At 71.3% G+C, this 55802-nt stretch carries 53 protein-coding genes and 2 pseudogenes (1 of these 55 cut by a window edge); 27 read left to right on the forward strand and 28 right to left on the reverse strand.

The genetic code is table 11. The features are described from left to right. Positions 1-287: 287 nt before the first annotated feature. Positions 288-1940 carry a glucose-6-phosphate isomerase gene (gene pgi, locus ACZ45Z_RS21340; RefSeq protein WP_468364829.1) on the forward strand — a complete coding sequence of 551 codons (1653 nt, stop codon included), beginning with the start codon at positions 288-290 and terminating at the stop codon, positions 1938-1940. Between the two features lie 86 nt (positions 1941-2026). On the opposite strand, the gene pgl is transcribed toward pgi, so the two are convergent. The 5 genes from pgl to tkt are packed head-to-tail and all read right to left on the reverse strand — an operon-like array spanning position 2027 to position 8650. After that, positions 2027-2809, reverse strand: coding sequence for a 6-phosphogluconolactonase (gene pgl / locus ACZ45Z_RS21345; RefSeq protein WP_468364549.1), 783 nt, complete (start codon positions 2807-2809; stop codon positions 2027-2029). Then, on the reverse strand, positions 2806-3840 hold the full coding sequence (gene opcA, locus ACZ45Z_RS21350; protein ID WP_468364552.1) for a glucose-6-phosphate dehydrogenase assembly protein OpcA: 1035 nt from the start codon (positions 3838-3840) through the stop codon (positions 2806-2808). The genes pgl and opcA overlap by 4 nt, the downstream gene beginning before the upstream one ends. Beyond that, positions 3837-5360, reverse strand: coding sequence for a glucose-6-phosphate dehydrogenase (gene zwf, locus ACZ45Z_RS21355; protein WP_468364554.1), 1524 nt, complete (start codon positions 5358-5360; stop codon positions 3837-3839). The genes opcA and zwf overlap by 4 nt, the downstream gene beginning before the upstream one ends. 4 nt (positions 5361-5364) lie before the next feature. Next, positions 5365-6507 carry a transaldolase gene (gene tal, locus ACZ45Z_RS21360; protein WP_468364556.1) on the reverse strand — a complete coding sequence of 381 codons (1143 nt, stop codon included), beginning with the start codon at positions 6505-6507 and terminating at the stop codon, positions 5365-5367. A gap of 34 nt (positions 6508-6541) precedes the next feature. Further along, on the reverse strand, positions 6542-8650 hold the full coding sequence (gene tkt, locus ACZ45Z_RS21365; protein WP_468364559.1) for a transketolase: 2109 nt from the start codon (positions 8648-8650) through the stop codon (positions 6542-6544). 454 nt (positions 8651-9104) lie between these two features. On the opposite strand from tkt, the gene ACZ45Z_RS21370 reads away from it, so the two are divergent. The 3 genes from ACZ45Z_RS21370 to ACZ45Z_RS21380 all read left to right on the forward strand — a co-directional run bounded on the left by ACZ45Z_RS21370 (position 9105) and on the right by ACZ45Z_RS21380 (position 11649). Next, on the forward strand, positions 9105-10085 hold the full coding sequence (locus ACZ45Z_RS21370) for a heme o synthase (RefSeq protein WP_468364561.1): 981 nt from the start codon (positions 9105-9107) through the stop codon (positions 10083-10085). A gap of 24 nt (positions 10086-10109) precedes the next feature. Then, positions 10110-10478 carry a hypothetical protein gene (locus ACZ45Z_RS21375; RefSeq protein WP_468364563.1) on the forward strand — a complete coding sequence of 123 codons (369 nt, stop codon included), beginning with the start codon at positions 10110-10112 and terminating at the stop codon, positions 10476-10478. A gap of 133 nt (positions 10479-10611) precedes the next feature. Beyond that, positions 10612-11649 (forward strand): amidohydrolase, encoded by a 1038-nt coding sequence (locus ACZ45Z_RS21380; protein ID WP_468364565.1) that lies wholly within the window; start codon positions 10612-10614, stop codon positions 11647-11649. Positions 11650-11672: 23 nt separating this feature from the next. Here the strand turns inward: ACZ45Z_RS21380 and ACZ45Z_RS21385 are convergent, their stop codons facing one another. From ACZ45Z_RS21385 to ACZ45Z_RS21395, 3 genes are all read right to left on the reverse strand, one after another. Next, positions 11673-12659 carry a COX15/CtaA family protein gene (locus tag ACZ45Z_RS21385; protein WP_468364567.1) on the reverse strand — a complete coding sequence of 329 codons (987 nt, stop codon included), beginning with the start codon at positions 12657-12659 and terminating at the stop codon, positions 11673-11675. 96 nt (positions 12660-12755) lie between these two features. Next, positions 12756-13544 (reverse strand): ABC transporter permease, encoded by a 789-nt coding sequence (locus tag ACZ45Z_RS21390; protein WP_468364570.1) that lies wholly within the window; start codon positions 13542-13544, stop codon positions 12756-12758. After that, positions 13541-14467 carry an ABC transporter ATP-binding protein gene (locus ACZ45Z_RS21395; protein WP_468364573.1) on the reverse strand — a complete coding sequence of 309 codons (927 nt, stop codon included), beginning with the start codon at positions 14465-14467 and terminating at the stop codon, positions 13541-13543. The genes ACZ45Z_RS21390 and ACZ45Z_RS21395 overlap by 4 nt, the downstream gene beginning before the upstream one ends. Before the next feature lie 362 nt (positions 14468-14829). On the opposite strand from ACZ45Z_RS21395, the gene ACZ45Z_RS21400 reads away from it, so the two are divergent. From ACZ45Z_RS21400 to ACZ45Z_RS21460, 13 genes are all read left to right on the forward strand, one after another. Next, complete coding sequence (locus ACZ45Z_RS21400; RefSeq protein WP_468364832.1) at positions 14830-15627, forward strand: helix-turn-helix transcriptional regulator; 798 nt, start codon at positions 14830-14832, stop codon at positions 15625-15627. Further along, positions 15624-17045: a Fe-S cluster assembly protein SufB gene (gene sufB / locus ACZ45Z_RS21405; RefSeq protein ID WP_468364576.1), complete on the forward strand. Its 1422-nt coding sequence runs from the start codon at positions 15624-15626 to the stop codon at positions 17043-17045. The genes ACZ45Z_RS21400 and sufB overlap by 4 nt, the downstream gene beginning before the upstream one ends. Before the next feature lie 61 nt (positions 17046-17106). Further along, positions 17107-18327, forward strand: a complete 1221-nt coding sequence (gene sufD, locus ACZ45Z_RS21410) for a Fe-S cluster assembly protein SufD (protein WP_468364578.1) — start codon at positions 17107-17109, stop codon at positions 18325-18327. Beyond that, positions 18324-18653, forward strand: a complete 330-nt coding sequence (locus ACZ45Z_RS21415; protein WP_468364581.1) for a non-heme iron oxygenase ferredoxin subunit — start codon at positions 18324-18326, stop codon at positions 18651-18653. Before sufD ends, ACZ45Z_RS21415 begins: the two co-directional genes overlap by 4 nt. Positions 18654-18660: 7 nt before the next feature. Beyond that, positions 18661-19425 carry a Fe-S cluster assembly ATPase SufC gene (sufC, locus tag ACZ45Z_RS21420; protein WP_468364583.1) on the forward strand — a complete coding sequence of 255 codons (765 nt, stop codon included), beginning with the start codon at positions 18661-18663 and terminating at the stop codon, positions 19423-19425. Then, positions 19422-20678, forward strand: a complete 1257-nt coding sequence (locus ACZ45Z_RS21425; RefSeq protein WP_468364586.1) for a cysteine desulfurase — start codon at positions 19422-19424, stop codon at positions 20676-20678. The genes sufC and ACZ45Z_RS21425 overlap by 4 nt, the downstream gene beginning before the upstream one ends. Before the next feature lie 15 nt (positions 20679-20693). Continuing rightward, entirely contained in the window at positions 20694-21152 is a 459-nt protein-coding gene (gene sufU, locus ACZ45Z_RS21430; protein ID WP_468364589.1) for a Fe-S cluster assembly sulfur transfer protein SufU, read from the forward strand. Beyond that, the gene (locus ACZ45Z_RS21435) at positions 21149-21496 is read left to right on the forward strand and encodes a metal-sulfur cluster assembly factor (RefSeq protein WP_468364592.1); all 348 of its coding nucleotides are present in this window, start codon (positions 21149-21151) and stop codon (positions 21494-21496) included. The genes sufU and ACZ45Z_RS21435 overlap by 4 nt, the downstream gene beginning before the upstream one ends. A 95-nt stretch (positions 21497-21591) precedes the next feature. Continuing rightward, entirely contained in the window at positions 21592-21957 is a 366-nt protein-coding gene (locus ACZ45Z_RS21440) for a VOC family protein (RefSeq protein ID WP_468364594.1), read from the forward strand. Positions 21958-22058: 101 nt separating this feature from the next. Continuing rightward, entirely contained in the window at positions 22059-23048 is a 990-nt protein-coding gene (gene dapD / locus ACZ45Z_RS21445; RefSeq protein ID WP_468364596.1) for a 2,3,4,5-tetrahydropyridine-2,6-dicarboxylate N-succinyltransferase, read from the forward strand. Positions 23049-23790: 742 nt separating this feature from the next. Continuing rightward, on the forward strand, positions 23791-24222 hold the full coding sequence (locus tag ACZ45Z_RS21450; protein ID WP_468364599.1) for a hypothetical protein: 432 nt from the start codon (positions 23791-23793) through the stop codon (positions 24220-24222). Positions 24223-24795: 573 nt separating this feature from the next. Then, the gene (locus tag ACZ45Z_RS21455; protein ID WP_468364602.1) at positions 24796-25041 is read left to right on the forward strand and encodes a hypothetical protein; all 246 of its coding nucleotides are present in this window, start codon (positions 24796-24798) and stop codon (positions 25039-25041) included. Further along, positions 24930-25226, forward strand: a complete 297-nt coding sequence (locus ACZ45Z_RS21460; protein WP_468364605.1) for a phosphohydrolase — start codon at positions 24930-24932, stop codon at positions 25224-25226. The genes ACZ45Z_RS21455 and ACZ45Z_RS21460 overlap by 112 nt, the downstream gene beginning before the upstream one ends. Here the strand turns inward: ACZ45Z_RS21460 and ACZ45Z_RS21465 are convergent. Then, positions 25214-25405 (reverse strand): annotated as a pseudogene (locus ACZ45Z_RS21465) (NUDIX hydrolase); the annotation flags it as partial. The gene ACZ45Z_RS21460 and the pseudogene ACZ45Z_RS21465 overlap by 13 nt on opposite strands. Positions 25406-25547: 142 nt before the next feature. On the opposite strand from ACZ45Z_RS21465, the gene ACZ45Z_RS21470 reads away from it, so the two are divergent. Then, positions 25548-26393, forward strand: a complete 846-nt coding sequence (locus ACZ45Z_RS21470; protein WP_468364608.1) for an EI24 domain-containing protein — start codon at positions 25548-25550, stop codon at positions 26391-26393. A 93-nt stretch (positions 26394-26486) separates the two neighbouring features. Here ACZ45Z_RS21470 and ACZ45Z_RS21475 read toward each other — a convergent pair whose 3' ends face one another. Both ACZ45Z_RS21475 and ACZ45Z_RS21480 read right to left on the reverse strand, forming a co-directional pair. Continuing rightward, entirely contained in the window at positions 26487-26639 is a 153-nt protein-coding gene (locus tag ACZ45Z_RS21475; protein WP_468364611.1) for a hypothetical protein, read from the reverse strand. Positions 26640-26755: 116 nt separating this feature from the next. Beyond that, entirely contained in the window at positions 26756-28594 is a 1839-nt protein-coding gene (locus tag ACZ45Z_RS21480; protein ID WP_468364614.1) for an endonuclease/exonuclease/phosphatase family protein, read from the reverse strand. Between the two features lie 223 nt (positions 28595-28817). On the opposite strand from ACZ45Z_RS21480, the gene ACZ45Z_RS21485 reads away from it, so the two are divergent. Further along, positions 28818-30320, forward strand: coding sequence for a hypothetical protein (locus ACZ45Z_RS21485; protein WP_468364618.1), 1503 nt, complete (start codon positions 28818-28820; stop codon positions 30318-30320). 171 nt (positions 30321-30491) lie between these two features. Next, positions 30492-31958: an alkaline phosphatase PhoX gene (locus ACZ45Z_RS21490; RefSeq protein ID WP_468364622.1), complete on the forward strand. Its 1467-nt coding sequence runs from the start codon at positions 30492-30494 to the stop codon at positions 31956-31958. 96 nt (positions 31959-32054) lie between these two features. On the opposite strand, the gene ACZ45Z_RS21495 is transcribed toward ACZ45Z_RS21490, so the two are convergent. The 7 genes from ACZ45Z_RS21495 to ACZ45Z_RS21525 all read right to left on the reverse strand — a co-directional run bounded on the left by ACZ45Z_RS21495 (position 32055) and on the right by ACZ45Z_RS21525 (position 39046). After that, on the reverse strand, positions 32055-33002 hold the full coding sequence (locus ACZ45Z_RS21495) for a class I SAM-dependent methyltransferase (RefSeq protein ID WP_468364625.1): 948 nt from the start codon (positions 33000-33002) through the stop codon (positions 32055-32057). Between the two features lie 265 nt (positions 33003-33267). Continuing rightward, entirely contained in the window at positions 33268-34485 is a 1218-nt protein-coding gene (locus ACZ45Z_RS21500) for a TerD family protein (RefSeq protein WP_468364834.1), read from the reverse strand. Positions 34486-34652: 167 nt separating this feature from the next. Next, positions 34653-34925, reverse strand: coding sequence for a GlsB/YeaQ/YmgE family stress response membrane protein (locus ACZ45Z_RS21505; protein ID WP_468364628.1), 273 nt, complete (start codon positions 34923-34925; stop codon positions 34653-34655). 124 nt (positions 34926-35049) lie between these two features. Beyond that, positions 35050-35757 (reverse strand): response regulator transcription factor, encoded by a 708-nt coding sequence (locus ACZ45Z_RS21510; RefSeq protein WP_468364630.1) that lies wholly within the window; start codon positions 35755-35757, stop codon positions 35050-35052. 40 nt (positions 35758-35797) lie between these two features. After that, positions 35798-37069 carry a sensor histidine kinase gene (locus tag ACZ45Z_RS21515; protein WP_468364837.1) on the reverse strand — a complete coding sequence of 424 codons (1272 nt, stop codon included), beginning with the start codon at positions 37067-37069 and terminating at the stop codon, positions 35798-35800. Positions 37070-37113: 44 nt separating this feature from the next. Further along, complete coding sequence (locus ACZ45Z_RS21520; RefSeq protein ID WP_468364633.1) at positions 37114-38178, reverse strand: hypothetical protein; 1065 nt, start codon at positions 38176-38178, stop codon at positions 37114-37116. Between the two features lie 97 nt (positions 38179-38275). Then, positions 38276-39046: an IclR family transcriptional regulator gene (locus tag ACZ45Z_RS21525; protein ID WP_468364636.1), complete on the reverse strand. Its 771-nt coding sequence runs from the start codon at positions 39044-39046 to the stop codon at positions 38276-38278. Between the two features lie 133 nt (positions 39047-39179). Here ACZ45Z_RS21525 and ACZ45Z_RS21530 point away from each other — a divergent pair, with 133 nt between their 5' ends. Together ACZ45Z_RS21530 and ACZ45Z_RS21535 are read left to right on the forward strand one after the other, a co-directional pair. After that, positions 39180-40718: an aldehyde dehydrogenase (NADP(+)) gene (locus ACZ45Z_RS21530; RefSeq protein WP_468364639.1), complete on the forward strand. Its 1539-nt coding sequence runs from the start codon at positions 39180-39182 to the stop codon at positions 40716-40718. An 8-nt stretch (positions 40719-40726) separates the two neighbouring features. Next, on the forward strand, positions 40727-41332 hold the full coding sequence (locus ACZ45Z_RS21535; RefSeq protein WP_468364641.1) for a GNAT family N-acetyltransferase: 606 nt from the start codon (positions 40727-40729) through the stop codon (positions 41330-41332). Here ACZ45Z_RS21535 and ACZ45Z_RS21540 read toward each other — a convergent pair. The 4 genes from ACZ45Z_RS21540 to ACZ45Z_RS21555 all read right to left on the reverse strand — a co-directional run bounded on the left by ACZ45Z_RS21540 (position 41256) and on the right by ACZ45Z_RS21555 (position 43982). Further along, on the reverse strand, positions 41256-41963 hold the full coding sequence (locus tag ACZ45Z_RS21540) for a class I SAM-dependent methyltransferase (protein ID WP_468364644.1): 708 nt from the start codon (positions 41961-41963) through the stop codon (positions 41256-41258). The genes ACZ45Z_RS21535 and ACZ45Z_RS21540 overlap by 77 nt on opposite strands. A 251-nt stretch (positions 41964-42214) precedes the next feature. After that, a complete protein-coding gene (locus ACZ45Z_RS21545) occupies positions 42215-43042 on the reverse strand; it encodes a protein kinase family protein (protein WP_468364646.1) in 828 nt (275 codons plus the stop codon). Between the two features lie 75 nt (positions 43043-43117). Further along, the gene (locus tag ACZ45Z_RS21550) at positions 43118-43561 is read right to left on the reverse strand and encodes a glycine-rich domain-containing protein (protein WP_468364649.1); all 444 of its coding nucleotides are present in this window, start codon (positions 43559-43561) and stop codon (positions 43118-43120) included. A gap of 169 nt (positions 43562-43730) precedes the next feature. After that, entirely contained in the window at positions 43731-43982 is a 252-nt protein-coding gene (locus tag ACZ45Z_RS21555) for a hypothetical protein (protein WP_468364652.1), read from the reverse strand. 131 nt (positions 43983-44113) lie between these two features. Between ACZ45Z_RS21555 and ACZ45Z_RS21560 the strand changes: the two genes are divergently transcribed. The 4 genes and pseudogenes from ACZ45Z_RS21560 (at position 44114) to ACZ45Z_RS21575 (ending at position 48214) form a co-directional block, all read left to right on the forward strand. Further along, the gene (locus tag ACZ45Z_RS21560; protein WP_468364655.1) at positions 44114-45454 is read left to right on the forward strand and encodes a tetratricopeptide repeat protein; all 1341 of its coding nucleotides are present in this window, start codon (positions 44114-44116) and stop codon (positions 45452-45454) included. Between the two features lie 324 nt (positions 45455-45778). Next, positions 45779-46090: pseudogene (locus ACZ45Z_RS21565) on the forward strand (DsbA family oxidoreductase); the annotation flags it as partial. 53 nt (positions 46091-46143) lie between these two features. Next, complete coding sequence (locus ACZ45Z_RS21570; protein WP_468364658.1) at positions 46144-47223, forward strand: aminotransferase class V-fold PLP-dependent enzyme; 1080 nt, start codon at positions 46144-46146, stop codon at positions 47221-47223. Positions 47224-47560: 337 nt separating this feature from the next. Continuing rightward, positions 47561-48214, forward strand: a complete 654-nt coding sequence (locus tag ACZ45Z_RS21575) for a DUF1326 domain-containing protein (protein ID WP_468364660.1) — start codon at positions 47561-47563, stop codon at positions 48212-48214. 137 nt (positions 48215-48351) lie between these two features. Here ACZ45Z_RS21575 and ACZ45Z_RS21580 read toward each other — a convergent pair whose 3' ends face one another. From ACZ45Z_RS21580 to ectA, 5 genes are all read right to left on the reverse strand, one after another. Then, positions 48352-49662 (reverse strand): alpha/beta fold hydrolase, encoded by a 1311-nt coding sequence (locus ACZ45Z_RS21580; protein ID WP_468364664.1) that lies wholly within the window; start codon positions 49660-49662, stop codon positions 48352-48354. Between the two features lie 216 nt (positions 49663-49878). Continuing rightward, on the reverse strand, positions 49879-50778 hold the full coding sequence (gene thpD / locus ACZ45Z_RS21585) for an ectoine hydroxylase (RefSeq protein WP_468364666.1): 900 nt from the start codon (positions 50776-50778) through the stop codon (positions 49879-49881). Positions 50779-50869: 91 nt separating this feature from the next. Then, positions 50870-51274 (reverse strand): ectoine synthase, encoded by a 405-nt coding sequence (locus ACZ45Z_RS21590; RefSeq protein ID WP_468364669.1) that lies wholly within the window; start codon positions 51272-51274, stop codon positions 50870-50872. A 55-nt stretch (positions 51275-51329) separates the two neighbouring features. Further along, positions 51330-52598: a diaminobutyrate--2-oxoglutarate transaminase gene (gene ectB / locus ACZ45Z_RS21595; RefSeq protein WP_468364672.1), complete on the reverse strand. Its 1269-nt coding sequence runs from the start codon at positions 52596-52598 to the stop codon at positions 51330-51332. A gap of 128 nt (positions 52599-52726) precedes the next feature. Beyond that, positions 52727-53293, reverse strand: a complete 567-nt coding sequence (gene ectA, locus ACZ45Z_RS21600; RefSeq protein ID WP_468364675.1) for a diaminobutyrate acetyltransferase — start codon at positions 53291-53293, stop codon at positions 52727-52729. A gap of 454 nt (positions 53294-53747) precedes the next feature. Here ectA and ACZ45Z_RS21605 point away from each other — a divergent pair, with 454 nt between their 5' ends. Continuing rightward, entirely contained in the window at positions 53748-54848 is a 1101-nt protein-coding gene (locus tag ACZ45Z_RS21605) for an amidohydrolase family protein (RefSeq protein ID WP_468364678.1), read from the forward strand. A 52-nt stretch (positions 54849-54900) separates the two neighbouring features. Here the strand turns inward: ACZ45Z_RS21605 and ACZ45Z_RS21610 are convergent, their stop codons facing one another. Next, positions 54901-55802, reverse strand: partial view of a bile acid:sodium symporter family protein gene (locus tag ACZ45Z_RS21610; protein WP_468364680.1) — the 3' portion only. Its footprint extends 115 nt past the window's final position; the window shows 902 of its 1017 coding nt (coding positions 116-1017); its start codon lies off the right edge, out of view; it ends in the stop codon at positions 54901-54903.

Here is a 55802-nt window from a genome sequence, read left to right on the forward strand (position 1 = left end):
TGGTGGGGAGGGGCTCGGGGGGGGACACTTAAAAGAGCGGTGGGGGAGAGGGAGAGAAAACAAAACCACAAAACCCCACCCGAAGGCAGGAACCACCCCCCCCCCCCCCCCGGGCCGGTCGCGTGCGGTGCGGCCGCCACCGCGCGGGCCGCGGTGGCTCCGCCACCCGTCCGCCACCTGTCCGACAGCTCGTCTTCCGAGAGCGGACAGGCACCTCATACCGCGCTCTGATCAATTAGGTTGGAGCATGGCGGGGCCGGTACGAGATGAGAAGGCTGATGTCCGAGATGAACGCAGAAGGCCGCAGCAGGCTCGACCAGATGCCTGAGTGGACCGCGCTGAGCAAGCACCGTGAGCAACTGGGGGAGGTGCATCTGCGGGAGCTGTTCGAGCAGGACCCGGGCCGCGCCGAGCGCTACACCCTCCGGGTCGGCGATCTGCACCTGGACTACTCCAAGCACCTGATCACCGACGACACGCTGCGGCTGCTGCGCGAGTTGGCCACGGCCCGCGGGGTGACCGCGCTGCGCGACGCGATGTTCCGCGGCGAGAAGATCAACATCACCGAGGACCGCGCCGTCCTCCACACCGCGCTGCGCGCCCCCGGCTCCACGGTCATCAAGAGCGACGGCGTCAACGTCGTCCCCGCGGTGCAACACGTCCTGACGAAGATGGGCACCTTCTCCGACCGGGTGCGTTCCGGTGACTGGAAGGGGCACACCGGCAAGCCCATCACCACGGTCGTCAACATCGGTATCGGCGGCTCGGACCTGGGCCCGGCCATGGCCTACGAGGCGCTGCGCGCCTACACCCACCGGGACATGCGCTTCCGCTTCGTCTCCAACGTCGACGGCGCCGATCTGCACGAGGCCCTGCGCGACCTGGACCCGGCCGAGACGCTGTTCATCATCGCGTCCAAGACCTTCACCACGATCGAGACGATCACCAACGCCGTCTCCGCCCGGAACTGGCTGCTGACCGGGCTGCGGGCCGGGGAAGACGCCGTGGCCAAGCACTTCGTGGCGCTGTCGACCAACACCGAGAAGGTGACGGAGTTCGGCATCAACCCGGACAACATGTTCGAGTTCTGGGACTGGGTCGGCGGCCGCTACTCCTACGACTCCGCGATCGGCCTGTCGCTGATGATCGCGATCGGCCACGACCGGTTCCGCGAGATGCTGGCCGGCTTCCACCTCGTCGACGACCACTTCCGCTGCGCGCCGCCGGAGGAGAACGTCCCGCTGCTGCTGGGCCTGCTCGGCGTCTGGTACGGCAACTTCTTCGACGCCCAGTCGCACGCGGTGCTGCCCTACAGCCACTACCTCTCGAAGTTCACCGCCTATCTCCAGCAGTTGGACATGGAGTCCAACGGCAAGTCCGTGGACCGCGAGGGCAACCCCGTCTCCTGGCAGACCGGCCCCGTCGTGTGGGGCACGCCCGGCACGAACGGCCAGCACGCCTACTACCAACTCCTGCACCAGGGCACGAAGATGATCCCGGCCGACTTCATCGGCTTCGCCGAGCCGGTCGCCGACCTCCAGCCCGGCCTGGTCGCCCAGCACGACCTGCTGATGGCCAACCTCTTCGCGCAGGGCCAGGCGCTCGCCTTCGGCAAGACGCCCGAGGAGGTGCGCGCCGAGGGCGTGGCCGAGGAACTGGTGCCGCACAAGACCTTCCAGGGCAACCGCCCCTCGACCACCATCCTCGCCAGGGAGCTCAGCCCGTCCGTGCTGGGCCAGTTGATCGCGCTGTACGAGCACAAGGTGTTCGTCCAGGGCGCGGTGTGGAACATCGACTCCTTCGACCAGTGGGGCGTCGAGCTCGGCAAGGTCCTCGCCAAGCGGGTCGAGCCGGCGCTGACGGACGGCGCGCCGGTGCCGGGCCTGGACGCCTCCACGGCCGGACTGGTCGCCAAGTACCGCGAGCTGCGCGGCCGTTGACCGAAAGGCGCGCCCCGGGCGCGCACGGCCGAACGGCAGCGGCCCCGCCCTCCTGAAGGAGAGCGGGGCCGCTGCCGTTCGCGGTTCTACGCCGACGCCGGCGGGTACAGGTCGCGCGGCAGCCGGGACGCCGCCGCCCCGTCCAGCAGCCACAGCGTCCGGCTGCGGCCGCGCGCGCCGGCGGCCGGGGCCTGGACCTCGCCCGCCCCCGACAGCGCGATGGCCGCGGCCCCCGCCTTGTCCTCACCGGCCGCCAGCAGCCAGACCTCCCGGGCCGCGCGGATCGCGGGCAGGGTCAGCGAGACGCGGGTGGGCGGCGGCTTGGGCGCGCCGTGCACCGCGACCACCGTCCGCTCGGTCTCGCGTACGCCGGGCAGTTCGGGGAAGAGGGAGGCGACATGGGTGTCCGGGCCGACCCCCAGCAGCAGGACGTCGAAGGACGGCACCGGGCCGTGGTCCTCGGGCCCCGCGGCGGCGGCGAGTTCGGCCGCGTACGCCGCCGCGGCAGCTTCCGGGTCATTGCCGAACGGGCCCCCCGAGGGAGCCATCGGATGCACGCGGGCCGGATCCAGCGGCACGCTGTCCAGCAGCACCTCGCGGGCCTGGGTGTGGTTGCGCTCCGGGTCGCCCTCCGGCAGGAACCGCTCATCGCCCCACCACAGGTCCAGGCGCGACCAGTCCACCGCGTCCCGGGCGGGCGCCTCGGCGAGCGCCGCGAGCAGCCCGTTGCCGTTGCGCCCGCCGGTCAGGACCACCGAGGCGGAACCGCGCGCGGACTGGGCGTCGACGATCTTCGTGATCAGCCGGGCCGCCGCGGCCTTCGCCATCAGCTCCTTGTCGCGGTGGACGACGACCTGCGGAGCGCTCACTTGGCCGCCGCCTTCTTGGCGGGCGCCTTCTTCGCCGTGGGCTCGGCCGGGCCGCTCTTCTCGCCGGCCGGCGCCTCGGCGGCGGGCGCGGCCACCGGCTCGCCCGGCCCGGTGAGCCGGTCCACGCCGTACCTCAGCGAGGTGGCGTAGGTGTCGTCCGGGTCCAGCCGCCGCAGCTCCTCCGCGAGCAGCTCGGCCGTCTCGCGCCGCTTGAGCGCCACCGCGCGGTCGGGCTGGCCGCGCATGGAGAGCGTGGCGAGCGAGCCGTCGGGCCGGTGCAGCACGATGGGCCCGCAGCTCGTCTCCATCCGTACGGCCGTGAGGCCGGGGCCGGCCGACAGGCTGCGCTTGACGGGCACGCCCAGCCGGCTGGCGAGCCACATGGCCAGCAGCTCGCAACTGGGGTTGAACTCCTCGCCCTCGACCTCGGCCGAGGTGACCGTGCACGGGGCCTGGTCCAGCGCCGCCGCCAGCATCGAACGCCAGGGGGTGATGCGGGTCCACGACAGGTCGGTGTCGCCGGGGGTGTACGTCTCGGCGCGGCCGGACAGTTCCTGGGCGGGCTGCTCGGCGGAGTAGGCGTCGGTGACCCGCCGCTGGGCCAGCGCGCCGAGCGGGTCCTTCGCGGGATCCATCGGGGAGTTGACCGGCCACCAGACCACGACCGGGGCGTCCGGCAGCAGCAGCGGCAGCACGACGGACTGGGCGTGGTCGATCGCCTCGCCGTACAGCCGCAGGACGACCGTCTCGCCGGTGCCGGCGTCCGTGCCGACCCGTACCTCGGCGTCCAGGCGCGCCTTGGCGCGATCGCGCGGCGACCGGCTGACCCGCTTGATGACGACGAGGGTGCGCGAGGGGTGCTCGCGGGAGGCGTCGTTGGCCGCCTTCAGGGCGTCGTAGGCGTTCTCCTCGTCGGTGACGATGACGAGGGTCAGCACCATGCCGATGGCGGGGGTGCCGACGGCCCGACGGCCCTGGACCAGCGCCTTGTTGATCTTGCTGGCCGTGGTTTCCGTCAGATCGATCTTCATGGGCGACGCCAGCTCCGTCCGTCTCGTGCGAGCATTTCGTCCGCCTCGACGGGGCCCCAGGTCCCCGCCGGATACTGCGCGGGCTTGCCGTTCTTGTCCCAGAACTCCTCGATCGGGTCGAGGATCCGCCAGGACTGCTCGACCTCTTCCAGCCGCGGGAAGAGGTTGGCGTCGCCCAGCAGCACGTCGAGGATCAGCCGCTCGTACGCCTCGGGGCTGGACTCCGTGAAGGACTCGCCGTACGCGAAGTCCATCGAGACGTCCCGCACCTCCATGGAGGTGCCGGGCACCTTGGAGCCGAACCTGACGGTCACGCCCTCGTCCGGCTGCACGCGGATGACCAGGGCGTTCTGCCCCAGCTCCTCGGTGGCGGTGTGGTCGAAGGGGGAGTGCGGGGCCCTTTGGAAGACCACCGCGATCTCGGTGACGCGGCGGCCCAGGCGCTTGCCGGTACGCAGGTAGAAGGGGACGCCCGCCCAGCGGCGGTTGTCGATCTCCAGCTTGATCGCGGCGTAGGTGTCGGTCTTCGACTTGGGGTCGATGCCGTCTTCCTGGAGATAGCCGACGGCCTTCTCGCCGCCCTGCCAGCCCGCGGCGTACTGCGCGCGGACCGTCTCCTTGCCGAGGTCCTTGGGGAGCCGGACGGCGCCCAGCACCTTGGTCTTCTCCGCCACCAGCGCGTCCGCGTCGAAGGAGGCGGGCTCCTCCATCGCGGTCAGCGCGAGCAGTTGGAGGAGGTGGTTCTGGATGACGTCCCGGGCGGCGCCGATGCCGTCGTAGTAGCCGGCCCGGCCGCCGATGCCGATGTCCTCGGCCATCGTGATCTGGACGTGGTCGACGTAACCGCGGTTCCACAGCGGCTCGAACATCGTGTTGGCGAACCGCAGCGCCATGATGTTCTGGACCGTCTCCTTGCCCAGGTAGTGGTCGATCCGGAAGACCTCGTTGGCCGGGAAGACCTCGTGGACGATCCGGTTGAGCTCCTGGGCGCTCTCCAGGTTGTGCCCGAAGGGCTTCTCGATGACCGCGCGGCGCCAGGAGTCCTCCTTCTGGTCGGCCAGCCCGTGCTTCTTGAGCTGCTGGACGACCTTGGGGAAGAACTTCGGCGGCACGGAGAGGTAGAAGGCGAAGTTGCCGCCGGTGCCCTGGGCCTTGTCGAGCTCGTCGATCGTCGCCTTGAGCGTCTCGAAAGCCTCGTCGTCGTCGAAGTTGCCCTGCACGAAGCGGCATCCCTGGACGAGCTGCTGCCAGACCTCCTCGCGGAAGGGGGTCCGCGCGTGCTGCTTGACGGCTTCGTAGACCTCCTGGGCGAAGTCCTCGTTCTCCCACTCGCGGCGGGCGAAGCCGATGAGCGAGAAGCCCGGCGGGAGCAGGCCGCGGTTGGCCAGGTCGTAGACCGCCGGCATCAGCTTTTTACGTGACAAATCGCCCGTGACGCCAAAGATGACCAGGCCGGACGGCCCCGCGATACGCGGGAGCCGCCGGTCCTGTGCGTCACGCAGCGGATTGCTGCTGGTCAATTCCTCAGGCCTCCGAAGGAGAAAGGCGCTTGAGCTCCGCCTCGGTGGACTTGAGCAGGTCGTTCCAGGCCGCCTCGAACTTGTCGACGCCCTCGTCCTCCAGGAGCTGCACGACGTCGTCGTACGAGATCCCGAGCTTCGCCAGCGCCTCGAGGTCGGCCTTGGCCTGCGCGTACCCGCCGCGCACGGTGTCACCCGTGATGCGGCCGTGGTCGGCGCTGGCCTCCAAGGTGGCCTCCGGCATGGTGTTGACCGTGCCCGGGGCGACCAGCTCGTCGACGTACAGCGTGTCCTTGTAGGCCGGGTCCTTGACGCCGGTCGAGGCCCACAGCGGACGCTGCCTGTTGGCGTGCGCCTTGTCGAGCGCGGCCCAGCGCTCGGACGCCTCGGTGGAGCCGTCGGCGGAGCCGAAGACCTCCTCGTACGCCTGGTAGGCGAGACGGGCGTTGGCCAGGGCGGCCTTGCCCTTGAGGGCCTTGGCCTCGTCCGTGCCGAGCTTCTCCAGGCGCTTGTCGATCTCGCTGTCCACCCGCGAGACGAAGAACGAGGCCACGGAGTGGATCTTGGAGAGGTCCAGGCCGGCGGCCTTGGCCTTCTCCAGGCCCGCGAGGTAGGCGTTCATGACCTCGCGGTAGCGCTCCAGCGAGAAGATCAGCGTGACGTTGACGCTGATGCCCCGGCCGATGACCTCGGTGATCGCCGGCAGGCCGGCCTTGGTCGCCGGGATCTTGATAAGGGTGTTGGGGCGGTCCACCAGCCACGCGAGCTGCTTGGCCTCGGCGACCGTCGGCTCGGTGTGGTGCGCCAGGCGCGGGTCGACCTCGATGGAGACCCGGCCGTCCTGGCCGCCGGTGGCGTCGTAGACCGGCCGCAGGATGTCGGCGGCGTCCCGCACGTCCGCGGTCGTGATCATGCGGAGGGCTTCCTCGACGGTCACCTTGCGGGCCGCGAGGTCGGCGAGCTGCTGGTCGTAACCGTGCCCGTCCGAGATCGCCTTCTGGAAGATCGACGGGTTGGTGGTGACGCCGACGACGTGCTGCTGGTCGATCAGCTCGGCGAGGTTGCCGGACGTGATGCGCTGGCGCGACAGGTCGTCCAGCCAGATCGCGACGCCTTCGTCGGAGAGGCGCTTGAGTGCGTCTGTCATGGGTTCTGCATCTCCTACTTGTCGTGGACGGGCGTCAGCGCGCGGCGGCTTCGAGCGAGTCGCGCGCGGCGGCGGCCACCGCGTCGGCGGTGAAGCCGAACTCGCGGAAGAGGACCTTGGCGTCGGCCGACGCGCCGAAGTGCTCCAGCGACACGATGCGGCCGGCGTCACCGACGAAGCGGTGCCAGGTCAGACCGATGCCGGCTTCGACGGCGACACGGGCCTTGACGGACGGGGGAAGGACGCTCTCGCGGTAGCTCTGGTCCTGCTCGTCGAACCACTCGACCGACGGCATCGACACCACGCGGGTGGGCACACCCTCGGCCTGGAGCTGCTCGCGCGCCGCGACGGCGAGCTGTACCTCGGAGCCGGTACCGATCAGGACCACCTGCGGCTCGGCCTGCTGCCCGTCGGAGGTCTCGGCCTCGAAGAGCACGTAACCGCCCTTGGCGGCGTCGACGGTGGCCTCGGGGCTGTAGGTGGGAACGCCCTGGCGGGTCAGCGCGAGACCGTGCGGGGCCCCGACGCCGAACTCCTTGGTGTACCGCTTGAGGATCTCGCGCCACGCGACGGCGGTCTCGTTGGCGTCGGCCGGGCGCACGATGTTCAGACCCGGGATGGCGCGCAGCGAGGCCAGGTGCTCGACCGGCTGGTGGGTCGGACCGTCCTCGCCCAGGCCGATGGAGTCGTGCGTCCACACGTACGTCACCGGCAGGTGCATCAGGGCCGACAGCCGGACGGCGTTGCGCATGTAGTCGGAGAACACCAGGAAGGTGCCGCCGTAGACGCGGGTGTTGCCGTGCAGCGCGATGCCGTTCATCTCCGCGGCCATGGAGTGCTCGCGGATGCCGAAGTGGATCGTGCGGCCGTACGGGTCGGCCTCCGGCAGCGGGTTGCCCGCCGGGAGGAACGACGAGGTCTTGTCGATGGTGGTGTTGTTCGAGCCCGCGAGGTCGGCGGAGCCGCCCCACAGCTCGGGGATGACGGCGCCGAGCGCCTGGAGCACCTTGCCGGACGCGGCGCGGGTGGCCACGGCCTTGCCGGTCTCGAACACCGGGAGGTGGTCCTGCCAGCCCTCGGGCAGCTCGCCCGCGGCGATGCGGTCGAACTCGGCGGCGCGCTCGGGGTTGGCGGTGCGCCAGGCGGCGAACGCCTTCTCCCACTCGGCCTTGGCGTCGCGGCCGCGGTCGAGGGCGGCGCGGGTGTGCGCCAGGACCTCGTCGGAGACCTCGAAGGACTTCTCCGGGTCGAAGCCCATCACGCGCTTGGTGGCGGCGACCTCGTCGTCACCCAGCGCCGAGCCGTGCGCGGCCTCGGTGTTCTGGGCGTTGGGAGCCGGCCAGGCGATGATCGAGCGGGCCGCGATGAACGACGGGCGCTCGGTCTCGGCCTTGGCGGCCAGCAGCGCCTCGGCCAGGCCGGCCGGGTCCAGGTCGCCGTTGGGGAGCTGGTCGACGCGCTGGACGTGCCAGCCGTACGCCTCGTAGCGCTTGAGGGTGTCCTCGGAGACCGCGGTCTCGGTGTCGCCCTCGATGGAGATGTGGTTGTCGTCCCACAGGAGCACGAGGTTGCCGAGCTTCTGGTGGCCCGCGAGGGAGGACGCCTCGGCGGAGATGCCCTCCTGGAGGCAGCCGTCACCGGCGATGACCCAGATGGTGTGGTCGAAGGGCGAGGTGCCCGGCGCCGCCTCGGGGTCGAACAGGCCGCGCTCGTAGCGGGCCGCCATCGCCATGCCCACGGCGTTCGCGACACCCTGGCCCAGCGGGCCGGTCGTGGTCTCCACGCCGGTGGTGTGGCCGTACTCGGGGTGGCCGGGGGTCTTCGAACCCCAGGTGCGGAAGGCCTTGAGGTCGTCCAGCTCCAGGCCGTAGCCGGCGAGGTAGAGCTGGATGTAGAGGGTCAGGCTGGAGTGTCCGGCGGAGAGCACGAACCGGTCGCGGCCGGTCCAGTCCGCGTCCGCGGGGTCGTGCCGCATGAGCTTCTGGAAGAGAAGGTAGGCGGCCGGAGCCAGGCTCATGGCCGTACCCGGATGGCCGTTACCGACCTTCTGCACGGAATCCATGGCCAGGACACGGACGGTATCTACGGCCCGCTGGTCCAGCTCGGTCCACTCGAGATCTGTGGTGGTCGGCTTGGTGCTCACCCTGAGTCAGGGCTCCTCTCCACATGTCGAATGCCACGGACGGTATGTCCGCCAGGCGGTGTCGAGCCTACCCCTGCGAGTGCGTGCGTCTTTTCGACGCTCAGTCGGTGTTTTCGGCGCTCAGTCGGTGGGACGGCGCCACGGCGGCCCGTGGCTTTGGGCAACTAAATCCGGACTTCACGTATTCCCGGCCGGGGGGTGAGGATGCCCCGCGGACGGCCGGGCCGCGCAGGGGTCCGCCTTGCGCACGTGGGCACCGACGCGGACGAAGGAGCGGCCCCCGCGCCGGTGGACCGGCGCCCAACACGACCGCACCCCCGCGAAGATCGCCGTATGGCCAGCGTCTAAAGTGGCGTGGTACGCGCAAGCATCAACCGGTTTCTTCATGGCCGGCAGGGCTTGCTGGCCTTATCTCCGCGGCGCCGAGCCGCTGATGTTACTTCCAGGGGTGTGCGTGACGGCCGTCGAATCCCGTCCTGCGGGGGGTGCCTCCCGTGCCGTTCAGGCCAAGGGGGAGCTTTCCTCGGTCCCCGGGAGTCCCGGCGACCGGCCGTTCCCGGCCCGCGTCAAGGCGTTCGTGGCGCTGACCAAGCCACGCGTCATCGAATTGCTGCTGATGACGACGGTGCCGGTGATGTTCCTGGCGGCCGGTGGCGTTCCCGACCTGTGGCTGGTGCTCGCCACCTGCGTCGGCGGCTATCTCTCCGCCGGCGGCGCGGGCGCCTTCAACATGTACATCGACCGCGACATCGACGCCCTGATGGACCGCACCTCCCAGCGACCGCTGGTGACGGGCATGGTCTCGCCCCGCGAATGCCTGGTGTTCGCCACCACCCTCGCGGTGGTCTCCACCGCCTGGTTCTGGTTCCTCGTCAACCCGCTGTCGGCGATGCTGTCGCTCGGGGCGCTGCTTTTCTACGTCGTCGTTTACACGATGATCCTCAAGCGGCGCACCGCGCAGAACATCGTCTGGGGCGGAATCGCGGGCTGCATGCCGGTCTTCATCGGCTGGTCGGCCGTGACGAATTCGGTCTCCTGGGCCGCGCTGATCCTCTTCCTCGTCATCTTCTTCTGGACGCCGCCGCATTACTGGCCGCTGTCGATGAAGGTCAAGGACGACTACGAGCGGGTCGGCGTGCCGATGCTGCCGGTCATCGCGGGAAACAAGGCCGTGGCCCGCCAGATCGTCGCCTATAGCTGGGTGATGGTCGCCGTCTCCCTGCTCCTGCAGCCGCTGGGCTACACCGGTTGGTTCTACACCGCGGTCGCCCTGGCCTGCGGTGCGTTCTGGCTCAAGGAGGCGCACGGACTCCAGTCCCGCGCCAAGGCCGGGATCACGGGCGCGGCGCTCAAGGAGATGCGGCTCTTCCACTGGTCCATCACCTATGTCTCGCTGCTCTTCGTGGCCGTCGCCGTGGACCCCTTCCTTCGTTGATTACCGATGGGTAGCATTCTGTCCATGGCAGACACCCAGCAGGCGGACGAGCAGGTGGCGGCGGACGGCGCGAAGGCCGTGAAGCGGGCCGGCAGGCGCACGGCCAAGCTCGCCAAGGAGATCCGCGCCTTCGCCGGCGCGCACGGCGGCAGCGCCGAGGGTCAGCTCGCGCACATCGGCCGCGGTCGCGTCCGTATCGCCCTCGTCGGCGCCGACGGCCAGTGGGGCAATCTCGTCGCGGACACCCTCACCGACGCCCAGAAGGCCGCGGAGCAGGCCGGCCTCGCACTCCAGGACGAATTCGACGGCGAGCTCGCCGCGAAGGTCCGCACCGGCCCCTACGAGTGGTCCCGGATGGCAGGCATCCAGGTGGGCGGCCCCGCCAACCCCTGAGGCCCCGCCAGGCGCGCGCTCCGGCCTCCCGCGCCGGGCCCGGAGCCCGCTACCTGACCACCTCCTCCTCCGTTAAGCCCACCAGGCGCGGCGCTTCGGCCGCGGCGGGTGGGCTTGGGGTGAGGAGGAGCGGATGGACGGGTTTCCGCCGCTCATCGATCAGTACAGCCACGGCGCGGCGCACGGCGAGCTCGGCCTGGGATCGTTCGAGACGCATCTGGCCGCCGCGGCCGGCGCCCACGGCCCCGCGCCCGCCGGCACCACCTACTTCGACAGTTGGACCGGCATCGCGGTCCGCCGCTGGTGCCCGCCGCTGCTCGGCCTGGAACCGCACTGCCCGCCCGCCCGCTATCTGGCCCGGCGGCGCGAGATCGGCGCCTACCTCGCCGGCCGCCTCCTGCTGCGCGGCGCCGGCATCGGCACGTTCCTGCTGGAGGCCGGCGCCCCCAGCGATCTGACCTCGGCCGCCGAACTCGCCACCGCCGCCGAGGCCCGCGCCCACGAGGTCGTACGCCTCGAACCGCTCGCCGAGCAGGTCGCCGACACCTCCGGCAGCGTCGACTCCTTCATCGGCTACACCGCCGAGGCCGTGTACGCGGCGGCCCAGCACGCCACCGCCTTCGCCTCCGGGGCCACGCACTGCGACGGGCACCCCCCGGCGGCCGGCGAGGTGCGGCGCGCCGCGGAGCGCTGGCTGCGCGACCGCCGGCCGGGGCAGCGGCTCGACGAGCCGGCCCTGGTGCGGCATCTGCTGTGGAGCGCGGTGGCGACGGGCCTTCCGGTGCAGTTGCACTGCCCCGACCCGCGGCCGCTGGCGGGCTTCTTGCGGGCCACGACCGGCCTCGGGGCGGATCTCGTGCTGCTGCCGGGGGCGCCGCACCACCGGCGGGCGGCGCAGTTCGCCGCCGCGCACGCCCATGTCTACGCCGACGCCGGACCGGACCCGCGCGAGACCCTCGGCCAGGCCCCGTTCGGCAAGCTGCTGTTCTCCTCGGGCGCGCGCGGTCTGGCCGAGCTCTACGTGACCGGCGCGCGGTTCTTCGCCCGCAACATGGAACGCGTGGTCCGCGAGTGGACCGACGAGGGGCTGTGCGCCGCGGCGGACGGACGGCGGATCACCGAGATGATCGGCTCGGGGACGGCCCGGCGGGTCTACCGCCTGGAGACGTAGCGGACGCGACGGGCCCGGATCGGTTAGGCGCCGGCCGCCGGCTGGGGCTCCAGCGCCTCGGGCGCGGCGGCGGGCGCCGGCACGACCGGCACCGGGCCGCGCTCGCGCAGGCTCAGGACGACCCGCAGGACGGCGATCCACAACAGGGCCGAGCCGAACATGTGCAGCCCGACGACGATCTCGGGAAGCCCCAGGAAGTACTGGGTGTAGCCGATGACGCCCTGGAAGAGGAGGCAGCCGAACAGCTCCAGTACCGCGCGGCGGGGCGCGGCGGGCGCCTTGACGGCCCGCAGGGTGAACCACAGGGCCACGGTCAGGCCGACGACGATGTAGACGAAGTCGACGTGGAGCTGGGTGATCTCCTGCCAGTCCAGCGGAATCCGGTGGACCTTCTTCGCGTCGCCCGCGTGCGGCCCGGTGCCGGTGACGACCGTCCCGACGAGCGTCAGGACGCCGGTCGCCACCACCAGCACCCAGGAGAGCTGGCGCACCGGGCGGGCGACCAGGTCCCGCGGCTCCTCGTCGCCCTCGGCCGCCCGCCGCCAGGCCACCACCGAGACGGTGAGCAGGGCGGTGGTGAGCAGGAAGTGGGAGCTGACGATGTAGGGGTTCAGGCCGGTCAGGACGGTGATGCCGCCGACGACGGCGTTGCCCATCACGATCCAGAACTGCGCCCAGCCCAGCCTGGTCAGCGAACGGCGCCGCGGCTCGCGCGCCCGGGCGGCGATGATGAACAGGCCGACGAACGCGCACAGCACGTACGTCAGCATGCGGTTGCCGAACTCGATCAGGCCGTTGATGCCCATCGCGGCGGTCGGCGTCAGGCTGTCCGGCGTGCACCGCGGCCAGGTGGAGCAGCCCAGACCGGACTGCGACAGCCGCACCGCGCCGCCGGTGATGACGATGACCACGGCCATGACGACGGTGGCGAGCGCGGCGCGCCGGACGAAGCGCGCGGACGGCTGCCAGTGGCGGGCGATCAGCTCAAGGGGATTCAGCGTGTTCGGCACCCGGCCATCGTAGGCGGCCTCTTGTGCAAACTTTCACGAGGGGTGCGTATCGCTACGGAACCACCCGAGCCGCCCGCCGCACGCCCGCCCGGGCGGCTACTCCCAGCGGAAGAAGCGGGCCGCCGCGCCGAGACCCAGCGCCGCCCAGACCGCCAGGATGCCCAGGTCCGGCCAGGGGATGCCAGCGCCGTGCTGGAGGACGTCGCGCAGCCCGTCGGACAGTGCCGTGATCGGCAGCAGCCCCAGCACGGTCTGCGCGGCCTCCGGGAACTTCTCCAGCGGGACGATGACGCCCCCGCCCACCAGCAGCAGCAGGAAGACCAGGTTGGCGGCGGCCAGCGTCGCCTCGGCCTTGAGCGTGCCGGCCATCAGCAGACCGAGGCCGGAGAACGCGGCGGTGCCCAGCAGGAGCAGCAGGACGACGGAGAGGGGGTTGCCGTGCGGGGACCAGCCCAGGGCGAAGGCCACGGCCGTCAGCAGCGCGATCTGGAGGATTTCGGTGACCACCACCGCGCAAGTCTTGGCGGCCATCAGGCCCCAGCGGGGCAGCGGCGAGGCTCCCAGCCGCTTGAGCACGCCGTAGCGCCGCTCGAAGCCGGTGGCGATGGCCTGGCCGGTGAAGGCGGTGGACAGCACGGCGAGGGCCAGAATGCCGGGCGCCAGGAAGTCGACGGACCGGCCGCCGCCACCGGCCGTGTCGGTGGGCACGGCGATGATGTCGACGGCGGAGAACAGCACCAGCAGCAGGGTGGGGATCACGACGGTCAGCAGGAGCTGCTCGCCGTTGCGCAGCAGCATCCTGGTCTCCAGGGCCGCCTGGGCGCGGATCATCCGGGGCAGCGGGGCCGCTCCCGGCCGCGGGGCGAACGTACCGGTGGCGGTCATGCGCGCAGCTCCTTGCCGGTCAGCTCCAGGAAGACGTCCTCCAGAGTGTGCCGTTCGACGGCTATCGCGTCGGGCATCACGCCGTTCTGCGCGCACCAGGAGGCGACGGTGGCCAGCAGTTGCGGGTCGACCTTGCCCTGGACGCGGTAGACGCCGGGGGTGAGTTCGGCGGCCACGCTGTCGGTGGGCAGGGCCGTGAGGAGCGAGGCGACGTCCAGGCCCGGCCGGCCGGTGAAGCGCAGGGTGTTCTCCGCGCCGCCCCGGCACAGGTCCTCCGGGCTGCCCTGGGCGATGACCCGGCCGCCGTCGATGATCGCGACGTCGTCGGCGAGCTGCTCGGCCTCGTCCATGAAGTGGGTGGTCAGTACGACACCGACGCCGTCCTGGCGCAGTTCGCGGACGAGGTCCCAGGTGGCGCGCCGGGCCTGCGGGTCGAGGCCGGCGGTCGGCTCGTCGAGGAAGACCAGTTCGGGGCGGCCGACGACGGCCATGGCCAGCGCCAGGCGCTGCTGCTGTCCGCCGGACAGCCGCCGGTAGGCCGTGCGGCCGCAGCCGCCCAGGCCCAGGCGGTCGATGAGGACGTCCACGTCGAGGGGGTGGGCGTGCAGGGTGGCGGTGTGCCGCAGCATCTCCTCGGCCCGGGCGCCCGGGTAGACGCCGCCGGACTGGAGCATCACGCCGATCCGCGGCCGCAGCGCCGCGGCGTCCGCGAGCGGGTCCAGGCCCAGGACGCGGACGGTGCCGGCGTCGGGGCGGCGGTAGCCCTCGCAGGTCTCGACGGTGGTGGTCTTGCCGGCGCCGTTGGGGCCCAGGACGGCGGTCACGGTGCCCCGCGCGACGGTCAGGTCGAGCCCGTCGACGGCGGTTTCCGCCCCGTATCGCTTGACCAGGCCGACGACCTCGACGGCAGGCTCGGTTCGCATGCCGGGCAGTCTACGGAGAGTGGCGTGCCGGACGTGAACGGGGGTTTGGCCGCCGTCCGCCCGCCCAGGGCCCCGGCCGGGGCTTCTTCGTCTTTCCGTAGGCTTCGAAGCGCCGGGTCGTCAGGGTGGCGGTGCCCGCAGCCGCGAATTTCGGGCGGTGACGAGCGGGGCGCGGCCGGTCGGCGAGTGCGTCGTCGTGCCTGGTGGGGGCCGGGACGGCCGCCAGAATTAGGTAACCCTAAGTGATCGAGGCCACCCGTCCGTGATCTGGACGAGGGTTGTATCGCTCCGACGAATTACGCAACAATGGCGTTGTGAAATACGCGAGCGAGGATCAAGGAGGGCCCGTGGTCGAGACCGCCATGGCGCCGGCCACCTCCGCGCCCGAGATCACCGCACGGGCCGGGCGGGCCGCGCACTCCGCCGCTCCCTCACCCCACGACGAACAGCAGGGCACCCGCAACAAGGTCGCCCGCTCCATTCTCGACCACGGTCCGTCCACCGCGGCCGAACTCGCCCTGCGCCTGGAGCTGACCCAGGCCGCGGTCCGCCGTCATCTCGACGCGCTGGCCGCCGAGGGCGTCGTAGAGCCCCGCGAGAAGCGGGTCTACGGAGCCCGTGGCCGGGGCCGCCCGGCCAAGGCCTTCGCCCTCACCGACTGCGGGCGGGACGCCTTCGACCAGGCTTACGACGAGCTGGCCGTCGACGCGCTGCGCTGGATCGCGCAGAGCGCGGGCGGCGGCGAGAAGGGCGAGGCGGCGGTCGCCGCGTTCGCCCGCGCCCGGCTCGCCACCCAGGCCGAGGGCTACCGCCGGGCGGTCGAGGCGGCCGAGCCCGAGGCCCGCACCCAGGCCCTTGCCGAGGCGTTGACCGCGGACGGGTACGCTGCTACGGCGCGCAGCGCGCCCAATTCCCAGCTCGGTGAACAGCTCTGCCAGCACCACTGCCCGGTCGCCCATGTCGCCGAGCGGTACCCCCAGCTATGCGAGGCGGAGACCGAGGTCTTCTCCCGTCTGCTGGGGACGCACGTACAGCGTCTCGCCACCATCGCCCACGGCGACGGGGTGTGCACGACCTTCATCCCGAAGGCCGGCAGGGCCGGACGCGCCACCAAGACCACCACAGCATCTGCAAGCACGGCCGGGAGGAACCCCGCATGACGCTCCCCACGGAGACTGCTCACCCCGAGCTCGAGGGCCTGGGCAAGTACGAATACGGCTGGGCCGACTCCGACGTGGCCGGCGCCGCTGCCAAGCGCGGTCTTTCCGAGGCCGTCGTCCGCGACATCTCGGGCAAGAAGAACGAGCCGGAGTGGATGCTCAAGCTCCGCCTTAAGGGCCTGCGGCTGTTCGACAAGAAGCCCATGCCCAACTGGGGCTCGGACCTGTCGGGCATCGACTTCGACAACATCAAGTACTTCGTCCGCTCCACGGAGCAGCAGGCCGCCTCCTGGGAGGACCTGCCCGAGGACATCAAGAACACCTACGACAAGCTCGGCATCCCCGAGGCGGAGAAGCAGCGCCTGGTCGCCGGTGTCGCCGCGCAGTACGAGTCCGAGGTCGTCTACCACCAGATCCGCGAGGACCTGGAGGAGCAGGGCGTCATCTTCCTGGACACCGACACCGCGCTCAAGGAGCACCCGGAGCTCTTCCAGGAGTACTTCGGCACGGTCATCCCGGTCGGCGACAACAAGTTCGCGTCGCTGAACACCGCGGTGTGGTCCGGCGGCTCGTTCATCTACGTCCCCAAGGGTGTCCACGTCGACATCCCGCTCCAGGCCTACTTCCGGATCAACACCGAGAACATGGGCCAGTTCGAGCGGACGCTGATCATCGTCGACGAGGACGCCTACGTCCACTACGTCGAGGGCTGCACGGCGCCGATCTACAAGTCGGACTCGCTGCACTCCGCGGTCGTCGAGATCATCGTGAAGAAGGGCGGCCGCTGCCGCTACACGACGATCCAGAACTGGTCGAACAACGTCTACAACCTGGTGACCAAGCGCGCCGTCGCCTACGAGGGCGCGACCATGGAGTGGGTCGACGGCAACCTCGGCTCCAAGGTGACCATGAAGTACCCGGCGGTCTACCTCATGGGCGAGCACGCCAAGGGCGAGACCCTGTCCATCGCCTTCGCGGGCGAGGGCCAGCACCAGGACGCCGGCTCCAAGATGGTCCACATGGCGCCGAACACCTCCTCCAACATCGTCTCCAAGTCGGTGGCGCGAGGCGGCGGCCGCACCTCCTACCGCGGCCTGGTCGAGATCGGCGAGGGCGCCGCGGGCTCCAAGTCCAACGTGCTGTGCGACGCGCTGCTGGTGGACACCATCTCCCGCTCGGACACCTACCCCTACGTCGATGTCCGCGAGGACGACGTGTCCATGGGCCACGAGGCGACCGTCTCCAAGGTCAGCGAGGACCAGCTCTTCTACCTGATGGCGCGCGGCCTGACGGAGTTCGAGGCCATGGCGATGATCGTGCGCGGCTTCGTCGAGCCGATCGCCCGTGAGCTGCCGATGGAGTACGCGCTGGAGCTCAACCGGCTGATCGAGCTGCAGATGGAAGGCTCGGTCGGCTGACGCCCGCCTCCCCACGCAGCGACTGACTCCCTGATTGCAGAAAGAGAGCACGACGACAGCCATGGCTGAGGCTCAGAACTCCCCCACTCTCGGCTCCGCGCGAGCGGGGGGACCCCCACCGGCCGGTTCCACGACCACCGGCTCCATCGCGGTGGCCGCGGAGTCCACCGTCGCCACGAGGATGAGCGCCCCGCCGTCCTTCGACGTGGCGGACTTCCCGGTGCCGCACGGCCGCGAGGAGGAGTGGCGCTTCACGCCCCTCGCGCGCCTGCGGGGCCTCCACGACGGCACCGCCGTCGCGGGCGGCGCCGATCTGAAGATCGACATCAGCGCTCCCGAGGGCGTCACCCACGAGCTGGTCGACCGCGCCGACCCCCGGGTCGGCAAGGCCGGCAAGCCCGTGGACCGCGTCGCCGCGCAGGCGTACAGCTCCTTCGAGAAGGCCTCGGTCGTCACGGTCCCCAAGGAGACCGTGCTCCCCGAGCCCATCCGGATCACCGTGCACGGCGAGGGCGGCACCGCCTTCGGCCACCAGGTGATCGAGCTGGGCGCGTTCGCCGAGGCGGTCGTCGTGATCGACCACACCGGTGACGCCGTCCTCGCCGCCAACGTCGACTTCCTCCTCGGTGACGGCGCCAAGCTGACCGTCGTCTCCGTCCAGGACTGGGACGACGACGCGGTCCACGTCGGGCAGCACAACGCCCTGGTCGGCCGGGACGCCACCTTCAAGTCCGTGGTCGTCACCTTCGGCGGGGACGTCGTCCGCCTCCACCCGCGCGTCACCTACGCGGCGCCCGGCGGCGAGGCCGAGCTCTACGGCCTGTACTTCACCGAGCGGGGCCAGCACCAGGAGCACCGCCTCTTCGTCGACCACGAAGCGGCCAACTGCCGCTCCAACGTCGTCTACAAGGGCGCGCTCCAGGGCCAGGACGCGCACGCGGTCTGGATCGGCGACGTCCTCATCCGGGCGTCCGCCACCGGAACCGACACCTATGAGCTCAACCGCAACCTCGTCCTCACCGACGGCGCGCGGGTCGACTCGGTCCCCAACCTGGAGATCGAGACCGGCGAGATCGTCGGCGCCGGCCACGCCTCGGCGACCGGCCGGTTCGACGACGAGCAGCTCTTCTACCTCATGGCCCGCGGCATCCCGGCCGACGAGGCCCGCCGGCTGGTCGTTCGCGGCTTCTTCGCCGAGCTGGTCCAGCAGATCGGGCTCCCGGACGTCGAAGAGCGTCTGATGAGCAAGATCGAGGCCGAGCTGGAAGCGTCCGCGGTATGACGTACGTACGCGTAGCGGCGCTCGGCGAGCTGGCGGAGGACACCCCCAAGCGGGTGGAGATCGACGGCACGCCGGTCTCCCTCGTCCGCACCGAGGGCGAGGTGTTCGCGATCAACGACATCTGCTCGCACGCGAACGTCTCCCTCTCCGAGGGCGAGGTCGACGACTGTTCGATCGAGTGCTGGCTGCACGGCTCCAGCTTCGACCTGCGTACCGGCAAGCCGTCCGGCCTTCCCGCGACGCGCCCCGTCCCCGTATACCCCGTCAAGATCGAAGGAGAGGGCCCGGACGCATCCGTGCTCGTCTCCGTCACCCAGGAGTCCTGAGTTCCCCATGGCAACGCTTGAGATCCACGACCTGCACGTCTCCGTCGAAGCCGAGAACGGCCCGCGCGAGATCCTGAAGGGCGTCGACCTGACCGTGAAGCAGGGCGAGACGCACGCCATCATGGGCCCCAACGGCTCCGGCAAGTCCACCCTCGCCTACTCCCTCGCGGGTCACCCCAAGTACACGATCACCGGCGGCACCGTCACCCTCGACGGCGAGGACGTCCTGGAGATGTCCGTCGACGAGCGCGCCCGGGCCGGCGTCTTCCTCGCCATGCAGTACCCGGTCGAGGTGCCCGGCGTCTCCGTCTCCAACTTCCTGCGGACCTCGGCGACGGCCATCCGCGGCGAGGCCCCCAAGCTGCGGCTGTGGGTGAAGGAGGTCAAGGAGGCCATGGAGCGTCTCCAGATGGACCCCGCCTTCGCCGAGCGCAACGTCAACGAGGGCTTCTCCGGCGGCGAGAAGAAGCGCCACGAGATCCTCCAGTTGGAGCTGCTCCGCCCGAAGATCGCGATCCTCGACGAGACCGACTCCGGCCTCGACGTCGACGCGCTGCGCACCGTCTCCGAGGGCGTCAACCGCGTCCACGAGACCGGCGAGGTCGGCACCCTGCTGATCACCCACTACACGCGCATCCTGCGCTACATCAAGCCCGACCACGTCCACGTGTTCGCGAACGGCCGCATCGCCGAGTCCGGCGGCGCCGAGCTCGCCGACAAGCTGGAGGCCGAGGGCTACGAGGCCTACACGAAGGGTGGGGCGACCGCGTGACACAGATGCCGGGCCTCCTCGACACAGAGGCGATCCGTAAGGACTTCCCCCTCCTGGACCGCCTGGTCCACGACGGGAAGAAGGTCGTGTACCTGGACAACGCGGCGACCTCCCAGAAGCCGCGCCAGGTCCTCGACGCGCTGAACGAGTACTACGAGCGGCACAACGCCAACGTCCACCGCGGCGTGCACGTGCTCGCGGAGGAGGCCACGGCGCTGTACGAAGGCGCCCGTGACAAGGTCGCCGCCTTCATCAACGCGCCGAGCCGCAACGAGGTGATCTTCACCAAGAACGCCTCCGAGTCGCTCAACCTCGTGGCCAACATGCTCGGCTGGGCCGATGAGCCCTACCGCGTCGACCACGAGACCGAGATCGTCATCTCGGAGATGGAGCACCACTCCAACATCGTTCCCTGGCAGTTGCTCTCGCAGCGCACCGGCGCGAAGCTGAAGTGGTTCGGCATCACCGACGACGGCCGTCTGGACCTGTCCAACATCGACGAGATCATCACCGAGAAGACGAAGATCGTCTCCTTCACGCTGGTCTCCAACATCATGGGCACGATCAACCCGGTCGAGACGCTCATCCGGCGGGCCCAGGAAGTCGGCGCGCTGGTCTGCATCGACGCCTCGCAGGCCGCCCCGCACATGGTGCTCGACGTACAGGCGCTCCAGGCCGACTTCGTGGCCTTCACCGGCCACAAGATGTGCGGCCCGACGGGCATCGGCGTGCTGTGGGGCCGCCAGGAACTGCTGGAGGACCTCCCGCCGTTCCTCGGTGGCGGCGAGATGATCGAAACCGTCTCGATGCACTCCTCGACGTACGCGCCCGCGCCGCACAAGTTCGAGGCCGGTACGCCCCCGATCGCCCAGGCCGTCGGCCTCGGCGCGGCCGTGGACTACCTCTCCTCGATCGGCATGGACAACATCGCCGCGCACGAGCACGTGATCACCGAGTACGCCGTCAAGCGGCTGCTGGAGGTCCCCGACCTGCGCATCATCGGCCCCAACTCGGCCGAGGACCGCGGCGCGGCGATCTCCTTCACGCTGGGCGACATCCACCCGCACGACGTCGGCCAGGTGCTGGACGAGCAGGGCATAGCGGTGCGGGTCGGCCATCACTGCGCGCGGCCGGTCTGCCTGCGGTACGGAATTCCCGCGACCACGCGAGCGTCGTTCTATCTGTACTCCACGCCCGCCGAGGTCGACGCTCTGGTCGAGGGGCTGGAGCACGTCCGTAATTTCTTCGGATGAGGGACTGACTGAGCCGTGAAGCTGGATTCCATGTACCAGGACGTCATCCTGGACCACTACAAGCACCCCCACGGGCGCGGTCTTCGGGACGGCGACGCCGAGGTGCACCACGTCAATCCCACCTGCGGTGACGAGATCACGCTGCGGGTGCGGCTCGACGGCGCGACCATCGCGGATGTGTCCTACGAGGGCCAGGGCTGCTCCATCAGCCAGGCCAGTGCGTCGGTGCTCAACGACCTCCTGGTCGGCAAGCAGCTCGGGGACGCGCAGAAGATCCAGGAGACGTTCCTGGAGCTGATGCAGTCCAAGGGCCAGGTCGTCCCGGACGACGCGATGGAGGAGGTGCTGGAGGACGCGGTCGCGTTCGCCGGTGTCTCGAAGTACCCGGCGCGTGTCAAATGCGCCCTGCTCAGTTGGATGGCCTGGAAGGACGCCACGGCCAAGGCCCTCTCCGAGGAGGCGAAGACCGCATGACGGACACCCCCGAGAACACGATCGCGACCACCAAGCCGGCCACCGAGGAGGAGGTCCGCGAGGCCCTCTACGACGTGGTCGACCCCGAGCTGGGCATCGACGTCGTCAACCTGGGGCTGATCTACGGCATCCACATCGACGACGCCAACATCGCCACCATCGACATGACGCTGACCTCCGCGGCCTGCCCGCTGACCGACGTGATCGAGGACCAGGCGAAGTCCGCCACGGACGGCATCGTCAACGAGCTGAAGATCAACTGGGTCTGGATGCCCCCGTGGGGCCCGGACAAGATCACCGACGACGGCCGCGAGCAGTTGCGCGCGCTGGGCTTCAACGTCTGATCACCCGCACCGCGTGAGCGCGGCCCGGGGCGTGTCCGTGACACGCCCCGGCCCCGCACGGAAAACGGCCATGCCCGCCAGGCACACTGGCGGACATGGCCGTTTCGCTGTACCAGATCGCCGTCGACGCCCATGACATCAAGGCCCTCGCCACGTTCTGGGCGCGGGTCCTGGACTGGCGGGTGCTCTTCGAGGCGGACGACGAAGTCATCATCGGCTCCGCCGAGCACGCCCTGCCCGGCATCGTCTTCCTGCCCGTCCCCGAGGAGAAGGCCGGCAAGAACCGCCTGCACCTGGACCTGGCGCCGGACGACCAGGCGGCGGAGGTCGAGCGGATCACCGGCCTCGGCGCCCGGCGGGTGGACGTCGGGCAGGGCGACGACGTCTCCTGGGTGGTGCTGGCCGACCCCGAGGGCAACGAGTTCTGCGTACTGACGCCGAAGCGGACGCTGGTGGACTGAGGGCGGCCGTGCCGCGAGGCGTACCGCCACTCGTCCCAGCGGCCGTTTTGATCGCTGAGACCGGTTCGCCTCGGCGGGCGCCCTCCGGTTAGGTTTCGGATATGACCGATGCTGCTACTTCCCGTACCACCGGCGCCGTCGCCGCCGGGCTCGCCACCGTCACCTCCGACGGCACTGTTCTCGACACCTGGTTCCCGGCGCCCGCGCTGGCCGCCGCGCCCGGTCCGGCCGGCACCGAGCGGCTGACCGACGAGCGCGCCACCGAACTGCTGGGCGCCGCCGCGCTGAAGGCGATCGGTCCCGACCCGGTCCGTGACGTGGAGGTCGTGGCCGTCCGCACGGTCATCGCCTCCCTGGACGACAAGCCGCTGGACGCCCACGACGCGTACCTGCGCCTGCACCTGCTCAGCCACCGGCTGGTCAAGCCGCACGGCCAGAGCCTCGAAGGCATCTTCGGCCTGCTGGCGAACGTCGCCTGGACCTCGCTCGGCCCCGTGGCCGTCGACCAGGTGGAGACCGTCCGCCTCAACGCCCGCGCCGACGGGCAGCACCTCCAGGTCACCAGCATCGACAAGTTCCCGCGGATGACCGACTACGTCGCGCCCACCGGCGTGCGGATCGCGGACGCCGACCGGGTGCGGCTGGGCGCCCACCTCGCCGCCGGCACCACCGTCATGCACGAGGGCTTCGTCAACTTCAACGCCGGCACGCTGGGCACCTCCATGGTCGAGGGCCGGATCAGTGCGGGCGTCGTGATCGGCGACGGCACCGACATCGGCGGCGGCGCCTCCACCATGGGCACCCTCTCCGGCGGCGGCAAGCAGATCATCTCGATCGGCGAGCGCTGCCTGCTCGGCGCCGAGTCCGGCATCGGCATCGCCCTCGGCGACGAGTGCGTGGTCGAGGCCGGCCTGTACGTGACCGCCGGCACCCGCGTCACGCTGCCCGACGGCCAGATCGTCAAGGCCCTGGAACTCTCCGGCGCCGACAACATCCTCTTCCGCCGCAACTCCACCACGGGCGCCGTCGAGGCCCGCCCGAACAAGGCGGTCTGGGGCGGCCTGAACGACATCCTGCACAGCCACAACTGATCCCGGGTGGCCGTGACCTACGGCCGCCTTATCGATCAACGCCCTGACCTGCCGTCGAGCTGTCGGCACCTGTCGATGTTAGTCACCATTGAGCGCCCTTCCACGGCCCGAGGACGGCCCGTGGAAGGGCGCTCGTGTGGTAGCCCATGCGTTGAGCACCGAAGTGCGGAAGCCAGAACCTAAGCCTACGATTGAACTCAGGATTCGGCCGCCGAAGGAGGCTACGGTGTGTCGCGTCGATACGCTCGCCGAGACCGTGGGCAAGTTCCGTCTGTCGAACTCCACCATTGCACCTGGACCTTCTTCGGAGCTCTATCGCGTCGCTAATACGACCGAGAACTGGACCGGTCCGCAAATAAGCGAACGATTCGGCCCCCTTTTGCATTACACGCAAAATGCGTTCCGGCCGCTAATCGAGACCTACGGATTGGGAATGCCTGACCCGTGGGGCATGGATTACGGCGTCTACCTGACTCCGTCAATATATTCATCATGCATCGCCCCGTATCGACTCGCGCTGAATAAGCCTTGCGATCTCTGCGTCATCATAGATGTCGCCAGTATCAATGAACCGTGCTTCTGGGGCCCGCGGCTCTCCGTCCCGGAAGTGGGAACTCCCGCGCGCCTTAAAGGGATATGGGACGGAGGTGGCATAGAGATATACTGCTCGCAACGCATAAGCCCCGATAATCTGCACTACGAAGCCATTGAGCCATGCGGTGACGACGCCTAGGGGTTAAGGATGAAGGAGACGCCGTTCGCTGTAGCAAGTAGATGTCTGGACGCCGTTTCGGAGACTTTCATTGGCGACAAGCCGCAACTCGCTCGCGTCCTAAAATCCTGGGATGGTGACCAGGGGAAATGGGTGTGGCGTTACGCTGTGCGTGACGAGTGTTTCGCTGAAGTTGTCGCTATCTTCAAGCTGGAGCCGTTCCCGGTCGATATTGACACTACCACGGACGTATGGATTGACTTCTATGCGCAAGCACGCATTCCTTCCCGTGGGGAAAAAGAAAAGCGCGTAGCCGTCGTTCACGTTGGCGCTGATGACCTACCGGCGGACGAAGAGAGCCTGATGGCTGAAATAATTAGCGCGTTGCAAAGCGGAATGGACTCTGCTGAAAGTTGGATCGAGGAATCCGGTTCCTCAAAGGTCGACTCTCCGAGGATTTGAACTCAGCCTGGACCCCAGGCTGAGCCCCCGGCGCTGCTGGTTTTGCAAGTAGGTCGGTGGAGCGGCTTTGGGCTGGAGCTGCTTTGGGGCGAGTGATCATGGACCCGTAAGCTTCAGGCGCGTCGGGCAGTCTGTGGACCTGCCCGGTAAAGCACGACGTTGGGGCCATGATCTTAGAGGCTCGCCCCAAGGTGGCTGTCTAAAGCCGTGGAGCCGACCGCCCCAGCTACAGAGGGTTTGTCCCCACGATGTGCCCGCAGCCGCCGAGCGCGCCGCCGGGCGCGGCCAGTCGGGGCGGAGACAGGAGGCAGGCCGCGCCGCAGAGGCGGCGCGCGCCCGCGCCGTGCGCGGGCCTTGATGGAGTAGGGAAAGTCTTACCGCGCCATGCGCCTGGCCTGTCGCTCGTGGGCTGTCGGTGACCTGCTCGTTTCGGCTACGGTGCGATCTATGCCTTCTTGACTGGACACGCCCTAAGGCGCGGCCGAACTGGCCGAGTCGCTTCTGCCTCCGCTCGGGAATCGCTGGTTGCACACTCGGACCGTGGCGGCTCGGGCTCGCGAGGCATCGCCGGCCGTGTCCGAGGAAGACCGTGATCTGCTCGTCGCTGCAGCGTGGCTCCATGACATCGGCTGCGTCCCGGAGTTGAAGCAGACTGGTTTCCATCCCCTCGATGGCGCTCGCCACCTGGAGGGGCGCCGGTACGGCTCGTGCGCCTGGTCGCCCATCACTCCGGTGCCGTGTACGAAGCCGAACAGCGTGGCCTCACGGAGGGGCTGGCCGTGTACGAGCGGGAGGACTCTGCCGTCCTGGACGCGCTGATCTATGCCGACATGACGACCGGTCCCGCTGGGCAGTCCTTCGACTTCGATCGCCGTATCGACGAGATCCTGGAGCGCTACGAACCGGGGAGCGAGGTGCACAACGCCATCAGCAAGGCACGCCCATACCTCGGGGCCGCCGTGGAACGGACGCGGGCTCGCCTCGCCAGTGATCAGCCGATGTGAGGTTCCGGCCGGTTCGCAAGACCGTGATCGATCCGCATCCTCATCGAGGGGTGGATGTTCAGGCTGTCCAGCCGCTCGGGGTCGACGAACGCCACTTCCTTGCTCTCGCTGCTCGTCCGCAGCTCGCCGCCGATGATGCGGGCACGGAAGCAGCTCGAGAACAACTGAGCGCCGGCCCCGCGTGGCCCGCATCTCTTGCCGCTGAGCGTCCCGCTCCGCCCTTATGCGGGTCGGACGGGGCGCTCAGGCGCGTGCGCGGTTCCGCGTGGGGGCTGGCATGGTCGTGTCATCCGGTTGGGGTGTCGCCGATAAGCTGGGGTCATGCATGATCTTGTAGCGGGGATGCGGTATCTGGGCAAGGGGCAGCGGTGGGTGGCCGGCCACGGGCGGTGGTGGGGGTTCGGGCTGATTCCCGCGCTGATCGCCATGGTGCTGTACGCCGGTGTGCTCACCGTGCTGGCGCTGTGGTCCGGCGACATCGCCGCCTGGGCGACGCCGTTCGCCGACGGCTGGGCGGCGCCCTGGCAGGGCCTGCTGCGCGGGCTGTTCGTGGCCCTGCTGTTCGCCGGCGCGCTGATGCTGTCCGTGCTGACGTTCACCGCCGTCACCCTCCTGATCGGCGACCCGTTCTACGAGGCACTCTCGGAGAAGGTCGAGGAGTCCGAGGGGAACTGCCCGCCGAGCCCGGACCGGCCGCTGTGGCGGGAGATCTGGATCGCGCTGCGCGACAGCGTCCATGTGCTGCTGCGGGCCGCCGGTTTCGGCCTCCTGCTCTTCGTGCTCGGGTTCCTGCCGTTCATCGGGCAGACCGTGATCCCGGTCATCGGCTTCTGCGTCTCCGGCTTCTTCCTGGCCGTCGAGCTGACGTCGGTGGCGATGCAGCGCCGCGACATCCCGGTCCGTGAGCGGCTGCGCCTGCTGCGCGGCCGCAAGGCACTGGCCGTCGGCTTCGGCACCCCCGTCGTGCTGCTCTTCCTCATCCCGTTCGTCGCGGTGGCGCTGATGCCGGGCGCGGTGGCCGGCGCGACGCTGCTCGTACGCGACCTGGTGCCGGCACCGGACGAGGGGGCGCCGCAGCCGCCACAGGAACCGCAGGCGCAGCAGTACCCGCAGCAGCAGTACCCGCACCAGCAGCAGTACGGAGCGCGTCCGCCCGCCGGCTGGTGAGCCGGGCCCGCTGGTCCGGCGGCCGGGGCAGGCAGACACGGAGCGGCCGCCGCGCCAGGCCGGCGCGGCGGCCGCTCGGGTATCACAGGGCCCTCACTCGTCAGTCAGGTCGTCACGCGTACGGGCCTTGAGGTCCTGGGTCCGCTCGGCGGCGGACTCCTCGGGGACCTGCGGCCTGCGCTCGCGGTGGGTGCGCCGCTCGGCGGCGCGGTCCTTTCCTGACTTACGGTTCTTCCCCTTGGCCATGTTGACTCCCTTGTCGGCCGATGTGCTTACCTGCCCAGTACCGCACTCCCAGGGGGAGTTGGCGATCCGGAAGTGGGCCAGGGGAGTGACGGGGCCCGGAGCCGGGCCGACGCCGGTCACGGCCGGATGCGCAGCACCTGCGGGTCGTGGTCGCTGGCCTGGTCCGCGTACTCGGCGTTGATGTGGACGATGTCGTAGTCGGCGCGGGCCAGGTGGCGGCTGGTGAGCATGTGGTCCAGCACCTGGGAGTTGCCGTTGTAGACATAGCCGTAGCGCTCGGCGCGCGGCAGTCGGCCGACGAGGTCGGTGAGGGCGCCGCCGTCCGTCAGGGCCTTCAGGGCGGGCGAGAACTGGTAGTCGTTGAGGTCGCCGGCCACCACCACGTCGGCCTTGGGGTCCTTGGCCAGCAGGTCCTTGACGAAGGCGTTGACCAGACGGGCCTGCGCGGTGCGCTGGGTCTCCGACGTCCTGGCCGGCGGCTGGAAGCGGCTGTCCAGACCCTGGTCGCCGCCCTTGGAGTTGAAGTGGTTGGCGACCACGAACACCCGGCTGCCGGGGCGGCCGTTGAGGGAGAACTGGCCCACCAGCGGCTTGCGGCTGGCCTTCCACGCCGGATCGCCCGGCGCGATCCGCCCCGGCGAGGCCGACAGCGCGGCCCTGCCGTGGTCGGCGACCACCTTCACCGGCGTGGTGGCGTCGCCGCCCGCGATGTCGGCGAAGGTCACCCGCTCGGGGTTGAAGAGGAAGGCGACGCGGATGTTGCCGCCGGGCTGCCCGCCGTCCTGGTCGTTCACCGGGTCGATCTGCCGCCACTCGTACGCCGGTCCGCCGGCCGCCTTGATGGCGTCGGTGAGCTTCTTGAGGGTGGCGCCCGCGGTGACGACGCCGTTGTCGGTGGGGCCGTTGTCGTCCTGCACCTCCTCCAGCGCGACGACGTCGGGGGAGGCCAGATTGCGCACCAGCGCGGCCGCGAGCCGGTCGAACTTGGCCTGCGGGGTGGCCGGGGAGAGGTTTTCGACGTTGTAGGTGGCCACCGCCAGCTCGTCGGGCTTCTGCGCGCGGGTGCTCTCCGGCGCCGGCCCGTGGTCGGTGAGCGTGCCCAGCTCGGTGGCCTGGAGGGTGTAGCCGCCGAAGCTGTCGTAGTCCAGCGGGCCCGCCGTGGTGCCGGCCAGTTCGTCGCCGACGTCGGCCACCGGGAACGGCCGCTGGGCGAGGGGGATCAGGGAGGCGACCTTCACCCTGCCGGCGTTGGGGTCCTTGTAGGAGCCGTAGAGCGCGCCGCCGCGGGCCGTGCGCTGGTGGCCCGGCTCGGCGGTGACCCACAGTTCGTGGTGGGTGTTGGTCGCGCCGACGACCGGGGCGCCCGCGACCGAGACCCGCATGCCCTCCAGGGACTCGTAGCGGTCCAGGGCGTAGGAGCGGGGGCGCAGCGGCAGTGGCTCGATGTTCCCGCCGTCCTTGCCGGGGGTGTAACGGGCCGGTACGGACGCCGGGTTGAGCCGGAAGGCGGCCGGCAGGGCGGCGCCGGAGGAGGCGACGGTCCAGGTGGCGCGGGTGATCTCGGTGACGGACTGCAGGCCCGCGTCCTTGCCGCCCGGGTAGTACTCGCTGACCGTTCCGGCGACCGTGACCGCCTCACCGACGGCGACCTTGGGCGTCTCCTTGCCGGTGAAGACGAAGACCGCCTCGCTGGTGGCCTGGTCGTTGTCCGGGTGCGGGTCCTGCATCCAGAAGCCGCGCGCCGAGCCGAACGACCGGATGGCGGTGACGACGCCCGCCACATCGCTGACCTGCTGCCCGGCCAGCGGGGATATTCGGGTGCTGCCCTGGATGTCGTGGATCCGGGCGCCGGCGGCGGAGGCGGACTGCGGGGCGGTGAGCAGCCCGGTGGCGAGGGCGGCGCAGGCGACCGCGCCGAGTACGGCCGGTCTGCGGAGCGAACGACGGGACGACATGTGGCCTCCGAGGGGAGAAGAAGTGGGGGGTAGGGCGAAACGTGCGCGTGGAACGGCCCGGTGCTCTCTACGCGCGTCAATCTCTTGTGTGGGCACGGCAGTTGTCAAGGTGTGGCGGATGACCGGCCCCGGGCGGGTGGGTGAACCGCCCGAGATACGGAGAATTCCGTCTACGCTTGGTCGTCGCACGAAACCGCAGTCCGTTCGAGGAGCTGAGCCCCAGATGTCCGCAGACCGCCCCACCCTGCCGCCGGTGCGGCTGCACTCCGAAGCGGAGCTGGCCCGGGACGCGCTGAGCGCGCCGCTGATGGCCAGGGCCGCGAAGCTCGCCCGCTGGGCCGAGCGGGGCGTCCCCGTCGGCGTCGGCGGCGAGATCCTCCAGGAGGCGCTGGGCGACGCCACCGAGCTCCTCGGCCTGGCCGGCGACGAGGACGGGCCCGCGTACACCGCCGAGGCGTGGCAGCTCGCGGTCGACACCGGTCTGGTGGAGATCGAGGAGACCGACGAGAGCGGAGCGGACGGACCGGACGGCGCGGGCCCCGCCGACGACGCGGCCGTCGGCATCGCCACCCCCGGCGAGGAGCTGACCATGCTCACCGCCGGCAGCCCGCAGGACATCCTCGACATCTGGCTCGGCGGTATGGAGACCGTGCTCGCCGACGCCGTCGCCCCGGACCTCTCCGACATCGCCGACCAGCTCGCCGAGGGCGGCGAACTGGACCTGGACGCCATCGACTGGAATCCGGAGGAGGAGGCCGAGCTGCTGGACGGCATCCTCGGCAACCTCTATCTGCTGACCGCCCTGAGCGAAGGCCCCGAGCAGGCCGTTCCGCTGCCGGCCCTGGCCGCGTCCATGATCGTCCCGGACGACATGGAGGAACCCACCGACGACATCCTCGAAGAGGTCTCGGCGGCGATGATGCGCCTGGACGACCAGTTCCGGGTACTGGAGCCGATCGGACTGGTCGACTACACGCCCGTCGACGAGGCGCTCATCGAAGAGCTGGACGAGCAGGGCGAGGCGGTCAAGTCCGCCGAGCCGCTCCAGGACGAGGACGTCTCCCGCTACGGCCTGGTCCGCCTCACGCCCCTCGGCGTCTACGCCGTACGTGCCCGGATGCTGGACGCGGGCGTGGACGCCCCGGCCGTCGGCGACCTCACCGGCAAGGGCGCCGAGGTCCTCCTCGGCGCGCTGCCCGACTACCCCGAGGCGCTCGCCCAGGCCGAGTCCGAGCAGTGGCTCGCCGCCCGTACGCCCGTGGACGCCGCCCGCGACCTCCTCGCGGCCGCCCGCGGCGACGACGAGCGCGCCCCGCTGCGCCGGCTCGCCGCCCAGCAGACCCTCTCCCTGGTGTCCCCGGACGCCGAGCCCGCGCTGCGCGAGGTGCTCGACGACCGGCAGCTCGGCGGGCTGGCCCGGGTCTGGCTCGCCGAGCGCGGCGCGTCCGACGTCCCCGAGCCGTCCCAGGACCTGATCTTCTGGCTGACCGTGGACACCATCGCGGCCCAGTTGGGCAGCGCGGACGAGGCGGCGACGGCCGAACTGCGCGAACTCGTCCAGGGCCTGACCGAGCAGCACAGCGGGTTCTTCGACACCGCCTGGCGGGTCGACCACCCGGCCACCGCCGACGTCCTGGAGGCCATGGGCCGGCTGCACCCGGACAAGAAGGCCGCCAAGGAGGCCCGCAAGGCCGCCTTCAAGGCGCGCTCGCGAAAGGCGGACTGACGGGCCGGGGGCGTCGGTAGCCGGCGGGCCGGCCCCGGTGCCGTCCCCGCCGCGCGAGGCGTAACCGCTTCCTGGAGGACGCGCCGCGTTCAACCGGCGTTCCCCGGCGCGCGGGAACGTGTGCGGCGCAGGCACAGGGGAGAAGAAACCGGCCATCCAGGAGATGACGAAATGCCGCTCACCCGGAGAGACTTCGCCGCGCGTTCCGCCCTCACCGGCGCGGGGGTGGCGCTGGCGGGCAGCGTCGGCGTACTGGCCACCGCGCCCGGAGCCGTCGGCCAGGGGCTGCCCGCCGACGACGCCGCGGCCGGCACCTCGGATCCCACCGCGGACGGCCACGGCCTCGGCTACGGCCCGCTGGTCCCCGACCCGGACGGCATCCTCGCGCTGCCCGCCGGGTTCTCGTACAAGGTCCTCACCCGGGCCGGCGTGACCCGGCTCGACAGCGGCGAGCCCACACCGTCCCACCACGACGGCACCGGCACCTTCGCGGGCCCCCGGGGTACCACCCTCCTGGTCAACAACCACGAGCTGAAGGGCCCGCGCGCCAAGTGGCCCCACCCGGTCCCGCTCGCCGAGGGCCTGGTCTACGACCCGGCGGCGTCCGGCGGCTGCACCGTCGTGGAGGTCGACCGGGACGGCACGCCCGTCGGCGAGTGGGTCGGCATCGCCGGCACCTCCACCAACTGCGCCGGCGGCCACACCCCGTGGGGCACCTGGCTCACCTGCGAGGAGACCGAGGACAAGGCCGGCCAGAACGGCATGACCAAGGACCACGGCTACGTCTTCGAGGTCGACCCCACCGACCGGTGGGCCGGCCGCGACCCCAAGCCCCTCAAGGCGCTGGGGCGTTACGCGCACGAGGCGGTCGTCGTCGACCCCCGGCGCGGCCACCTCTACCTCACCGAGGACGCCTCCGGCCCCAACGGCCTCTTCTACCGCTGGACCCCGCCGCACGGTTTCACGCACGGCCGCGGCCAACTGCGGACGCTCGCCGACGACGCCGGTGTCCTGGCGGCGCCCAGGTGCTTCGACTCCGGCGGCCGGTTCGTGGACGACCTCTCGCGCGCCACGAAGACCGGCACGGTCTACGGCGTCGACTGGGTCGAGGTCCCCGACCGCGACGCCCGCACCGTGCCCGTACGCGAGCAGTTCGACGACGGCGACATCACCCGCGCCCGCAAGCTGGAGGGCATGTGGTGGGCGGACGGCGGCGCGTACCTGGTGTCCTCCTACGCGCGCGAGGAAAGCCCGGTACGGCACGACGGGCAGGTCTGGTTCTACGACCCGCGGCGGCGCACCCTGACCCTGAAGGTGCTGCTCGGCGTCAACCCCGCCCCCGAGGCGGAGGGCGCGCTCGACGGGCCCGACAACATCACCGTCTCGCCCTACGGCGGGCTGGTCATCGCCGAGGACGGCGAGGGTGTCCAGCATCTGTTCGGGGCCACCGACGACGGCCGCACCTATCCCCTCGCCCGCAACGAACTCAACATCGGCACCGCGGCTGAGCCGGAGTTCAGCGAGTTCACCGGGCCGGTCTTCTCGCCCGACGGCCGGACGCTGTTCGCCAACATCCAGGACCCCGGGCTCATGCTGGCCATCACCGGGCCGTGGAAGCGGGAGCGGCGGCGGCGCTAGCGGCGGGTGCCCTCGCGGGGCGCGGTGGCGGGCGCCGCGGGCGGTCGCTGTGCCCGCCCGGGCCGGGGCTGTGCCCGCCCGGGCCGGTCCGTTGGCTCAGCCGGCTTCGGCGGTCAGGACGTAGTAGTCCAGCAGGCCGGACTCGTACGCCGTCAGATAGCGGCGCGGCCACTCGTCGCGAAGCTCCGGCCGCTGCGCCATGTAGCGGTCGTAGGGCCGCCAGACCCGCTCGCCGATCGACCGCACGCCGACGTCCCGCAGACCCGCCCCGGTCAGCGTGGCGGCCACCTCGCCGACCACGTGCGGGATGTCCAGGCCGTCGGCATACGGGGGGAGCAGGGCGGGCAGGGCCCGGGCCGCCTCCTGGTCGCGGGCGAAGAAGGTCGTCAGCACCAGCCGGCCCGTGGGGCGCAGCACCCGCGCCGTCTCCCGGGCGAAATCGGGCAGGTCGCGGAAGTGCTGCGCGGCCTCGACGGAGTAGACGCAGTCCACGGAGGCGTCCGGCAGGGGGAGCCGTTGGGCGGCGCCGAGCACGAATTCCAGGCGGCCGGGGGCGGTGCCGTCGGTGGTGGGGCCGGGGGCGGCGGTGTCCGGTGGGCCGACCAGCAGGGCCGCGTTGGCCTGCCGGGCGCGGGCGATCTGGTCGGGGTGCGCGTCCAGGCCGATCACCGTGCCCAGGCCGAACTCCCGCAGGGCCAGCGCGCAGCCCAGGCCCCGCCCGCAGCCCACCTCCAGCGCGGTACGGCCGCGCGGCCGGTCGAAGGCGCGCAGGACCAGGCGGTAGAGGTCCTCCTCGCTGCGGATCCGGTCGGCCTCGGTCAGCGGGCCGTCCACGATCTCGGGCGTCCGCGTCCAGTAGCCGAAGTTGATGAAGCCGCCGGCGAAGGCGGGGACGGTGCTGAGGTCCTCCTCGCCGTAGACCGTCGCGACGCGGTCGGGAAGGTCCGGGACCGCTGCGCCGGACGGGTGACCGGACCGGCCGGCGCCCCCGGTCGGCTGATCCGGCCGGGCGGCGCCACCGGCCGTGGGCGGCTGCTGCGTCATCACACGCTCCTCGGGCGTCTGGCGGGCGGCTGGACGGGATCCTGAGCGCGCGCGGACGGTGAAGCAGGGGTGAGCTCGACGATCCTGACCACCCAATTCTCGGTCCTGGACCGTTCGCGCACCAGCGAAGACCCTCGGAGGCGGCGGCGCCGCGGAACACCGCGGCCTGGCGCGGCACGCCGAGCGGATCCGGCCCGCGTCCCGTCCGCCGCCCGGCGGGGGCGGGCGGCGGACGGGCCCGGACACGGCCTGCGGGGGAGGCGGGTCAGAGCGCCTGGGCCGCTGGTTTGACCATGCCGCGGACGGTGCGGGAGTCGACGAATTCGCCCATGGCCGTCATTTCCCACTCGCCGGAGAACTGGCGGATGAGCTTCGCCATCATCACGCCCGTGCGCGGCTCGGCGCCGGTGAGGTCGAAGCGGACCAGTTCCTCGCCGGTCTGGGCGTCGGACAGCCGGCAGTACGCCTTGGCGACGTCCGAGAACTTCTGGCCGGAGAAGGAGTTCACGGTGAAGACCAGGCCGGTGACCTGCGGCGGAATGCCCGAGAGGTGGACGGTGATGACCTCGTCGTCACCCGAGCCGTCGCCGGTGAGGTTGTCGCCCGAGTGCTGGATCGCGCCGTTGAGGATCTGCAGCTTGCCGAAGAAGCAGTTGTCGACCTTCTTGCGGTCCGGGCCGTAGGCGATGACGGAGGCGTCCAGGTCGATGCTCTTGCCGCGGAACGCGGGCTCCCAGCCGAGGCCCATCTTGACGGAGCTGAGCATCGGGCGGCCGCCCTTGACCAGCGAGACGGTCTGGTTCTTCTGGAGGCTGACGCGGCCCTTGTCGAGGTTGATCTTGCCCGTGCCGGGGGCGGGAGCGGCGGGCGGCGGCGGGGCGACGGGGGCGGGGGCGCCGCTGGGCGGGCCCCACTGGCCGGCGGGGGCAGGGGGCGGCGGTGCCTGGGCCGCCTGGGGGGCCGCGGGGGTCGGGGGTGTCTGGGGGGCGGCCGGTTCCTCGACGCTGACACCGAAGTCGGTGGCGATGCCGGCGAGGCCGTTGGCGTAGCCCTGGCCGACCGCGCGGACCTTCCACACGCCGTTGCGGCGGTAGATCTCCACGAGGACCAGCGCCGTCTCCGGGCCGAGCTGTGGCGGGGTGAACGTCGCGATGACGCCGCCGTTGTCGGCGTCGCGGACCGTGCCCGTCGGCTCGGTGCCGGCGAACGTCGCACCGGCGGCGTCCAGGCTCGCCGTGACGACGACCTTCTCGATGCCGTCGGGCACCGCGGTGGTGTCCACCGTGATGGTGTCGCCGCCGCCGGCCGCCGCGGAATGCGTCACACCGGGGCCGTTGGGCTGGTTGTAGAACACGAAGTCGTCGTCGGAGCGCACCTTGCCTTCGGCGGTGAGCAGCAGGCCCGACACATCCAGCCGCACAGGGGCGGTGACATCCACCGCCACCCGCGCGGAGGTGAGCGGGAGGTTGGAGCCAGGAGTCATAGCGGTCATGCCAGCAGTAACGATCGGCTCGCTTTTACGGTTCCATTACCCGCGACCGGATGGCCGGCCCGGTCCGGTCAGCCGGCGTTGCGCGGATGCCGGCGGGCGGCACGCTCGTGGGGCCACGGCAACGGAATCACCGCGGCTACCGCGGCTACCCCGGCGGCTCAGCGGCGGTCGCGGGAGTTGCCGAACAGCAGGCGGTAGGCGATCAGCAGCACCAGGGCTCCGGCGATCGCGGCGACCCACATCGACGGGTCGTAGAAGTCCTTCGGTATCGGGCGGTCCAGGATGCGGGTCGAGAGCCAGCCGCCGATGAAGGAGCCGGCGATCCCGATCAGGGTCGTACCGACGATCCCGCCCGGGTCGCGGCCCGGCAGCAGGACCTTGGCGATGATGCCCGCGATCAGGCCCAGTACGAGCCAACTGACGATGCCCATGATGCGTTTCCTCGTTCCTGCGCGGTGCCGCGCGTGTGCCGTGCGTCGCCCTGAAGGACGCGAGGCCGGGGCGGTGAGTTCCGCCTCGTCACGCCTCGGGGATTTCCTCTCCCGCTCGCCCGGCTCATCCCGGCCGGACGAAACCGCATTCGTACGCGGCGATCACCGCCTGGGTCCGGTCCCGCACCCCGAGCTTGGCCAGGACCCCGGCGACGTGCGTCTTGACCGTCGCCGGGCCGACGCTCAGTCGGGCCGCGATCTCGGCGTTCGTGAGCCCGGCCGTCATCAGCCGCAGGACGTCGCCCTCCCGCTCCGAGAGCCTGGCCCGCAGCGCCCGGGCCGCGTCGTCGGCCGCCCGCTGCCCGGCGTGCCGGGCGGCAAGGGCGCGGACCGCGGCCGGGAAGAGGAGCGAATCGCTGCGCGCCACCAGCCGGACGGCCTGGATCAGATCCTCCGCACCGGACCGCTTGAGCAGGAAGCCGCTGGCCCCGGCCCGCAGCGCGTCATAGACGTAGGCGTCGTTCTCGAACGTCGTCACCACGATGACGCGGGGTGGGTCGGTCATCCGGCCGACGATCTGCTCGGTGGCCCGGATGCCGTCGATCTCGGGCATCCGTACGTCCATCAGCACGATGTCCGGGCGCAGTTGCCGCACCAGCGGCACGGCCTCGGCCCCGGTCGCGGCCTCGCCCACCACCTCCATATCGGGCTCGGCGCCCAGGATCACGCGCAGCGCGGTGCGGACCATGCGCTCGTCGTCGGCGAGGACGATGCGCAGCGGGCGGGTCCGCACGGCGCCGTCGGCCGCGCCCTGGCCCGAGCCACCGCTCACGCCGCGCCCCTCGTCCCTCCCCTTGTCACCTAGGTCCGTATCACCTACGTCCGTGGTCACGGTCTCCCTCGTGCTCATCGCCCTGCCCCCTGTTCGTGCCATCCGTCTCCTCCGCCCCGGTCAGCGGCAGGCGTACGGTGAGCCGCCATCCGCCGTCGTGTGCGCCGGCCGTCGCCTCGCCGCCCAGCAGGCGGGCGCGTTCGGCGATGCCGCGCAGCCCGCGCCCGCCACCGGCCCGCGTGGTGGGCCCGGCCCGGTCGCGCCCGGGGCCGTCCCCCGCGGCCTGCTCCGCCCCTGCCGCCGCCAACGGATTGTCCATCCGCAAGGTCAACTCACCGCCCGCCACGGTGAGATGAAGCGTCACCGGCACCGCCCCGGCATGCCGTAGCGCGTTGCTCAGTCCCTCCTGCACGATCCGGTACGCCTCGCGGGAGACCACCGGCGGCAGTTCGCCGCGGCTTCCCCCGACCGTCGCCGTGACCGGTACGCCGGCGGCGCGGGTGCGGTCCAGCAGCGCGTCGAGGCCGTCGAGAGTGGGCGCGGGCGCGGTCGGATCGGTGCCGTCCTCCTCACGCAACAGGCCCAGTACGGTGTCCAGTTCGGCGACCGCCTCGCGGGTGGTCTCCTCGATGGCGGTCAGGGCCTGGCGCGCGAACACGGGGTCGGCATCCAGCACCCGGCGGGCGGCGGCGGCCTGGAGGGTGACCGCGCTCAGCGCGTGGCCCACGGAATCGTGGAGTTCGCGGGCCAGCCGGTTGCGGGAGGCCAGGTCGGCGGCCCGGCGCTCGGCCGTGGCCAGGCGGTCGGCGGGGGTGGGCCCCAGCAGCGCGGGCGCGCAACGGGCCAGCAGCGCCCCGGCCGCCCAGGTCGTACCCACCACCAGGACCAGCAGCGCCAGCCCGGCGAGCGGGCCGAGCACACCGGGGAAGGCGACCGGCCAGCCCAGCGCGGTGAGCCGCAGCGGCTCGGCGAACGGCAGGATCAGCAACACGATCGCGGCCGGCGGCGCGGCCAGCGTCATCCCGCTGACGATCCCGCCGGCCAGCAGGTGCGCCACGAACCACAGCGCGGTACGCCGCCGGGCGGGCCAGGCGTCGGCCGGCCCGGCGGCCAGCCGCTCCTCGGGCACCCCGCACAACGACAGTACGGCGCCCGCCTCCAGCGAGCGCAGCGGCGGAAGGAGCAGGGCGGCCAGGCCGGCGAGCGGCAGCGCGGCGCCGAACGCGGCGAACTGCCAGCCGACGTCGCGGAGCGGGTCGGCGCCGTCCGCGACCAGCGGGAGGGCGGCCGAGGCCAGCAGGAAGAACGGCATCAACAGCGCGCCGCCCAGCACCAGATGGATCCAGCGCCGGCCCGTCAGTCGCACCGGGCGGCCTCGCGCTCGGCGAGGAAATGGGCACCGGCGACTGCCACGAGCATTCCCACGATCATCTGCACAGAGTAGGTCAGGCTCATCATCGGGGTGGGCAGCTTGGGATCACCCGCCGCCGTGGACAGCGTGGTCAGCGTCATCCAGCCACCCCAGCAGGCCAGCGCGCTCGAACCGGTCCAGGTCACGGCCAGGGGGAGGAGCAGCGGCAGCCGGCGGCCCCGGCCGAAGCCGAGCAGCAGAGCGCCGGACACGGTGAGCACGGCGAAGAGCACATACGCGGCCTCGTTGAGGCGGGCGTCGAGGTCAAGTGCCGCGGCCCGCGCGGGACTCAGCCCGGACGTGTCACCGGCCGCCCACAGCAGATGGGTCGTGGCGGGCAGCAGGCTCAGGGCGGCCACCGCGCACGCCGACAGTTGGCGGGCGGAGCGGACCGGGCTGCGGGGGAGGGCGCCGATCCGGCCGTGCCACAGGTGGCCCCAGCGTTCCCGGGCGTAGAGCACGAAGAGGGTGCCCAGCGCCAGGCCCTGTACGAGGAAGCCGGTGTAGACCAGGCTCCACACCCACGGGGCGAGCAGCTCGTCCGGGCCGGCGCCGGAGCCGCCACCGCCCGCGGCGGACGTACCGCGCAGCGCCGCGGCCAGGGTCTGCGCGGGGAAGACCACGGCGATCGGCGCGATCAGGCCGGTCGCGCACCACATGGGCAGCGCCAGCAGCCAGGCCGGCACCCGCCGTCCCCAGGGCCGGGTCAGCAGGAACGCCAGGACCAGGACGGCGGCGTCCATCAGTACCGTCAGCGCGTTGAGCGCCATCAGGGAGTCGCCGTCCCGGCGCAGGGCGCTGCCTTCGGGGATGCCCACCCGGCTGCCCGCGAGCCAGGCGATTTTCAGGGCGAGGTAGGGGACGCAGGCGGCGAGGGTCGTGAGGCGCAGTACGGCGCGGGTGGTGGCAAGGCCCCGGCGCGGGCCGCGGGTGCGTTCGGAGCGGGCGGGCCGACCGGCGTCGGCGGCCGGGGCGGCGGTGGGCGGGGGCTGGGGCGTCCTCGTCGTCATGCCCACCAGACTTCCGGCGCCGCGCCCCGGCCGCCTCGGCCCCGGCGACGATCCGCCTCCGCCGCGCGGGGGAGCCGCATCCGGCCTCAGGGGTGGGTCACAGGCGGCGGGTGGCCAGCGCCAGGCGGTCGCGGGCGTCGAACAGCGTGTCCTTGAGCATCTGCTCGTGGGCCGGGGTCAGCCGCGCCACCGGCACCGAGCAGCTCACCGCGTCCCGCGCGGGGGTGCGGTAGGGGATCGCGACACCGAAGCAGCGCAGCCCCAGCGTGTTCTCCTCGCGGTCCACCGCGTAGCCCTGTTCGCGTACCGCGTGCAGTTCCTCGATGAGCCGCTCGCGGTCGGTGATGGTGTGCTCGGTGAGCGGGGCGAGGTCCCGCGGCAGCAGCGCGCGGACCTGGTCGTCGGTGTGGGTGGCGAGCAGCGCCTTGCCCAGCGACGTGGAGTGGGCGGGCAGCCGGCGGCCGACGCGGGTGAAGGGCCGCAGGTAGTGCTGGGACTGGCGGGTGGCGAGATAGACCACGTTGACGCCGTCCAGCCGCGCGAGGTGGATGGTCTCGGTGGTGTCGTCCGAGAGCCGGTCCAGCGTCGGGCGGGCGGCGGCCACCACTTCGTCGCCGTCGATGTAGGAGGTGCCGACGAGCAGGGCGCGGACGCCGATGCCGTAGCGGGTGCCGGTGGCGTCCGTCTCGACCCAGCCGAGGTCGACGAGCGTCCGCAGCAGCATGTAGAGGCTGGACTTGGGATATCCGACGGCTCCCTGGACGGAGGCCAGGCTGTGCATGCCGGGGCGGCCCGCGAAGTATTCGAGCAGCTCCACCGTCCGCACCGCGGACTTGACCTGCGAACCACCGGTGTCGGCAGTTGACATGAGCCCTTGACCCCTCTGTTCGGACAGCCATAGAGTCCCGCATATTCACGCTCTGGGACGGCGTTCACCATATCGAACGCGTTCCGGTGTGCGGCAAGACTTCGCCCGGGAGGAACGCGTGGTGGCAGCAGCGGTGGCAGCACCAGTCTGGAGTGTCGACCCCCGAACCGGGAAGCCGCGGGAGCAGGTCGCGGTCGAGGCCACCGAGGCCGAGGTCGACGCGGCGGTGCGCGCCGCCCACGCCGCCCGCGACGCGCTCGCCGACCGGGACCTGCGCGCGGCTTTCCTGCGCCGCGCCGCCGACCTGCTCGACGAGGCGGGGGACCGCGTCATCGAGGCCGCCGACGCCGAGACCGCGCTCGGCCCCGGCCGGCTCACCGGCGAACTGGGCCGCACCACCTACCAGTTGCGCGCCTTCGCCGACCTCGTCACCGAGGGCGCCTTCCTCGACGTACGGATCGACCACGCCGACCCGGCCCTCACGCCGCCGCGGCCCGACCTGCGCCGCTACAAGATCCCGCTGGGCCCGGTCGCGGTCTACTCCGCCAGCAACTTCCCGCTCGCCTTCTCCGTCCCCGGCGGCGACACCGCCAGCGCCCTGGCCGCCGGCTGCCCGGTCGTCGTCAAGGCACACCCCGACCACCCCGCCACCTCCGAACTCTGCGCCGCGCTGCTGCGCCGCGCCGCGACCGGACTCGGCCTGCCCGAGGGCCTGGTGGGCCTGGTCCACGGCTTCCAGGCCGGCGTCGACCTGGTGCGCCACCCGCTGATCGCCGCCGCCGGCTTCACCGGCTCGGTCCGCGGCGGCCGCGCCCTGCACGACGCGGCCGCTGCCCGCCCGCGCCCCATCCCCTTCCACGGTGAGCTGGGCAGCCTCAACCCCGTCGTGATCACCGAGGCCGCGGCCGGCGAGCGCGCCGAGCGGATCGGCGCCGGACTCGGCGGCTCGGTGACCCTCGGCGTCGGACAGTTCTGCGTCAAACCCGGCCTCGTCCTGGCGCCCGAAGGGGAGGCCGGTGACCGGCTGCTGGACGCGCTGACCGCCGCCGTCAGCGACACCGAGGCGGGCGTCCTGCTCGACCAGCGCATGCGCGAGGCGTTCCTCGACGGCGTACGCGCCCGGGCCGAGCTCCCCGACGTCCACGCGCCGGTCACGCCCGGCGCGGGCGGCGAACACACCGTCAGCGCCGGGTTCCTCACCGTGCCCGCCGCGCGCCTGGCCACCGAGGGGCCGCACGACCTCCTCCTGGAGGAGTGCTTCGGCCCGGTGACCGTCCTGGCCCGCTACGCCGACGAGAGCGAGATCGGCGCGGTCCTCGCCCGGCTGCCCGGCAACCTCACCGCGACCCTCCACCTCGGCGACGCGGAGAACGCCGGCACCGACCCCGAGGGGCGCGGCGCCCGGCTGCTGGCCGGCCTCACCCCGCTCGCCGGCCGGGTCGTCGTCAACGGCTGGCCGACCGGCGTCGCGGTCGCCCCCGCCCAGCACCACGGCGGCCCCTACCCGGCCACCACCTCCACCGCCACCTCCGTCGGGGGCACCGCCGTCGAACGCTGGCTGCGCCCCGTCGCCTACCAGGACACCCCGCCCGCGCTGCTCCCGCCCGAGCTGCGCGAGGACAACCCGCTCGACCTGCCGCGCCGCGTCGACGGCCGGCCCGTGGGCGCGTAACCGCCGCCGTGCGCCCCGACACCGCCGCGGTCCGACCCACCACCCCCGGCCCCGACCGCCTCCTGATCCGGGCCGCGACCCCCGCCGACCTCGACGCGGTCGCCGCCCTGCACAGCCGCGCCCGCGCCGCCCACCACCGCGGCCGGGCACCGCACACCCCCTTCGACCTGCCGGCCGAACACGCCTGCCGACTCGGCGCCTGGCAGCGCGACCTGGACCGCGGCGACACCTCCGCCCTGTGCGCCGAGCGGCACGGCACGGTCCTCGGCGCCGCCTCCTACCGCCACCGCGAACACTCCGGCGCGCCGCCCGCCGCGGCCACCGTCACCCTCCACCAGTTACACGTCGACCCCGACCACTGGGGCACCGGCGTCGGCCGCGCCCTGCACACCGCCTGCCTGGCGGCCTGGCGCGCCGACGGCTTCCGCCGGGCCTCCCTCGACGTCCGGTGGCACAACCACCGCGCCCGCGCCTTCTACACCGCCCTCGGCTGGCACCCCGACCCCGCCCGCCGCCCGGCCCCCGACGCCACCCACCTCACGCTGACGCTTCCCCTGGCTCCGGTGCCGGTGCCGGAGCCGGAGCCGCGGGTGACGCCTGCCGACGGGCGATGACCTGCAACCGCTCCGCGCTCCCACCGTCCAGCGTCCGCACCGTATCCGCCCGCTCCCGCACCACCGCGAACCCCGCCGCGCGCACCAGCCCGCGCAGCCGCTCCGGCGCGTGGTGGCGGAACACCCCGCCGTCGGGCGTCCCGAACACGCCGTACGCGCCGAACACCGCCGCGCCGCGCGCGTACCGCTCCCGATGGTGCGGATCATCCTGAAGCGGCATATCACTCAGATACAGCACCCCGCCCGGCCGCACCACCCGGCCCAGCTCCGCGACGATCGCCGCCTGCTCCGCGTCGTCCGGCACGCACGTGAGCACCGCGAACAGCAGCGCCGCGTCGAACGCCCCCGCCCCGAACGGCAGCGGAAGCCCCGCACACCGCTCCAGAGGCACCCCCGGATGCTCCCGCCGCCCCCGCTCGACCAACGCCGCCGACACATCCACACCCCGCACCGCCCCGTACCCCAGCCCCACCATCTGAGCCGTGAGCCGCCCGTAACCACATCCGTAGTCCAACACCCGGGCCCCACGCGGCACATACTCCGCCAGCAGCTCCGCGTCCAACGGGTGCGTGAACGTCTTGGCGGAGCCGGCCGCCTCCCAGAAACCGAGCAGATCCCGTGACGAGGTCATAGCCGGACGCTACCCACGGGGTACCGGACGGTATCCACGGAATAGGGCGGCGCGTGCGGAGGTTGTCCCTGGACCCACCCGCGACGAGGAAAGTCAGCCATTCATGCGCGTCGAAATCTGGTCCGACATCGCCTGCCCGTGAACCAAGGGAACCAGGGCTTATCGCGGGGCCCCTGATCAGCGCAGACGAACAGCGAAGGCCCCGCCTATGCGCCACGGGGGAAGCACACAGACGGGGCCGTCCAGGGGGCCTACAGGGCCGCGCTCAGGGTCTCGCAGACCTCAGCGCTTGTAGGCCGGTTGGCGGGCGAACGGCTGAGCATGTGGGGGATGAGACCCCCCAGCACTCCAGAGACCTCTACCGGCCGGTGAGGACCCGCCACGATGGCCCAACGCTGCTCTTCTCGGGAAGCGTCATCCGGGTAAGCCACATGCCGCCATCCCGTCGCGCTAATGAACAGCGCAGCTCCCAGCGCGTACACGTCGGCTTCCTGAGTCGGTGTTGCCGTTCCCGAATCCAACACGCTGGCGGAGATCTCCGGGGCTTCGTAATGAACGAGACAGCCCCCGTACGGGAAGTCATAGGCGCGGGGAATCCGACCCCCGCTGGACAGCGCGAGATCAATGAGGAACGCGCCGCCGGACTCACCCAGAAGGAAATGGGCGGGCTGTACGTCCCCGTGTGTCCAACCCATTCCGTGCAGGGCCGACAGAGCCACGGCACACGAAAGCGCCTCCCCGATGTCCGGTTCAGCCTCTCCGGTCCGACAGGATGCCCACCGGCCGTAAAGACTGTCTCCCTGTCGCCACGGCTGAGCGCCCCACGTGCCGTGCTCCCACTCGCCGCTGAAAATCCGTTCCCGGGTGAGCTGACGCAGAACGGCTGCCTCACGGGCAGGGGCCAGCGCGGTCCATGCGTGCGTTCGACTCGGGTAGCCGACTTTCACCGCGTAGGGACCCGCCTCCGTCTTCACCTTCCACACGGAGGAACCACGCCGGTTGAGCACCAGTTCGGCGGGACCCGGATTCAGCAATTGGAGCGCGCCGGACGGCGGATCGTACGGCCCTTCAAAGATCATGAATTACCTTCCAACAGCGGGGCCGATCCTCGCAGTTGAGGACCGGCCCCTTCATCTGATTGGCCCAGCCGGCCGTCAGACCGCCCGGTAGTCCCGTCCGCAGTCGGAGTCGCACTGCGCGGCATTCTCGCCGTTCACGGTCCACAGGTCATCCATGACCATGAACCCACCGGCCTTGATCGCGTGCGCCGTCGCCTGCACCTCCTCCAGGACCCGGCCCCCGCCACCCGGGCGCGGGTTGTGCTCCAGGAAGCGGCCCGCGTACTTCTCGCAGAACTGCCTGTAGTCGGCGGTGTGCAGGATCAACGCGTGCAGCGCGCCGTCCACGTCGTCGCTCGGGACCATCTTGACCGTGGCCGTGCCGACCGTGGCGAGGAACGCGAGGGCCTGATCGGTCGCACGCTCCGCCTTCTCCTGGTCGTACCCGAAGTGCATCACGGTGAATTCCGCGATGCTGTCGAACAGGTCTGCTTCGACCAGCGCGCGGCCGGTCCGGAGGTCGTTCGCTGTTGCCGTCATTTCCGTTCCTCCAGTTGTTGAGTGAGCTGTTCCGCAGCACGCCGAATGAGAGCAGGTGCCGCACGCCTTATGGCCGCCTCCCAGTCCCGAGCATCGCGCTCCGCGAGAATCCGAACCAAACCGGCGTCGAACTCCGCGCGTTGCTCCGGAGTGAATCGGGGAACCGTCTTCACATCCGCTCCCTTATCCGCTGGCTCGTGTTGGCGGTAACCACGGCGGCGCTGAGGGCGTCGGACTGGTATGCCTCCCTCAGGTTCTCCAGGTCCGCCTCCCACTCCCGTCCACCGTTCAGCGGGCGGAGCTGGTAGCGCGGGCCCACGTGGCCCATGACGCGCCCCACCCGCCGCTTGGAGACGTCCAGCGCCGTTTCCCCCGCCTCCCACTGTCGGGGGTGCTCACGTGCGCTCTCAGGGCTGCTCATGGCTGCACCTCTCGTGCTCGTCCGGCTGCTCACAGAAGGCAACCGCGTGACCACGGCAGAGGGGTACCGTTGCAACAGCGCTAGGACTTAAGAGCTTTAAGCGGCTTGAAGACGTGGGGAGTTGATGACCGGTGGCCAGTCCCAACGAATCACTTGCCCGACTGCACCGGGAAACCGGCTGGACGTTGCGCCAGTTCGCCCAAGAGGTCAACAAGCTGGGAACCGAGCGAGGGACGCCGCTTCGATACCGCGAACCCTCCGTTCACCAGTGGCTCAACGGACACCTTCCCAGGGAGTCGGTCCGCCCGCTGATCTTGGAGGCACTGGCCCGGAAGCTAGGCCGCCCCATTACCTGCAGCGAAGCGGGTTTCCCGGCCCCACCCGCCGATGAGTCAGGCGCGCTCCCCAGTACCGTGGAGGGACTGCTAGACCTGGGGAGGCAAGATATGGACCCGTCGCGCCGAAGCGTGCTCGGAGTGGGTCTGTTCTCTGTCGCTCTCACTGTGCCGAATTGGCCGGACGTAGTAGGCCGTATGGAAGCTGTCCAGAAGGGTCAGGCACGGCGCATAGGGATGCCTGACGTTCAGTCAGTTATTGCGATGACGGAACGGCTCTCAGACATTGACGACCAGTTCGGCGGGCGAACAGCGCGACCAATGGCCGCTGCATATCTCGTGAACACCGTTGCGCCGTATCTCCGCGCTGACGCACCGGAAGATGTGCGTAAAGCCATGATGGCCGCCGCATCAGACCTTTCCTATCTCACGGGGTATATGGCGGTAGATGAGGGCGTCCAGGGCATGGCGCAGCGCTATTACCTGAAAGCGCTGGAACTTGCCGGGGCCAGCGAGGACCACCTCACCTACTGCACGACATTGCGAGGAATGAGCGTGCAGGCGGTAGACCGTCGCCATGGTGCCGAAGCCTTGAGACTCGCTGACGCAGCCGCCGCAGCCTCCCCACAGGCCGGTCCTCGAATGCGTGCCTTTCTCGCTGGACAACAGGCGCACGCTGCCGCTCAAGAGGGTGACAGGCGATTGTCCCTGCAGCGGATTAGGGAAGCCGAGACGGCAATGGAGAAGGCCGAGTCCCAGTCCAAGACTTTCGGCTCCTATAACCCGTCTTCGCTGGCCTATCACGTTGGGCAGGTGCGCTACGAACTCGGGGACGTGACTGGCTCTATCCAATCGCTAGAGGAGTCGGATCGGCTACGCCCCAGCACGTTCCGACGGACGAGCATTCGCTACCTTTCCATGCTGGCCGAACGGCAATTGCAGGTGGGCCACTTGGAGGCAGCGTGCAAAACCTGGGGTCGGGTGTTGGAGATATACCCGCTCGTCCAGTCCGGACAGTGTGACCGAAGCATCGTTGCCATGCACAGTCGAATTCGCCCCTTCTTGAAGAACCCTACGGCGCGGGACCTCCGCGAACGGGCACGGCTGGTGACGCCCCCGAACCTGCTACCAGCCTAGGAATCGAAGGGCTCTGAATCCTTTGGGGAATCGGGCTTGCGTGGCGTGGCCCGTTACCCCCTCGCTGGCCAGACTTTCCGGCTCTGTTTCAAAGGCAGTTGCCAGGAACGAAAAACGCCTCCGATGACCAGCCCAGCGAGGGGCAGGCATCGGGGGCCTAGTCTTTTGTCGTGGCGTCGGGTCACTCAGTGTCGGCCCAATCAGTCACGCGCTGGTCATGCTCAGGAATTTGGAAGTCGCCATCGGCAGAAGCTCGGGCGAATGTGCGCCGGTTACGGGCTGCCAGAAAGGCTGTCCGGTCGGCAGGGAGAACCTCCCAGAGCGGACGGCTTAGCTCTTCGTCGGGCAGCATCAGGAACCGGCCTGCCCGCCGGTGAGGTCGCGCGCGTTCTGGACGACCCGGACGCCTACGCCGACGCCGTGCGCGCCGATGAGCGGGAGGCCGCCGCGCTGGGCGTCACCGGAGTGCCGTTCTTCATCATCGACCGCCGGTACGGCATCTCGGGCGGTCAGCCCGCCGAGGTGTTCCGGCAGGCACTGGAGCGCGCCCATGCCGACGGCCCGGCCGGACAGGTCCAGACCGCCGGTGACGCGGAAGTCTGCGCGGACGACGGATGTGCCGTGCCCGGGAAGTGACCGCGCCCGGATAAGTCGTGGACGCCGGGCTGATCGCCCAGCACAGTGGGGGCATGCAGCGACGTGAGCCACTGGGCGGGGACGACTTCGCGCCCGAGACGACGTACTTGAACTCCGCGTCCAGCGGACTGCTTCCGGCGCGCAGTGCGCGGTTGATCCGGGCGGCGCTCGACGAATCCGCGTCCTACGGGACGATGGGCCGGGACTACTTCGGTGCGGCGGCCGCCTCGCGGGCCGCCTTCGCCCGTCTGCTGGGCGTCCCCGTGGAGCGCGTCGCCCTCGGCAGTTCGGTGGCGGTGCAGTCCGCGTTCGTCGCGGCCACCCTCCCGCCCGGGTCCGAAGTCCTCGCGCCGGAAGACGACTTCAGTTCTCTGGTCAACCCGCTCGCCGCGCGTCCCGGTGTCACCCTGCGCACCGTGCCGCTGGAGCGGCTCGCCGAGGAGGTCCGGCCCGGGACCGCGCTGGTCGCCTTCAGCGTCGTGCAGTCGATGGACGGCCGGATCGCCGACCTCGACGCCGTACGCACCGCCGCCCGGGCCCATGGCGCGCGCACCTACGCCGACCTCACCCAGGCGGCCGGCTGGCTGCCGCTGCGCGCCGCCGACTTCGACTTCGCCGTCTGCGGAGCGTTCAAATGGCTGCTGTGCCCGCGCGGTGCCACCTTCATGACGTTCGGCGGGGAGGGCTGGGCGGACGGGGAGCGGGGCGGCGCGGCCTGGCCCGCCGCGCTGCACGCCGGCTGGGTGGCCGGCGAGGACACCGGCGCCTCCAGCTACGGCCCGGTGCGGCGGCCGGCCGCGACCGCCCGGCGCTTCGACGAACCGCACGCCCTCTACTCCTACGTGGGCGCCGAGAGCTCCCTCGCGCTCATCGAGGAGATCGGTGTCGCCGCCATCCACGCGCACGACACCGCACTCGCCGACCACTACCGCGCCGGCCTCGCCGCCCTCGGCCACACCCCCCGCCCGGCGCCCGGCTCGGCGATCGTCTCCACGCCCGGACTCGCCGACGCCGAGAGCCGGTTGGCCGCGGCGGGCGTGCGCGTCTCGGTCCGCGGCGGGCTGCTGCGCGCGGCCTTCCACCTCTACAACTCGACGGACGACGTGGACCGGTTGCTGGAACTGCTGGAGTAGGCGGCGCGCCTTCCAGGTGTCCGGGTCCGGGTGGGCGCTCTGTGCTCCGCTGGAAGCAGGGAGGACGCCCTCGGCTGCCGCTGGGGCCTGATGATCGCCTTGAGCCTGCTCGGTGGCATGGACGTGGCGGATGCCGGGGGACGTGGACGCGGCGGATGCCGGGGGACGAGGAGCCGACGCGGATGCTGGGCCCGGTCCTCGCCGCGGGTGCATGATGGAAGGGAAGATCCGCCGCCCCGCCGGTCGTCGCCCGCTCAAGGGCTCGGGGGCCGGCCCTCGTCAGTGTGCCGACGCCACGGAACCCGCCGGGTGCGGGGGGTCGTGAGGAGGCACAGCGATGACCGAAACAGCGACCGCCGTCCCGGCCTGGCACATGACCGGGGACTGGTTCGACACGTGCAAGTGCAGCATTCCGTGCCCGTGCTCGTTCGCCCAGCCGCCCACCTCCGGCGACTGTGAAGGCGTCCTGGTCTGGCACATCCGCGAAGGGCGGTACGGCGACGTGTCGCTGGACGGCCTCAACGTGCTGATGCTGGGCTCGTTCACCGGAAACGCCTGGGCCGAGCACTCCGACGCCTACGCCGCGGTCTTCCTCGACGAGCGCGCGGACGACGCGCAGCGCGAGGCCATGCAGAGGGTCTTCGGTGGCCAGGCGGGCGGCTGGCCCGCGGATTTCGTCACCATGTTCGACCCCGAGATGAGGGGCATGGCCGTCGCACCCATCACCGTCGAGATCGACGGGGACATGGGGTCCTGGCGGGCCGCCATCCCCGGCAAGGTCGAGGCGAACGCGGAGGCGCTCACCGGGCCGACGACACCGGAGGGCGCGCGCGTGCAGACCACCAACCTGCCGGGTTCGGAGACCGGACCGGGCCAGGTGGCGACCTGGGGCCGGGCGACCACGGACCGGGCCGACGCCTTCGGCTTCAACTGGAGCCGGGAAGGCAGGTCCAGCAAGCACATCACCTTCGACTGGAGCGGACCCGGGTAACGCCCCGCGTAACGCCCCGGCTCGCGACCACCGCGCGAGGCCCCCGGGCCCCGCGCGTCCCACCGTGCGTGCCCTTCACATCCCGGGCCCCGCGCGTCACGGTGCGTGCCCTTCACTCCTGGCCCCCCGCGTGCCCTTCACACCTCCCCGCGCACCATCTTCACCAGCCGGTCGAGCACCGCCCCGTCGCTGACCCGCAGCCCGTCGTGCTCCCACTCGTCGGTCACCCACACCCGCAGCCCCCCGATCGCCTGCGCGGTGCGCAGCGCGTGGGCGGTGTCGACGTACATGTCGTCGAAGTAGACCGCCGCGGCGGCCGGCACCGTGTTACGGGCCAGTTGGCCGGCGTCGTAGAGATCCGGCCAGTCCGCCCGCTCCGCCAGCGCCTGCGCGGCCTCCTTCAGGGGGGCCAGCGCGGGGTCGGTGTCGAACAGCCACGGATAGATCATCTCGCCGGTGAAGTACACCGGCCCGTCACCGGCCAGCGCCGTGTCCACGTCGAACGCCGGGAACGCCGCCCGTTCCCGCTGCGCCGCCCAGGCCGTCGGCCCCGGGTCCACCGACCGCTGGCCGTAGATCGTCTCGTGCAGCACCGCGAACAGCGGGGTGGTGGCGTGCGAGAGATGGCCCTGGGCGGCGTGCAGGAAGGCGTCGGCGAGCTCCGGGCCGGCCGGGCCGGTCACCCACGCCTCGCTGATCAGGTGGTGCAGGGTGTGCGAGCCGTTGCCGCTGCCCAGCATCAGGCCCAGGCCCTGGAACGCCTCGGCGGTCAGCAGCCCGCCACCGGGCAGTCGCGCCGGACGCTCCCGCAGGTGGGACGCGATCCGCCGGACGGCCGCCACGTCGCGCGGGTAGCGGGCGTAGTGCGCGGCGTTCTTCCGGGCCACCCGCGGGTAGGCCGCCCGGTAGACCTCCGCCGCGCTCACGTCGAGCCCCGGCAGCCCGCCCGTCACGTACGCCTCGCGCAGCCCCTCGGGCGCCCGGGAGAGGTAGGCGACCGTGCAGAAGCCGCCGAAGCTCTGGCCCAGGACGCTCCACGGCGCCCCGTCCGGCACCAGCCGGCGCCGGAACAGCTCGGCGTCGCCCACGATCGCGTCCGCGCGGAAGTGGCGCAGGTAGGCGGCCTGCTCGCGCGGTCCGCCGCGCAGCGGGAGCGTCTGCCGGTTGGCGGGCGTGGAACGGCCGGTGCCGCGCTGGTCCAGCAGCAGGACACGGTAGTCGTCCAGGGCCCTGGACAGCCACGAGTCCCGGCCCACCGGCCGAGGGGAGGGGCAGCCGGGGCCGCCCTGGAGGTAGACCAGCCAGGGCAGGTCCGCGTGCTCGCGCCCGGCGGCCACCACCTCGCGCCCGTAGACCTCCAGCCGTTCGCCGTCCGGATCGCCGTGGTCGAGCGGCACCTGAAGCACATGGTCGGTCAGCACGACCCCCGGCACCCGGTCCACGGTCATGACCTCTCTCCTCACGTCGCACGGCCCGCGAGACCCGGCCGGCCCGCGAGACCGCCGGTCAGGCTAGCGCCCGGCGCCGGTCCCGCTACCCGCGCGTGGCCCGCTCACGCACATGGCGCGGCCGCCGCACAGTCGCTGCTGTGCGGCGGCCGCGCCACCGGTACGCACCGGCGGCCCCGGGGCCCGAGAGGCGCCGGAGGACCGGAGGAGGAGCCGCTAGCGCACCGGGGTGAAGTCGCGGGCGCCGATGTACTCCGGGCGCCGGACCGGGGCCGCGAACGGCTCCACCGCGGTGTTCTCCACGCTGTTGAAGACGATGAAGACGTTGCTGCGCGGATACGGCGTGATGTTGTCACCGGAGCCGTGCATGGCGTTGCAGTCGAACCAGGTGGCCGAGCCGGCCTTGCCGGTGAACAACTGGATGCCGTGCTTGTCGGCCATCTTCGTCAGGACCTCGTCCGACGGGATGCCCGCGTCCTGCATCTGGAGCGACCGCTTGTAGTGGTCCTTCGGCGTCTCGCCCTCGCAGCCCACGAAGTGCCGGTGGGAGCCGGGCATGATCATGAGGCCGCCGTTGGTCGCGTAGTTCTCCGTCAGCGCGATCGAGACCGACACGGTGCGCATGTTCGGCAGACCGTCCTCGGCGTGCCAGGTCTCGAAGTCGGAGTGCCAGTAGAAGCCCGAGGCACCGAAGCCGGGCTTGACGTTGATCCGCGACTGGTGGACGTAGACGTCCGAGCCGAGGATCTGCCGGGCGCGGCCGACCACCCGGGGGTCACGGACCAGCGCGGCGAACACCTCGCTGATCTTGTGCACCTCGAACACCGACCGGACGCTCTGCGACTTCGGCTCGACGATCGAGCGCGGGTCCGCGCGCATCGCCGGGTCGAGGACGAGGCGGTCCAGTTCGGTGCGGTACACCGCGACTTCTTCCGCGGTGAGCAGTTCCCCGATGGCGAAGAAGCCATCGCGTTCGAAGTCGCTCAGCTCGGACGGCGCGAAGGGGCCGGCCGCTCCGGGCTGCGACCACACCACCGGGTCCTTCCGCGGGGTGATCACCTCGGTGGTCCCACGGGTCGGGTACAGGTCGGCGGTGCGCTCGGGTGCGGTGGTCATGGTGTTGCCTTCCTCTCCTCTCGTACGTGCTCTTCTGCTTGCTCCTGTGCGTGCCTTCCTCAACTGCCGGACGGGGCAGGCGGGGTACGCCTCAGCCCGCTTCGGGCTCGGTGAGCAACGGGTAGACACCGTTCTCGTCGTGGTCCTCACGGCCGGTGACCGGAGGGTTGAAGACGCACACGCAGCGGAAGTCCTCCTTGATCCGCATGGTGTGCTTCTCGTGGCCGTCGAGCAAGTACATCGTGCCGGGCGTGATGATGTGCTTCTCGCCGGTCTCGTCGTTCGTGAGCTCGGCCTCGCCCTCCACGCACAGGACCGCTTCGTAGTGGTTGGCGTACCACATCGACGTCTCGGTTCCCGCGTACAGGACGGTCTCGTGCAGCGAGAACCCGACGCGCTCCTTGGCGAGCACGATGCGCTTGCTCTCCCAGGTGCCGGATTTGGACTTGACGTGGCGGTCGGTGCCTTCGATGTCCTTGAAGGATCGGACGATCACGGTGAGTCGGTGCCTTTCTGTGGAACGGTGAAGGGGCTCTGGACCGGCCGGCCGGTCAGGCGCAGTCGCGGACCGCGCGGGCGAGGGTGCGAAGGCCCTCGTCCAGCTCCTCGGGGGTGGTCGTCAGCGCGGGCAGCAGCTTGACGACCTCGCTCTCCGGGCCGGAGGTCTCGATGAGCAGACCCAGCTCGAAGGCGCGCTTGGCGATCTTGTTGGCAAGGCTCTTGTCGACGCACTCCAGGCCCCACACCAGACCGCGGCCGCGGTACTCGGCGATGGCCTGCGGGTGCTCCTCGACGATGGCCTTCAGGTGTGCCTCGACGATCTCACCGCGGGCGAGCGTCTGCTTCTCCATCTGGCCGTCGGCCCAGTACGTGTCCAGCGCGGCGGCGGCGGTGACGAAGGCCGGGTTGTTGCCGCGGAAGGTGCCGTTGTGCTCGCCCGGCTCCCAGATGTCCAGCTCCGGCTTGAACAGGGTGAGCGCGAGCGGCAGGCCGTAGCCGCTGATGGACTTCGAGACGGTGACGATGTCCGGCACGATGCCCGCCTCCTCGAAGGAGAAGAAGGCACCCGTACGGCCGCAGCCCATCTGGATGTCGTCGACGATCAGCAGCATGTCGCGGCGCTCGCACAGGTCGGCGAGGGCGCGCAGCCACTCGACGCGGGCGACGTTGATGCCGCCCTCGCCCTGGACCGTCTCGACGATCACCGCGGCGGGCTGGTTCAGGCCCGAACCCTGGTCCTCCAGCAGCCGCTCGAACCACAGGAAGTCGGGGTAGGCGCCGTCGAGGTAGTTGTCGAACGGCATCGGGGTGCCGTGCACCAGCGGGATGCCCGCACCGGCCCGCTTGAAGGCGTTGCCGGTGACGGCCAGCGAGCCGAGCGACATGCCGTGGAAGGCGTTGGTGAAGGACACGATCGACTCGCGGCCCTTGACCTTGCGGGCCAGTTTCAGCGCGGCCTCGACGGCGTTGGTGCCCGTCGGGCCCGGGAACATGACCTTGTAGGGCAGGTCACGCGGCCGCAGGATGATGTTCTGGAACGACTCCAGGAACGCCCGCTTGGCCGTGGTGGACATGTCCAGGCCGTGGGTGACGCCGTCCCGCTCGATGTAGTCGATCAGGGCGCGTTTGAGGACGGGGTTGTTGTGGCCGTAGTTCAGCGACCCGGCGCCGGCGAAGAAGTCGAGGTAGGTGTGGCCGTCCTCGTCGATCATGCGGCTGCCCTGGGCGCGGTCGAACACGGTCGGCCATCCGCGGCAGTAGCTGCGGACCTCGGACTCGACGGTCTCGAAAACGCTGAGGTCGGGCTGGGTGATGGTCACAGCATGCTCCTGGGAGATGAGTGGCGAAACGTGGGGAAGTCCGTGGGGCCGGCCGGGTCCGGCGGACTGCTGGGTGTGCCGGTCCCGTGGGTGCGCGCGCCGGCCGGGTCGCGCGGGGCGGCGGGTGGTCAGCGCCCGGTGCCCGGTGGAGGGTCGAACGGGCCGATGAGGTGCAGCACCTCCGGCTCGTGACCCTGCTCGGGGAAGAGCCCGGCGTCGAACAGCACCTCGCGCTTGAGGGGCACCCGGTGCCGCTCGGCGAACGACTCGAACAGTCGGTTCGAGGCGGCGTTGTCGGGCGTGATGGTGGTCTCGACGAGACGGACGCCCAGGTCGCGGGTGGCGCGGCCGGTCAGCCCGTCCAGGAGTGCGGCGGCCAGCCCCTGGCCGCGGTGCGCGTCGTCGACGGCTACCTGCCAGACGACGAGCGTCTGCGGGCGCTCGGGGCGGATGTAGCCGGTGACGAAGGCGGCCGGCTCGCCCTCCGCGTCCCGTGCGACGACAGAGGTGGCGGCGAAGTCGCGACACCACAGGAGGTAGCTGTAGGAGGAGTTCAGGTCCAGTGCCTTGGAGTCGCGAGCGATACGCCAGATCGCGGCTCCGTCCTCCACGCGTGGGGTGTCGAGCTTGAAGCCCTCCGGCAATTCTCTGATATCGCTACGGGCACGTGCATGGTCTGCTTGTGCGGCGGTCATGGGAATTAAATTTACCCAGGGAAAAAGGAAATTGCATCGCGAGGAGGGGTTACGTACGACGCTCGTCTGTGGTATCGCGCGGGGGCGCCCGAGCGCGCGATCCGACCGAGGGATGTACCGTTTTGACCAGGAAGTTCGGCGCAAAACGGACCCCTTGTGGAGTCGGTCACAGGTCCGTAACGTCCCTGAGACGCGTCCGCATTACGGCCCTCGACCCTAGCGGAATCTTGGCGTTTGAGGTGCGGAAAAGCGGGCAGAAGAATACGGGGAGCTACGCTCCTGAGGAATTGGGAATTCGCCGGTGGAAGGTTCGCCCGAACGGGTGGCGGAAAGCCGGTCGCCGGGAAAGCGTGAAGCTCCCGGGAGTTTTGGGGAAACGGCCCGGAAATCGTCCGCCGGCGCCTGCGGGGACGGGCCCCGGCCGCCCGCGCGCGGCGCCGCCTAAAGTGCCGGTATGACGTCCAAGAGTGAAGGTGCCGCGCTGCACCTCAAGGGGAGGGTCCTGGCCGGGCCGGACGACGTGCGCGACGAGCTGTGGGTCGTCGGCGGCCGGGTGACGTTCGAGCTGCCCACGGGCGTGCGGGATCTCACGACCGTCGAGGGCTGGGCGCTGCCGGGCCTGGTCGACGCGCACTGCCATGTGGGGCTCGACGCGCACGGGCCGGTGGACGCAGCCACCAGCGAGAAGCAGGCGCTGACCGACCGCGACGCCGGCACGCTGCTGATCCGGGACGCCGGCTCCCCCTCCGACACCCGCTGGATCGACGACCGCGAGGACCTGCCGCGCATCATCCGCGCCGGCCGGCACATCGCCCGCACCCGCCGCTACATCCGCAACTACGCCCACGAGATCGAACCGGAGGACCTGGTCGCCTACGTCGCCCAGGAGGCCCGCCGGGGCGACGGCTGGGTCAAGCTCGTCGGGGACTGGCTCGACCGCTCCACCGGCGATCTGGGCTTCTGCTGGCCGCGCGGCGCGGTCGAGGCGGCCATCGCCGAGGCGCACCGGCTGGGCGCCCGGGTCACCGCCCACTGCTTCGCGGAGGAATCCCTCGCCCCGCTGGTCGAGGCCGGGATCGACTGCGTCGAACACGCCACCGGGCTCACCGAGGACACCATCCCGCTGTTCGCCGAGCGCGGCGTCGCCATCGTCCCGACGCTGGTCAACATCGCGACGTTCCCGCGCCTGGCGGCCGGGGGCGAGGGGAAGTTCCCGCGCTGGGCGGACCATATGCGGCGGCTGCACGCGCGCCGCTACGACACCGTACGGGCCGCCTACGACGCCGGCGTGCCCGTCTTCGCCGGTACGGACGCCGGCGGCTCGCTGGCGCACGGCCTGATCGCCGACGAGGTGGCCGAGCTGGTGAAGGCCGGCCTGCCCGCCGTCGCCGCGCTCTCCGCGACCACCTGGGGAGCCCGCGCGTGGCTCGGCCGCCCGGGCCTGACCGAGGGCGCCGCCGCCGACCTCGTCGTCTACGAGAGCGATCCGCGCGCCGACGTCCGGGTTCTGGCGGCGCCGCGCCGGGTGGTGCTGCGGGGGCGGGTGATCGGCTGACGCGGGCGGTGGGCCGCGCCTCGCCGGGGCTCGCGTCGGCGGCCGGACGGCCTCACCGGGCGCGCCGCGCGGAGCGGGCCATCCAGGCGGCGACGACCGCGCCCGAGACGTTGTGCCAGACCGAGAAGACCGCGGCGGGCAGCGCGGCGGCCGGGCTGAAGTGGGCGGTGGCCAGGGAAGCGGCGAGCCCGGAGTTCTGCATCCCGACCTCGAAGGCCATCGCCCGGCTCGCCGGGCCGCCCAGTCGGGCCAGCCGCCCCCCGGCGTAGCCCAGCACCAGGCCCAGTCCGTTGTGCAGCACCACGGCCAGCAGGACAAGTGCCGCCGCGTCCTTGAGCGCGGCGGCACTGCCGGCCACCACCGTCAGCACGATGACGGCGATGGTGGCGGCCGACACCCACGGCAGCGCGGGGAGCGCCCGGTCGGCGTACCGGCCGGCCCCCAGGCGCACCAGCAGGCCCGCCACCACCGGCAGCAGCACCGTCTTGAGGATGTCGGTGACCATGGCGCCCGCGTCCACGTCCAGGAACCGGCCGGCGAGCAGCAGCGTCAGCGGCGGCGTGACGAGCGGCGCGAGGACGGTGGAGACCGTCGCCACCGCCACCGACAGCGCGACGTCGCCGCGCGCGAGGTAGGTCACGACGTTGGACGCGGTGCCGCTGGGCGCGCAGCCGACCAGGATCACGCCGGCGGCGAGCTGCGGCGGCAGGTGCAGTCCCGTCGCGATCAGCCAGCCGAGCCCCGGCATGATCACGTAGTGCGCGGCCAGGCCCAGCGCGACCACCCAGGGCCGCCTGGCGACCGCGGCGAAGTCCGGCGGGGTCAGCGTCAGCCCCATCGAGAACATCACCACACCCAGCAGCCACGGCACCGCGGGAGCCCAGTCGGTGAACGGCGCCGGCCACAGCAGTCCGGCCGCCCCGGCGGCGATCACCAGCAGTGGGAAGAGGGTCA

It is taken from the genome of Streptomyces sp. NPDC031210 (genome assembly GCF_055570395.1).

Excerpts from the sequence above, each read along its gene's own strand:
- tal (WP_468364556.1), bottom strand. The coding sequence starts at position 6,507 with ATGACAGACGCACTCAAGCGCCTCTCCGACGAAGGCGTCGCGATCTGG.
- ACZ45Z_RS21525 (WP_468364636.1), bottom strand. The coding sequence starts at position 39,046 with ATGTCAACTGCCGACACCGGTGGTTCGCAGGTCAAGTCCGCGGTGCGG.
- ACZ45Z_RS21550 (WP_468364649.1), bottom strand. The coding sequence starts at position 43,561 with ATGACGGCAACAGCGAACGACCTCCGGACCGGCCGCGCGCTGGTCGAA.
- ACZ45Z_RS21375 (WP_468364563.1), top strand. The coding sequence starts at position 10,110 with ATGGCAGACACCCAGCAGGCGGACGAGCAGGTGGCGGCGGACGGCGCG.
- ACZ45Z_RS21435 (WP_468364592.1), top strand. The coding sequence starts at position 21,149 with ATGACGGACACCCCCGAGAACACGATCGCGACCACCAAGCCGGCCACC.
- ACZ45Z_RS21500 (WP_468364834.1), bottom strand. The coding sequence starts at position 34,485 with ATGACTCCTGGCTCCAACCTCCCGCTCACCTCCGCGCGGGTGGCGGTG.
- sufD (WP_468364578.1), top strand. The coding sequence starts at position 17,107 with ATGGCTGAGGCTCAGAACTCCCCCACTCTCGGCTCCGCGCGAGCGGGG.
- ACZ45Z_RS21495 (WP_468364625.1), bottom strand. The coding sequence starts at position 33,002 with ATGACGCAGCAGCCGCCCACGGCCGGTGGCGCCGCCCGGCCGGATCAG.
- ACZ45Z_RS21470 (WP_468364608.1), top strand. The coding sequence starts at position 25,548 with ATGCATGATCTTGTAGCGGGGATGCGGTATCTGGGCAAGGGGCAGCGG.
- sufB (WP_468364576.1), top strand. The coding sequence starts at position 15,624 with ATGACGCTCCCCACGGAGACTGCTCACCCCGAGCTCGAGGGCCTGGGC.
- pgi (WP_468364829.1), top strand. The coding sequence starts at position 288 with ATGAACGCAGAAGGCCGCAGCAGGCTCGACCAGATGCCTGAGTGGACC.
- ACZ45Z_RS21390 (WP_468364570.1), bottom strand. The coding sequence starts at position 13,544 with ATGACCGCCACCGGTACGTTCGCCCCGCGGCCGGGAGCGGCCCCGCTG.
- ACZ45Z_RS21395 (WP_468364573.1), bottom strand. The coding sequence starts at position 14,467 with ATGCGAACCGAGCCTGCCGTCGAGGTCGTCGGCCTGGTCAAGCGATAC.
- ACZ45Z_RS21605 (WP_468364678.1), top strand. The coding sequence starts at position 53,748 with ATGACGTCCAAGAGTGAAGGTGCCGCGCTGCACCTCAAGGGGAGGGTC.
- thpD (WP_468364666.1), bottom strand. The coding sequence starts at position 50,778 with ATGACCACCGCACCCGAGCGCACCGCCGACCTGTACCCGACCCGTGGG.
- ACZ45Z_RS21475 (WP_468364611.1), bottom strand. The coding sequence starts at position 26,639 with ATGGCCAAGGGGAAGAACCGTAAGTCAGGAAAGGACCGCGCCGCCGAG.
- ACZ45Z_RS21580 (WP_468364664.1), bottom strand. The coding sequence starts at position 49,662 with ATGACCGTGGACCGGGTGCCGGGGGTCGTGCTGACCGACCATGTGCTT.
- ACZ45Z_RS21570 (WP_468364658.1), top strand. The coding sequence starts at position 46,144 with ATGCAGCGACGTGAGCCACTGGGCGGGGACGACTTCGCGCCCGAGACG.
- ACZ45Z_RS21555 (WP_468364652.1), bottom strand. The coding sequence starts at position 43,982 with ATGAGCAGCCCTGAGAGCGCACGTGAGCACCCCCGACAGTGGGAGGCG.
- opcA (WP_468364552.1), bottom strand. The coding sequence starts at position 3,840 with ATGAAGATCGATCTGACGGAAACCACGGCCAGCAAGATCAACAAGGCG.
- ACZ45Z_RS21545 (WP_468364646.1), bottom strand. The coding sequence starts at position 43,042 with ATGATCTTTGAAGGGCCGTACGATCCGCCGTCCGGCGCGCTCCAATTG.
- ACZ45Z_RS21490 (WP_468364622.1), top strand. The coding sequence starts at position 30,492 with ATGCCGCTCACCCGGAGAGACTTCGCCGCGCGTTCCGCCCTCACCGGC.
- ACZ45Z_RS21485 (WP_468364618.1), top strand. The coding sequence starts at position 28,818 with ATGTCCGCAGACCGCCCCACCCTGCCGCCGGTGCGGCTGCACTCCGAA.
- ACZ45Z_RS21380 (WP_468364565.1), top strand. The coding sequence starts at position 10,612 with ATGGACGGGTTTCCGCCGCTCATCGATCAGTACAGCCACGGCGCGGCG.
- ACZ45Z_RS21515 (WP_468364837.1), bottom strand. The coding sequence starts at position 37,069 with ATGCCGTTCTTCCTGCTGGCCTCGGCCGCCCTCCCGCTGGTCGCGGAC.
- ACZ45Z_RS21540 (WP_468364644.1), bottom strand. The coding sequence starts at position 41,963 with ATGACCTCGTCACGGGATCTGCTCGGTTTCTGGGAGGCGGCCGGCTCC.
- ACZ45Z_RS21575 (WP_468364660.1), top strand. The coding sequence starts at position 47,561 with ATGACCGAAACAGCGACCGCCGTCCCGGCCTGGCACATGACCGGGGAC.
- sufC (WP_468364583.1), top strand. The coding sequence starts at position 18,661 with ATGGCAACGCTTGAGATCCACGACCTGCACGTCTCCGTCGAAGCCGAG.
- ACZ45Z_RS21400 (WP_468364832.1), top strand. The coding sequence starts at position 14,830 with ATGGCGCCGGCCACCTCCGCGCCCGAGATCACCGCACGGGCCGGGCGG.
- ectA (WP_468364675.1), bottom strand. The coding sequence starts at position 53,293 with ATGACCGCCGCACAAGCAGACCATGCACGTGCCCGTAGCGATATCAGA.
- ACZ45Z_RS21505 (WP_468364628.1), bottom strand. The coding sequence starts at position 34,925 with ATGGGCATCGTCAGTTGGCTCGTACTGGGCCTGATCGCGGGCATCATC.
- ACZ45Z_RS21520 (WP_468364633.1), bottom strand. The coding sequence starts at position 38,178 with ATGACGACGAGGACGCCCCAGCCCCCGCCCACCGCCGCCCCGGCCGCC.
- dapD (WP_468364596.1), top strand. The coding sequence starts at position 22,059 with ATGACCGATGCTGCTACTTCCCGTACCACCGGCGCCGTCGCCGCCGGG.
- ACZ45Z_RS21480 (WP_468364614.1), bottom strand. The coding sequence starts at position 28,594 with ATGTCGTCCCGTCGTTCGCTCCGCAGACCGGCCGTACTCGGCGCGGTC.
- ACZ45Z_RS21415 (WP_468364581.1), top strand. The coding sequence starts at position 18,324 with ATGACGTACGTACGCGTAGCGGCGCTCGGCGAGCTGGCGGAGGACACC.
- ACZ45Z_RS21450 (WP_468364599.1), top strand. The coding sequence starts at position 23,791 with ATGAAGGAGACGCCGTTCGCTGTAGCAAGTAGATGTCTGGACGCCGTT.
- ACZ45Z_RS21440 (WP_468364594.1), top strand. The coding sequence starts at position 21,592 with ATGGCCGTTTCGCTGTACCAGATCGCCGTCGACGCCCATGACATCAAG.